This window comes from Kribbella sp. NPDC051586, from assembly GCF_044453965.1.
GTDB lineage: Bacteria > Actinomycetota > Actinomycetes > Propionibacteriales > Kribbellaceae > Kribbella.
This window is the reverse complement of sequence record NZ_JBITDF010000003.1, coordinates 625,498-683,168: the sequence shown is the minus strand read 5'-3', so window position 1 is coordinate 683,168 and position 57,671 is coordinate 625,498. Positions and strand designations below refer to the sequence as shown.

46 protein-coding genes (2 of these 46 only partly in view) are annotated in these 57,671 nt (G+C 69.0%); 20 read left to right on the top strand and 26 right to left on the bottom strand.

Annotated features, from left to right (window positions below; all coding sequences use genetic code 11):
- Both ACIA58_RS22045 and ACIA58_RS22040 read right to left on the bottom strand, forming a co-directional pair.
- On the bottom strand, window positions 1-916 hold the beginning of the coding sequence (locus ACIA58_RS22045; protein WP_396405609.1) for a BTAD domain-containing putative transcriptional regulator. Its footprint begins 1,748 nt before the window's first position; only the first 916 of its 2,664 coding nucleotides appear in the window; it begins with the start codon at window positions 914-916; the stop codon falls past the left edge of the window.
- Window positions 917-976: 60 nt separating this feature from the next.
- Complete coding sequence (locus tag ACIA58_RS22040; RefSeq protein WP_396405608.1) at window positions 977-1,249, bottom strand: hypothetical protein; 273 nt, start codon at window positions 1,247-1,249, stop codon at window positions 977-979.
- Between the two features lie 224 nt (window positions 1,250-1,473).
- Here ACIA58_RS22040 and ACIA58_RS22035 point away from each other — a divergent pair, with 224 nt between their 5' ends.
- Window positions 1,474-2,250 carry an NPP1 family protein gene (locus ACIA58_RS22035; RefSeq protein ID WP_396405607.1) on the top strand — a complete coding sequence of 259 codons (777 nt, stop codon included), beginning with the start codon at window positions 1,474-1,476 and terminating at the stop codon, window positions 2,248-2,250.
- An 18-nt stretch (window positions 2,251-2,268) separates the two neighbouring features.
- Here ACIA58_RS22035 and ACIA58_RS22030 read toward each other — a convergent pair whose 3' ends face one another.
- The 13 genes from ACIA58_RS22030 to ACIA58_RS21970 all read right to left on the bottom strand — a co-directional run bounded on the left by ACIA58_RS22030 (window position 2,269) and on the right by ACIA58_RS21970 (window position 21,345).
- The gene (locus tag ACIA58_RS22030) at window positions 2,269-2,862 is read right to left on the bottom strand and encodes a TetR/AcrR family transcriptional regulator (RefSeq protein WP_396405606.1); all 594 of its coding nucleotides are present in this window, start codon (window positions 2,860-2,862) and stop codon (window positions 2,269-2,271) included.
- Between the two features lie 10 nt (window positions 2,863-2,872).
- Window positions 2,873-3,808 (bottom strand): GTP-binding protein LepA, encoded by a 936-nt coding sequence (locus tag ACIA58_RS22025; RefSeq protein WP_396405605.1) that lies wholly within the window; start codon window positions 3,806-3,808, stop codon window positions 2,873-2,875.
- 196 nt (window positions 3,809-4,004) lie between these two features.
- On the bottom strand, window positions 4,005-6,488 hold the full coding sequence (locus ACIA58_RS22020) for a X2-like carbohydrate binding domain-containing protein (RefSeq protein ID WP_396405604.1): 2,484 nt from the start codon (window positions 6,486-6,488) through the stop codon (window positions 4,005-4,007).
- A 117-nt stretch (window positions 6,489-6,605) separates the two neighbouring features.
- A complete protein-coding gene (locus ACIA58_RS22015; protein WP_396405603.1) occupies window positions 6,606-8,039 on the bottom strand; it encodes a glucose-6-phosphate dehydrogenase in 1,434 nt (477 codons plus the stop codon).
- A gap of 66 nt (window positions 8,040-8,105) precedes the next feature.
- Complete coding sequence (locus ACIA58_RS22010; RefSeq protein ID WP_396405602.1) at window positions 8,106-9,368, bottom strand: hypothetical protein; 1,263 nt, start codon at window positions 9,366-9,368, stop codon at window positions 8,106-8,108.
- 27 nt (window positions 9,369-9,395) lie between these two features.
- The gene (locus ACIA58_RS22005) at window positions 9,396-11,417 is read right to left on the bottom strand and encodes a HelD family protein (protein ID WP_396405601.1); all 2,022 of its coding nucleotides are present in this window, start codon (window positions 11,415-11,417) and stop codon (window positions 9,396-9,398) included.
- A gap of 119 nt (window positions 11,418-11,536) precedes the next feature.
- Window positions 11,537-11,914 carry a hypothetical protein gene (locus ACIA58_RS22000; RefSeq protein ID WP_396405600.1) on the bottom strand — a complete coding sequence of 126 codons (378 nt, stop codon included), beginning with the start codon at window positions 11,912-11,914 and terminating at the stop codon, window positions 11,537-11,539.
- Complete coding sequence (locus ACIA58_RS21995; protein ID WP_396405599.1) at window positions 11,911-12,564, bottom strand: DNA/RNA non-specific endonuclease; 654 nt, start codon at window positions 12,562-12,564, stop codon at window positions 11,911-11,913. The genes ACIA58_RS22000 and ACIA58_RS21995 overlap by 4 nt, the downstream gene beginning before the upstream one ends.
- A 27-nt stretch (window positions 12,565-12,591) precedes the next feature.
- Window positions 12,592-15,264, bottom strand: coding sequence for a bifunctional YncE family protein/alkaline phosphatase family protein (locus tag ACIA58_RS21990; protein WP_396405598.1), 2,673 nt, complete (start codon window positions 15,262-15,264; stop codon window positions 12,592-12,594).
- A 67-nt stretch (window positions 15,265-15,331) separates the two neighbouring features.
- On the bottom strand, window positions 15,332-16,696 hold the full coding sequence (locus ACIA58_RS21985; protein WP_396405597.1) for an ABC transporter permease: 1,365 nt from the start codon (window positions 16,694-16,696) through the stop codon (window positions 15,332-15,334).
- On the bottom strand, window positions 16,696-17,634 hold the full coding sequence (locus ACIA58_RS21980; RefSeq protein WP_396405596.1) for an ABC transporter ATP-binding protein: 939 nt from the start codon (window positions 17,632-17,634) through the stop codon (window positions 16,696-16,698). The genes ACIA58_RS21985 and ACIA58_RS21980 overlap by 1 nt, the downstream gene beginning before the upstream one ends.
- A gap of 182 nt (window positions 17,635-17,816) precedes the next feature.
- Entirely contained in the window at window positions 17,817-19,601 is a 1,785-nt protein-coding gene (locus tag ACIA58_RS21975; RefSeq protein WP_396405595.1) for an ABC transporter ATP-binding protein, read from the bottom strand.
- Entirely contained in the window at window positions 19,594-21,345 is a 1,752-nt protein-coding gene (locus ACIA58_RS21970; protein ID WP_396405594.1) for an ABC transporter ATP-binding protein, read from the bottom strand. The genes ACIA58_RS21975 and ACIA58_RS21970 overlap by 8 nt, the downstream gene beginning before the upstream one ends.
- Window positions 21,346-21,507: 162 nt before the next feature.
- Between ACIA58_RS21970 and ACIA58_RS21965 the strand changes: the two genes are divergently transcribed.
- From ACIA58_RS21965 to ACIA58_RS21955, 3 genes are read left to right on the top strand one after another with little or no spacing between them, the layout of a single operon-like run.
- Complete coding sequence (locus ACIA58_RS21965; protein WP_396405593.1) at window positions 21,508-24,084, top strand: LuxR C-terminal-related transcriptional regulator; 2,577 nt, start codon at window positions 21,508-21,510, stop codon at window positions 24,082-24,084.
- Between the two features lie 54 nt (window positions 24,085-24,138).
- A complete protein-coding gene (locus tag ACIA58_RS21960) occupies window positions 24,139-24,378 on the top strand; it encodes a hypothetical protein (protein WP_396405592.1) in 240 nt (79 codons plus the stop codon).
- Window positions 24,375-25,097: a DUF4386 domain-containing protein gene (locus ACIA58_RS21955; protein WP_396405591.1), complete on the top strand. Its 723-nt coding sequence runs from the start codon at window positions 24,375-24,377 to the stop codon at window positions 25,095-25,097. Before ACIA58_RS21960 ends, ACIA58_RS21955 begins: the two co-directional genes overlap by 4 nt.
- Here the strand turns inward: ACIA58_RS21955 and ACIA58_RS21950 are convergent.
- Window positions 25,087-25,545, bottom strand: coding sequence for a nuclear transport factor 2 family protein (locus ACIA58_RS21950; protein WP_396405590.1), 459 nt, complete (start codon window positions 25,543-25,545; stop codon window positions 25,087-25,089). The genes ACIA58_RS21955 and ACIA58_RS21950 overlap by 11 nt on opposite strands.
- A gap of 54 nt (window positions 25,546-25,599) precedes the next feature.
- Here ACIA58_RS21950 and ACIA58_RS21945 point away from each other — a divergent pair, with 54 nt between their 5' ends.
- Entirely contained in the window at window positions 25,600-26,109 is a 510-nt protein-coding gene (locus tag ACIA58_RS21945) for a winged helix-turn-helix transcriptional regulator (RefSeq protein ID WP_396405589.1), read from the top strand.
- On the opposite strand, the gene ACIA58_RS21940 is transcribed toward ACIA58_RS21945, so the two are convergent.
- Window positions 26,086-26,490: a hypothetical protein gene (locus ACIA58_RS21940; RefSeq protein ID WP_396405588.1), complete on the bottom strand. Its 405-nt coding sequence runs from the start codon at window positions 26,488-26,490 to the stop codon at window positions 26,086-26,088. The two genes, ACIA58_RS21945 and ACIA58_RS21940, sit on opposite strands and share 24 nt — an antisense overlap.
- A 19-nt stretch (window positions 26,491-26,509) precedes the next feature.
- A complete protein-coding gene (locus ACIA58_RS21935; RefSeq protein ID WP_396405587.1) occupies window positions 26,510-26,866 on the bottom strand; it encodes a VOC family protein in 357 nt (118 codons plus the stop codon).
- 141 nt (window positions 26,867-27,007) lie between these two features.
- Here ACIA58_RS21935 and ACIA58_RS21930 point away from each other — a divergent pair, with 141 nt between their 5' ends.
- From ACIA58_RS21930 to ACIA58_RS21920, 3 genes are read left to right on the top strand one after another with little or no spacing between them, the layout of a single operon-like run.
- Window positions 27,008-27,178: a hypothetical protein gene (locus tag ACIA58_RS21930; RefSeq protein ID WP_396405586.1), complete on the top strand. Its 171-nt coding sequence runs from the start codon at window positions 27,008-27,010 to the stop codon at window positions 27,176-27,178.
- Window positions 27,175-28,071 (top strand): ABC transporter ATP-binding protein, encoded by an 897-nt coding sequence (locus ACIA58_RS21925; protein WP_396405585.1) that lies wholly within the window; start codon window positions 27,175-27,177, stop codon window positions 28,069-28,071. The genes ACIA58_RS21930 and ACIA58_RS21925 overlap by 4 nt, the downstream gene beginning before the upstream one ends.
- The gene (locus ACIA58_RS21920) at window positions 28,064-30,346 is read left to right on the top strand and encodes a tannase/feruloyl esterase family alpha/beta hydrolase (protein ID WP_396405584.1); all 2,283 of its coding nucleotides are present in this window, start codon (window positions 28,064-28,066) and stop codon (window positions 30,344-30,346) included. The genes ACIA58_RS21925 and ACIA58_RS21920 overlap by 8 nt, the downstream gene beginning before the upstream one ends.
- Here ACIA58_RS21920 and ACIA58_RS21915 read toward each other — a convergent pair.
- The 3 genes from ACIA58_RS21915 to ACIA58_RS21905 all read right to left on the bottom strand — a co-directional run bounded on the left by ACIA58_RS21915 (window position 30,325) and on the right by ACIA58_RS21905 (window position 33,407).
- A complete protein-coding gene (locus ACIA58_RS21915; RefSeq protein ID WP_396405583.1) occupies window positions 30,325-30,975 on the bottom strand; it encodes a response regulator in 651 nt (216 codons plus the stop codon). The two genes, ACIA58_RS21920 and ACIA58_RS21915, sit on opposite strands and share 22 nt — an antisense overlap.
- Window positions 30,972-32,126, bottom strand: coding sequence for a histidine kinase (locus ACIA58_RS21910; protein ID WP_396405582.1), 1,155 nt, complete (start codon window positions 32,124-32,126; stop codon window positions 30,972-30,974). Before ACIA58_RS21910 ends, ACIA58_RS21915 begins: the two co-directional genes overlap by 4 nt.
- An 84-nt stretch (window positions 32,127-32,210) precedes the next feature.
- On the bottom strand, window positions 32,211-33,407 hold the full coding sequence (locus ACIA58_RS21905; RefSeq protein WP_396405581.1) for an ROK family protein: 1,197 nt from the start codon (window positions 33,405-33,407) through the stop codon (window positions 32,211-32,213).
- Window positions 33,408-33,526: 119 nt separating this feature from the next.
- On the opposite strand from ACIA58_RS21905, the gene ACIA58_RS21900 reads away from it, so the two are divergent.
- From ACIA58_RS21900 to ACIA58_RS21875, 6 genes are read left to right on the top strand one after another with little or no spacing between them, the layout of a single operon-like run.
- Window positions 33,527-34,462, top strand: a complete 936-nt coding sequence (locus tag ACIA58_RS21900) for an ROK family protein (protein ID WP_396405580.1) — start codon at window positions 33,527-33,529, stop codon at window positions 34,460-34,462.
- A gap of 31 nt (window positions 34,463-34,493) precedes the next feature.
- Window positions 34,494-36,209: an ABC transporter substrate-binding protein gene (locus ACIA58_RS21895; protein ID WP_396405579.1), complete on the top strand. Its 1,716-nt coding sequence runs from the start codon at window positions 34,494-34,496 to the stop codon at window positions 36,207-36,209.
- Between the two features lie 42 nt (window positions 36,210-36,251).
- Complete coding sequence (locus ACIA58_RS21890; RefSeq protein ID WP_396405578.1) at window positions 36,252-37,250, top strand: ABC transporter permease; 999 nt, start codon at window positions 36,252-36,254, stop codon at window positions 37,248-37,250.
- Window positions 37,251-37,255: 5 nt separating this feature from the next.
- Window positions 37,256-38,188, top strand: coding sequence for an ABC transporter permease (locus ACIA58_RS21885; RefSeq protein WP_396405577.1), 933 nt, complete (start codon window positions 37,256-37,258; stop codon window positions 38,186-38,188).
- Entirely contained in the window at window positions 38,169-39,146 is a 978-nt protein-coding gene (locus ACIA58_RS21880) for an ABC transporter ATP-binding protein (RefSeq protein WP_396405576.1), read from the top strand. The genes ACIA58_RS21885 and ACIA58_RS21880 overlap by 20 nt, the downstream gene beginning before the upstream one ends.
- Window positions 39,143-40,207, top strand: a complete 1,065-nt coding sequence (locus ACIA58_RS21875) for an ABC transporter ATP-binding protein (RefSeq protein WP_396405575.1) — start codon at window positions 39,143-39,145, stop codon at window positions 40,205-40,207. The genes ACIA58_RS21880 and ACIA58_RS21875 overlap by 4 nt, the downstream gene beginning before the upstream one ends.
- On the opposite strand, the gene ACIA58_RS21870 is transcribed toward ACIA58_RS21875, so the two are convergent.
- Window positions 40,167-43,781 carry a GH116 family glycosyl hydrolase gene (locus ACIA58_RS21870; RefSeq protein ID WP_396405574.1) on the bottom strand — a complete coding sequence of 1,205 codons (3,615 nt, stop codon included), beginning with the start codon at window positions 43,779-43,781 and terminating at the stop codon, window positions 40,167-40,169. The genes ACIA58_RS21875 and ACIA58_RS21870 overlap by 41 nt on opposite strands.
- Before the next feature lie 132 nt (window positions 43,782-43,913).
- Here ACIA58_RS21870 and ACIA58_RS21865 point away from each other — a divergent pair, with 132 nt between their 5' ends.
- The 3 genes from ACIA58_RS21865 to ACIA58_RS21855 all read left to right on the top strand — a co-directional run bounded on the left by ACIA58_RS21865 (window position 43,914) and on the right by ACIA58_RS21855 (window position 48,870).
- Window positions 43,914-45,293 (top strand): MFS transporter, encoded by a 1,380-nt coding sequence (locus ACIA58_RS21865; RefSeq protein ID WP_396405573.1) that lies wholly within the window; start codon window positions 43,914-43,916, stop codon window positions 45,291-45,293.
- 175 nt (window positions 45,294-45,468) lie between these two features.
- A complete protein-coding gene (locus ACIA58_RS21860) occupies window positions 45,469-47,460 on the top strand; it encodes a heparinase II/III family protein (RefSeq protein ID WP_396405571.1) in 1,992 nt (663 codons plus the stop codon).
- A 69-nt stretch (window positions 47,461-47,529) separates the two neighbouring features.
- Window positions 47,530-48,870, top strand: a complete 1,341-nt coding sequence (locus tag ACIA58_RS21855; protein WP_396405570.1) for a peroxidase family protein — start codon at window positions 47,530-47,532, stop codon at window positions 48,868-48,870.
- Here the strand turns inward: ACIA58_RS21855 and ACIA58_RS21850 are convergent.
- The 4 genes from ACIA58_RS21850 to ACIA58_RS21835 form a co-directional block, all read right to left on the bottom strand.
- A complete protein-coding gene (locus ACIA58_RS21850; protein WP_396405569.1) occupies window positions 48,848-50,188 on the bottom strand; it encodes an NAD(P)/FAD-dependent oxidoreductase in 1,341 nt (446 codons plus the stop codon). The two genes, ACIA58_RS21855 and ACIA58_RS21850, sit on opposite strands and share 23 nt — an antisense overlap.
- Before the next feature lie 60 nt (window positions 50,189-50,248).
- Complete coding sequence (locus ACIA58_RS21845) at window positions 50,249-53,023, bottom strand: AAA family ATPase (protein WP_396405568.1); 2,775 nt, start codon at window positions 53,021-53,023, stop codon at window positions 50,249-50,251.
- A 74-nt stretch (window positions 53,024-53,097) separates the two neighbouring features.
- Entirely contained in the window at window positions 53,098-53,607 is a 510-nt protein-coding gene (locus ACIA58_RS21840; RefSeq protein WP_396405567.1) for a sigma-70 family RNA polymerase sigma factor, read from the bottom strand.
- A 107-nt stretch (window positions 53,608-53,714) separates the two neighbouring features.
- On the bottom strand, window positions 53,715-54,425 hold the full coding sequence (locus ACIA58_RS21835) for an alpha/beta fold hydrolase (RefSeq protein ID WP_396405566.1): 711 nt from the start codon (window positions 54,423-54,425) through the stop codon (window positions 53,715-53,717).
- 129 nt (window positions 54,426-54,554) lie between these two features.
- On the opposite strand from ACIA58_RS21835, the gene ACIA58_RS21830 reads away from it, so the two are divergent.
- The 3 genes from ACIA58_RS21830 to ACIA58_RS21820 all read left to right on the top strand — a co-directional run.
- The gene (locus ACIA58_RS21830) at window positions 54,555-56,285 is read left to right on the top strand and encodes an L-aspartate oxidase (RefSeq protein ID WP_396405565.1); all 1,731 of its coding nucleotides are present in this window, start codon (window positions 54,555-54,557) and stop codon (window positions 56,283-56,285) included.
- A gap of 63 nt (window positions 56,286-56,348) precedes the next feature.
- On the top strand, window positions 56,349-57,098 hold the full coding sequence (locus ACIA58_RS21825) for a class I SAM-dependent methyltransferase (RefSeq protein ID WP_396405564.1): 750 nt from the start codon (window positions 56,349-56,351) through the stop codon (window positions 57,096-57,098).
- 169 nt (window positions 57,099-57,267) lie between these two features.
- Window positions 57,268-57,671, top strand: the 5' end (the start) of a protein-coding gene (locus ACIA58_RS21820) for a hypothetical protein (protein WP_396405563.1). 895 nt of this gene lie beyond the right edge of the window; the window shows 404 of its 1,299 coding nt (coding positions 1-404); its start codon is at window positions 57,268-57,270; its stop codon lies beyond the right edge, outside the window.

Here is a 57,671-nt window from a genome sequence, read left to right as displayed (position 1 = left end):
CCGGGAACAGGTGCTTTGCGGCGTGGCCGATCCGGACCGCCAGGGCTGACTTGCCGACGCCCGCGAGGCCGGAGAGGACCAGAACCGGGAGGCCGCTTTCGTTCGCGAGGAGGTCGAGGGCCTTGGTCAGCTCGTCATCGCGGCCGATGAAGCCGGTCACCGGCAACGGCAGTCGAGTGCGCGCCGTCCACGTCCGCGGCTGATCGCCCGTGAGGAGGACCTGATACTGCTCGCGCAGCTCCGGCGACGGGTCCGTGCCCAGCTCCTCCGCGAGCACCCGACGCACCCGGTCGTACGTCGCCAACGCTTCCGCCGTCCGGCCGGCCTGATGCAGTCCCTTCAGCAGGAGCAACCACGCCTGCTCGCGGAGCGGGCTGTCCGCGGTCACCTCGGCCAGCTCTGCGAGCGCCTCGTCAACCTGCCCGGTCAGCAACCGCGCTTCGGCACGCTGCTCTCGCGCGTCCAGCCACTCGTCACGCAGTCCGCGCCCGAACCGCTCCGCCAGCGTCCCGGTCGAAGCGCCGCGCAGTACGTCGCCGTCGTGCCAGTGCAACGCCTCCGTCAACGACTCCACCCGACGCTCCGGCTCAGCAGCCGCGGCCTCGGCCACGCCATCGCGGAACCGGACCAGATCCAGGTCGTGACCGGTCAGGTCCAGGCGATACCCGCCGAGCTCGTTGCGCAGCTCCACCTCGGTCAACGAGCGTCGCAGCCGGGAGATCGCTGCCTGCATCGCGGCTCGAGGGTTCGACGGGAGCTCCTCGCCCCACACGTCGTACAGCAGTTGCTCGTCCGCGACGACCTGGTCCGGTCTCAGCAACAATGCGGCCAGCAGAGTCCGGACCCGCTCCCCCGGGATCGCCACTCCGGCGTCGCCGTCCGACGCCTGAACAGCACCCAGCACTCGAAACCACACGCTGCCATTGTCCGCCGTCACCGGCTCATGCGCGCGCCGGAGGTCACCGTCCGGCGGTGACTAGACCCGGACAGCGATGACTGCGAGCAGAGCCGAGACGAGCCCGCCGTACAGGACGACGAAGGCAGCGAAAACGAGGGCGCGGCCGGCCGGTGCCGGCGTACGCAGTCTGTCCTCGTTCAAGCGATCGAGATCAGTACCCCAGCCGAACGGCGACCACGGTGGCTGACCGTTGGCGGCATTGGGCGGTGCGTGACCGGTGTACAGCGGCATCGATCCGTCGGGCTGTGCGGGCGGCGGACGATGTAGCTCCGCCTTCTCCTCAAAAGGCACGGCGTTCCTCCCCAGGAACCTTCCCGCCGTCGCTCCTCAGCATCCCCAGCCGGCAGGTGTCATGACCCACTCTGCACCACCATTACGAGACTTCGCAGCCATCAATTCCCGGTGTTCACAGGCCGTCAACCTGTAGCCACGTGACGTATATGCGGCGGTGCTCCGGGGCTGGCATTGTCGTGTCGTTCCTTTCCGCCCTGAATTAAGTACTGAAGGAGCACTGCATGAAGGATTCCGCCCGCCGCACGCTCGGCGTCGCGCTCGGAACCGCCGCGCTGCTGGTCACCTCGGCCGCGCTCGCGTTCGCCGCACCGCCGCCCCAGCTCCCGCAGAACGCCGACGGGTACGAGCAGTCGTTCTCGCCGGCGTACGACTACGACACCGACGGCTGCTACGCCACGCCCGCCATCGGAGCCGACGGCACGCTCAACCCCGGCCTCAACCCGACCGGCGCCCTCAACGGCAACTGCCGCGACCAGTCCGACCTCGACAACTCACAGACGTACTCGCGCGAGAAGTGCAACAACGGCTGGTGCGCGATCGTGTACGCCAGCTACTTCGAGAAGGACCAGGCACTGCCCGGCAGCAGCCTCGGCGGCCACCGGCACGACTGGGAGCACGTCATCTCCTGGGTGAACCAGGCGTCGAACGAGGTCGACTACGTGACCACCACGCAGCACTCGAGCCAGGTCACCTACACCCGCTCGCAGGTACGGTTCGACGGATCGCACCCGAAGGTCGTGTACCACAAGGACGGCGCGAGCACGCACTTCTTCCGGCTCGCCAACAGCAACGACGAGCCGCCGGAGAACCACTACCACGACTGGCGGTACCCGCCGCTGGTCGGCTGGAACGGCTACCCCAGCACGTCGCTGCGCGACATCCTGATGAACGCCGACTTCGGCTCGGCCACCATCAAGATCACCGACAAGGACGACCGGTTCCGCAACCTGCTGAACGCGTCCAAGCCGTCCGGGATCCCGTTCGACCCCTGGGCCTGACGACCGGAAAGGGCGCGCTCAGTCCCGCTGGGCGCGCCCGTCAGGTGCGGTCAACGAAGCGGCGACGAAGTCGATCATCGCCTGGTGCCGCTCGGCCGCGGTGTCCGCCTGACCGAGCGCGACGGTGTCGAGGAAGACCCGGCTGACCACGAGCTCAGCGGCCGTCTGGACCCGGTCGGGCTCGGCAACCACGTCGTCGGCCCCGCCCAGTACGTCGGCCACCGTCTCGGTCGCCTCGGCGAACAACTCTGCCGCCCGCTCCGCGATCTCCGGCCGGGCCTGCGCCTCCCGGAACACGATGATCCGGGCGGCGCGGTCGTGCTCCAGCTCCTCGGCCATCGTCGCCACGATCGCCCGCAACCGCCGTCGTACCGTGGGGCCCTGCGCGGCCGACCGCAGTACTTCGCTCGGCGTCGGCCGCTCCTGCACGATCGCGAGCAACAGGTCGAGTTTGGTCGCGAAGTGGTAGAACACCAGGCCTGACGGCACCCCGGCCTCGTGCGCGATCCGCGCCGTCGACGTCGCGTCGTACCCGTGCTCGGCGAACAGCCGCTCGGCGGTCTCGATGATCACCTGCCGCTTGGTGTGACGCGCGTGCGCGTGAGCAGTCATGCCGTGGCCCTCATGATGACGCTGGTTCAACGGCTGGCCAGGCCTCACCCTTCCGCTCGGCGGCCAGCTCGGCCGATCGCCGCAGGGCCTTGAAGACGTAGTCCGGCACGCGCAGCCCGCGCCGGTGCGCGAACATCAGCTCGTACTCGGCGCGCCCGACCTTCTGTGCGTACTCCCGCAGGTCGCCCTCGCCGCCCCGGCTGATGTCCAGTGCGTGCATCACGTCGCCGAACTGGGTCCGCTGGAGCTTGTTGTAGGCACCCACAACATCGAACGTACGCTTCCGCAGCCCGCGGGTCAGCCATCGCTGCCAGCCGGAGAGTTGTCCCCAGAGCTCCTGCGCGGCCATCTGGTAGTAGGCGAAGTGGCCTGGCTCCTGCCGCTTGATCGGCGCGATCACGGTCGCGGCGATCGCGCGCTCACCGACCTCGATCAGCCCGGCATGAAGCTTGTTGTAGGCAAGGACCGCGGACCGCTCGGTCGCCAGCCCGGTCAGGTAGTAGAGCATCCGGCTGATGTCCTGCACACCCGGCATCTTGCCGAGAGCGCCGAGCAGCTTGAGCTTGAAGTCGACGTCGGTCAGGTTCGGCTCGTGCGGCTCGATGCCGGCCAGTTCCTGCATCTGGTCCAGGATCAGCCCGTGCCGCGTCTCCTGCGGCATCCACACGTCGGCGTAGAACCGCCGGTCGACCTCGGGCGGATCCGGCAGCAGGATGTTCAGCTCCAGCACGTTCCGCTCGACCTCGAGCTCGACCCGGGTCATGTACGCGAGCACCGACCCGAAGCGCTCGGCCAGCAGCCGCGGGCGCTTCATCGTGTAGTCGACGCTCTCCAGCGGGATCGGCGGATGTTCCTCCCCCAGCCGCTCCACGTGGTCGGCCAGCTTGGAGTCCTCCCGCCGCCGGCGGCTTCGCCGGCGCGGGACGGTGATATCGCTCAACGACATAAGTCGGCACCTCGCTCGATCGACAGGGATGCCAGATCGATCCCCCGGCTCGATGGTAACAAGTACCTGACTGATCAGTCAGTCAGATTTCCTGTGAGGGCTGGCACAAAGAGTTCGGAGCCCATTCAACGGCAGATGGGTGGTGACCGCAGGAGCGCGGCCACCACCCAGTGCAGGGGGTCAGGAATATTGGCTTCTACTTGCCGGTGGTGTACTGGATCGTGTCGTTGCGCAGTACGTCGCCGTCGACCTTCACGATGCGCAGCGTGTGCGGCCCGTTCTTCAGGCCGGTCGCGCTGAACACCTGTTGGTTGGTCACGCGGGCGTCGCCGTGCAGGTTCACCCGGCGGACGAGCTTGCCGTCGATGAAGACGTCAGCGTTTCCCTGGTCCGGAGCAAGTTCCGTGCTCCACGCGACGCCGGTGCCGGTGAAGGCGAAGTTGACCGCGGCGCCGTTCGCCGTGGCGGCATGGATGTCGTCGCGGTAGTCACCCCGGAACCGGAAGTCGAGCGGTACGGCGCCCGCCGCCAGGGTCGACAGGTACGCAGCCTTGATCGTCACGACCTTGCCGGCCACGGTGTAGTCGGTGCCCTTGACCAGGTCCTGGCCTGCCTTGGAGATGCCGGCCAGCTCGCCCGGGTCGCGGCCGAGCTCGACGCTGACGTCGGCCGGAGCGCTCTTGTCGAAGGTCGCCGAGTCGGGGTTCAGCAGGCTCTCCTGCCGGATGTTCAGCTTGTCGAGCAGCATGAACTGGCCGGACTTCTTCACCGCGCGGATCGTGTGCGAGCCGTTCGGCAGGTCCGAGATGCTGTAGACGACCTGCTGCGGTTTGTTGTGTCCCTGCGACGGATCCAGGTACGTGCTGACCGTCTGCTTGAACTGCCCGTCGACGTAGATGTCGACGTCACCCTGCCCGGGATCGGTCTCGGTCACGTAGTCGACGCCGGTGCCGACGAAGCTGTACGAGAACGAGTCACCGTCGGTCTCGGACCACGCCACGTCATCCTTGTAGTCACCGAGCCCTCGTCCCGTGCTCTGGTGCCAGTTGCCCGTGTAGGTGAGCTGCGAGTCGTCGTTGTTGACCTCGAGTGTCCGCGAACCCGCATCCGCGGTCTTCGCCTGCGACGAGTCGGTGACCGTCACGGCCAGCGGCTCGGACACAGCCGGTACCTCGTAGTTGTTGTTGCGCTGCCACGCGCCGTCGTACGCGACCCGCAGGTCGTCGTCGTTGACGCGGATCGAGGACGCCTTCTGCGGCGTGACCTTCAGCAGCTGGACGCCGTGGATCGGGATGTCCTTGCCCGTGAAGCCGGTCGCGAACTGACCGAGATCCTTGTGCGCCCACAGGTCGCGGACCTTCGCGGGGCCGGTCAGGCCGAGGTCGGACCAGTTGACCGTCAAGTCGGAGTCGGTCTGCCCGAGGTTGAACAGGGCAACGGTGTAGCTGTTGTCAGGGTTGAGCGAGTACCAGACCTGCTTGTTGGTCTTCATCGACACCGGTTGCGCCGGACGGCCGGCCTGGTTGACCGCGATCACCTCGGGGTTGGTCAGCAGACTCAGGCCGTAGTCGTCCAGCCGGGTCATGTCGTTGCCGACGTACATCGGCGCCGCCGAGACTGCCCACAGGGTGGCAGCCGTACGGCGTTCGTCCTTCGTGAGACCGTCCATCTGGCCGTTGCCGACGTCGAGCGAGTCGAGGTCGTTCCAGCCGCCCGGCCCTGCGTAGCGCCACCAGTCCGCCAGCTTCGGGAACAGCCGATTGATGTTCTGCCACTGTGTCAGCGCGACGCCGGGGCAGTAGCACTCCACGTCCCACTCGATGCGCCAGCCGTTCGCGTACTGCTTCCAGGTGTCGGCGTAGTTGATGTCGACCGCCCAGGACAGCTCGAGCCAGATCTTGTGCCGGGCCAGCGCCGCGGACCAAGCCTTCACGTCACCACGGGCGTCGAGCGACAGGTCGCTCACCCCTGAGCCGGGCGTGACGCTGTCGAACTTCAGGAAATCCAGACCCCACGAGCCGAACAGGTCCGCGATCGAGTCGATGTACTTCTGCGCACAGGGCTTGGAGAAGTCGATCTTGTAGCCGATGCCCCAGTAGTCCGCCTTCTGCAGCGGCTGCACCGGCAGGTCACCGGTCGTGCACTCGGGAGCGCCGTAGACCGGGAGGTTCGCGTCGATGACCTCCTTGCCGATGCCGGGGATCGCGTACAGGCCGACCTTCTGGCCGTTGGCGTGGATGTGGTCGATCACCGCCTGCAGCCCGTTCGGGTAGAGCTTCTTGCTCGGCACCGGCCGGCCGTACGCGTCGATGCCGTCGTTCCAGCCGGCGTCGATGTTGATGTTCTTGTACCCGTACGGCTGGAGCTTCTTGTGCATCGCGTCGGACTGCTTGATCAACTGGTCCGCGGAGATCCAGTTCCCGGCGCCGTCGTACACCTGCATGCTGTAGCTGCTCCACCCCATGTACGGGTGCAGCGCGATATCACCGGCTGGGCCGCCGGACTGGACATTCGACTGGATGCTGCTGGTCGCAACCGCCGGAGCCTGGGCGGCCTGCTGCGGGGCGGCCGTCTTGGGCGCGATCGGAGGCGTGGTCTCGGGTGCTGCTGCGGACGTTGTAGCCGTCAAACCTGCCGGCAGCAGTACGGCGGCGACGAGACCGGTAAGCACGGTCCGCACCCTCCTGCTCCGAACGGATCTGGTCATGGCGGTGACCTCTCTGAGAGAACCGAATCGGATAGGATATTGGTTCTATTTACTTAACCGTGTCAAGATTCTGTGCGATATCGGCTCGGATTACTTCCAGGTCGCCGGTCCGTTCGAGCCCGCGTCGTACTCGTCGAGCGGGACCTCACCGGCGCGCCACGCGGCGAGGACAGGCTCGACGATCTCCCAGCACCGTTCGGCCACGTCGCCGCGCACCGACAGGAGTGGGTCGGCCCGAAGGATGCCGCTCAGCACCTCGCCGTACGGGAGGACCGAGGACGACGGCAGCGTCGCGTCCAGGAAGACCTGGCCCATCGTGTACGGACCGTCGACGCCGAGCGCCGGGACGGACAGGGACAGCTCCCCCGGGTTCAGGCCGATACGGAGGGTCTCGCCGTCGTGCCCGCCGTTCAGGCCGGACGGCAGGTGCCGCAGCGGCTTGAACTTGACCACGATCTCCTTGCGCGCGACCCCGAGCGCCTTGCCCGACCGCAGCGTGAACGGGACACCCGCCCACCGGTTCGTGCCGACCTCGACGGTCACCTCGGCCAGCGTCTCGGTCTCCCGCTCCGCGTCCACACCCGCTTCGTCGGCGTACGCCGGGACGACGCGATCCTCCGCGATGCCGGCGGTGTACCGCGCCCGGCGGCCCGCCTCGATCGCGGAGCCACGGTAGAGATGCGTACTGCGGAGCGCGCGGGCCATCTCGCTGCGCACCTCGACGGCGTCCATCGTGGCCGGGGCGTCCATCGCGAGCAGTGCGAGGACGAGGAGCAGGTGGCTCTGGATCATGTCGACGAGCGCGCCCGCGTTGTCGTAGTACTGGGCGCGTCCCTCGAGGCCGAGCGTCTCGTCGTACACGATCTCGACGCTCTCGATGTGCTCGGCGTTCCAGACCGGCTCGAACAGCCGGTTCGCGAACCGCAGGCCGATCAGGTTCAGGACGGCGGTCCGGCCGAGGAAGTGGTCGACGCGGTGCACGTTCTCCTCGGGAACGAGCGAGCCGACGAGCTGGTTCAGCGCGGCCGCCGACTCCGAGTCGGTGCCGAACGGCTTCTCGAAGGCCAGCTCGGTCCCGGCCGGCAGCTCGACCTCGCGGAGCTTCTCGACGATCGCGGTCGTCACGGCCGGCGGCAGGGAGAAGTACAGGACCGGCGCCGGGCCGGCGAGCTCCAGGAGCGCGCGCAGATGGCCGGTATCGGTCGGGTCGCCGGCGACGTACTCCGTCGTTGCCAGGGTCTCAGCGGCGACCGCGCCGATCTCGCCGCGGGACTCGAACGCGGACCGGACCCGATCCGTCCACTCGTCCGGCGCGAGCACCGACCGGCCGGTCCCGATGATGCGCACACTGGTCGCGCGCGGTCCGGCGAGCAGACTGCCCAGGCCGGGCAGCAGCAGCCGCGAGCTGAGGTCGCCGCTGGCGCCGAAGATGACCAGGGTTCGTTGGTCCGTGCCCGCCGGCTGTTCGCCCGAATGGTGCGCTGCCGGCAGCAGGGCCGCATGCGTTGTGATGATGCCTCCCAAGACTGGTGGCTCATCCGTGGAGCCACACCCACAGAAGCAACCGCGGCGAGGGTAACCGCATTCCCCCTACCGGACGGGTGATATCTCGACTGCTGGGTAGGGAGCATCGGGGAGGCCGAGGTTCCGCCAGACGAAGCGCGGTACCCGGGCCAGGAACCCGTACAGGAACTCCGAGCTGTGCGCGATCGCGGGCTGGCTGTGCTCCCCCGGCGAGAACCAGGCCCAGTCGTCCTCGATCCAGAACGACGCCGGCGGGTTGGCCATCAGGTATTCCATCTGGCGCGGATGGATCACGTCGTACGCGAACTTGGTGTCCTGCGCGTGGACGGCGAACTGCTTGTTGAACGCCTCGCTCTCGAAGCTGATCCCACCGCCGAACCCCTTGCGCCCGACCTGCAGCCGCGGCATCCGGATCGGCAGCTGGAACCCGAGGATCGGCTCGCTGTGGTTCTCTGTCACCGTCCGCGTCTGCGTCCGGCCCTCGCTGTCGGTGTACGACTCGGTGCGCGTCGTCTTCCAGTGGTGTGTGAACGCCACGAACGGCGGCCCGTCGCCGTCCCGGCCACGGATCACCTCGCTGGTGCTGTGGGCGTGGCCGCCGCGGTTCACCGGCGTGAACTCCAGCAGGCTGTCGTCGACGCCGATCCAGTACCAGTCCGGGTGGTGATAGAACGTCAGCCGCGGCTGCGGCTCCGGCTGGATCCAGCGGTCGAGCGGCGTCGCGTCGATCGCGGCCGCGACGGCGCCGAGCTGCTCCAGCCAGGCGGCGAGCAGGTCGGGCTTCTCCCGCGGCGGATTCAGCACCACGAGCTGATCGCTGTCGATCCCCACGTTCAGGCCCGGCAGACCGGCAGCCATCGCAGTGAGCTGTGAACACAGCTGTGGGGTCATCACCTCGTTCGCGAATGCCGGATCGAGCGCACCGACCTGCCATCCAGCACCGAGCTGCGCCGGAGCAGGTACGGCGTGCGCGAGGACGCCGTACCGCGGCCGGGTGTCGCCGCCGGTGATCCACAGCTCAGGGAGCCGGCGGGACAGCGTCACCATGCCGACCCAGCCCGACCAGTGCGAAGTGCTGTACTCGATCACCTGGAACGGGCGGCCGAGCGCGGTCAGCCCGGTGATCTGGTCGTCGGGCTTGCGGGCGAAGCCGAGCCCGAACGGCGGATTGCCCAGCCGGGCCACGGCGTCGAACGTCGGGCTGTTGACGAAGTTCCACCCGCGCTGCCGGAGCGAGTCGATGTAGCGCTGACGGCGTACGAGCGCGACGATGCCCCAGGTGAGTCCGGCCGCGAACAGCACGATCACGACCACCACGAAGAGCTTCATCGCGCCCACGATAGCGGCGGGAGGGGATCAGCCCAGGGCGGTCGGCAGCGGCTCCGCGTGGATGATCTGGAGGCGGCTGACGGCGCGGGTCAGGACGACGTACAGCCGGTGCAGGCCGCGCGGCTCGGCCGCGACGATGTGCGCGGGCTCGGCGACGATGACCGCGTCGAACTCCAGGCCCTTCGCCAGCGTGGCCGGCACGCAGACGAGCCGGACCGTGTCGATCTCGTCCTCGGTCTCGCCGATCAGCGCGACCTCGAGACCCGCGGCGGCGATCGCGTCGCGCAGTCGCGCCACCTGGTCGTCTGCCGCGATCAGCGCGACCGATCCTTCGCCGGCCAGCGCGGCCTTGCACCCGGCGATCACCTCGTCCGCGAGCGTCGACCCGTCGGCCGGCACGATGCTGAGCGCGTCGGCGACCGTCCGGACGCCGCTCGGCGTGCTCAGCGTCGGGGCGATCTCGGGCAGGAGCTTCGCCGCGAAGCTGATGATCTGCTCGGGCACCCGGAACCCGCGGTCGAGCTCCTCCACCACGCCGTCGCTCTTGCCGAGATGACCGAGGACCTGGTCCCACGGTCCGGCGGCCCACGGCGTCGTCGCCTGCGCCAGATCGCCCAGCACGGTGGCCGAACCGGTCCGGCAACGCCGACCGAGCGCCCGCAGCTGCATCGCGGACAGGTCCTGCGCCTCGTCCAGGACGAGATGCCCGAGCGATCCGGTCCGCCGCTCGATCAGGTCCTCGAGTTCGTCGAGCAGGACGGTGTCGGCGAACGACCACTTCGCCGACTTCCACGACCGCACCGACTTGCTCCACAACAACGCCGTACGCTCCTCGTCGGTCAGTGCCGGAGCGGCCTTGGCCAGGAAGTCCGCGTTCGAGAAGAGGCGGTGCAGGACCTGCTCGGGTGTGACTCGGGGCCAGACCGAATCGAGCACGTCCTTGACCGGCTTCGAGCGTGCGACCGCGTTCTGCACACGGTCGTCCGGTGACTCGGCGCGCTCCTCCATCCGGACCAGTACGACGTGCGCGATCCGCTGCGCGAGAGCGTTCCGGCCCGGGGCGTAGCGGGTCGACTCCCGCAGGTCCGAGACGATGTCGACCACCTCGTAGTCGTGCACCCGGTAGCGCCGGGATCCCTTGCTGAAAAGGACTCCCTCGGTCGGCGTGCCGACGTACGACCACAACGCGCGCCGCAGCACCTCGGCCATCCGGGCATCGCCCTTCAGCCGCTCGGCCTCGGTGTCGTCGATCGCCGCGGTCGGCCGGGTGAGCAACTCGTCGATGGTGATCTGCCGTACGTCGACCTCGCCGAGCGCGGGCAGGACCTTGCGGATGTAGGACAGGAACGAGCGGTTCGGTCCGACGATCACGACACCGCCCCGGCCGAGCCGCTCGCGTTCGGTGTAGAGCAGGTACGCCACCCGGTGCAGGCCGACGGCGGTCTTGCCGGTGCCGGGCGCGCCCTGCACGCAGACGCTCGGATGCAGCGGCGCGCGGACCAGGTCGTCCTGCTCCGGCTGGATCGTGGCCACGATGTCGCGCATCGGACCGGTGCGCGGCCGCTCGATCTCGGCCCGCAGGAAGGCATCGGCCTGGTCGGTCTCCACCACTCCGGTCAGCGGCTCGTCCTCGAAGCCGGTCAGCTCGGCGTGGTCGGAGAACCCGTAGCGGCGGCGCATCAGCACCCGCTGCCGGTCGCTCTGGGTCGCCCGGTAGAAGGGCACCGACACCGGTGCACGCCAGTCGATCACCAGCGGTACGCCGCTGCCGTCGTGCACGTGCCGGCGGCCGATGTAGATCTGGTCGAGGTCCGGGATCGTGCCGTGCTCGTAGTCGAGCCGGCCGAAGAACAGCGGTACGTCGGGCAGGTCGATGAGCGCGTGGGTGCGCATCTGTTTGGCCCGCTGGTTGGCCTCGTTGGTGAAGCGTTCGTCGTTGTCCTCGCCGCCGATGACCTGGACCTCGCGGTCCGCGACTTCGGCGTACATCCGGCGGAGGGCATGCTGGGCAGTGGTCAGGAAGGCGCGTTCGGCCTCGAGTTCGGCCATCGGAGAGAGCCTCGAATCGTAAGCTGGGTCCCGCCCCGGAGCAGATCCATCCGGTTCGATTCGATCCCGAAAAGACAGGCGAGCGACGCTACCAGCGCCCGCCGGGACGCGCCACCGAATTAACGGCGCATCCAGTCCGGCACGTCGTCCCGCGGGAACTCGGCGAGGTCAGCCGCGTAGATACCTTCGTCGACAGGGATCGACCAGGCCGGCTCGGTGTCGTAGTCGAAGTCGGTCGCGAAGTGCCCGTCCGACGTCACGCTGATCGACGCCGTCAGCCAGGTGCCCTTGCCCGGGTGGTACATCTCCCGCCGCAGCGCCTCGAAGTGGTCCTCGAGCCCGTCCGGCAGCGGATCCAGCTGCGCACCGTCGACGGTCGCGTCGAGCTCGGAGTACGACGTCGTCGACCGGTAGACGCCGTTCACCTCCCGCCACCCCGCGGGCAGGTCCGCGGTCAACGCTCGGGCGATCGTGTCGATGGTGCCGATCTCGCTCATTCATATCCCCGGGACGGCTGCGGTTTGGTCTCCCTGAAGATACGCCGGGGCGATCGCCTGCCGTCGTGCCGGTCCTGCACGGTCCGGCTGGACGGGCGGCGCGACCTGCCGTCCGGGTGTTTCACGTCGATGGTCGCGTGCACCTGGACCCCGGCCGCGCGGAGCGCCTGCCAGCTCTCCTCCATCCGCCGCCAGTTCTCACTGCCCTTGACCGCCCGGTTCTGCACGCGCGACTGAGCGGTCAGATTGATCGACTCCCCCGGACCGTCGAACTTGGTCGCGAACAGGTGGCCGCCGTCATCGGTCCGCTGCCGGTCCGGCTCGCCCGCCTCCAGCTGGGCGTCGAGGTTGCGGCGCTCGTCGTTCCGCTCCGACGGCAGCCAGCCGAGCCAGCCCTCGGCGTGCACGACGCGGCCGGCCTTGTCGGTCGCGTACAGGAACCGGTCGTCGACCAGGTAGACCGACGACGGCTCCGGGTCCATCAGGTCGAGGTTCCAGAGATCCCCGTGTCCCGATTTCTCGTGGTGGACCGGCAGGCCGGCGTACTTCGCCGGGATCTCCGGCACGTGGTCCGGCCCGTAACCGACGGCGCGGACGTCGGCCGGATCGGCAGGTTGCTCGATCCGGGCCGGCGCCCGCTCCGTGGACATGGGGAGTTTCTACCCCATCAAGGTGTCTCAGCCGTCACTGTCGTTGCCCGGGATGACCGCGCCCGGCACGTCGTTCGGCGCGACGATCTTCGACTCGCCGGGGTACGGCATGGACCAGTTGTGTGCCTCGTACCAGTCGAAGTGGTTCATCAGCGCCGGGGCCGCCGTGTCGGGCTTGGCGGTGGGAGCGTTGAAGAGCTGCTGCGACTTCCACGTGTTCCACTGGGCCGCGACCGCCTGCTGGTCGGCCGGCACTGTCGCCGACGGCGCCGGAGCGGCGAGCGGGTTCTGCGCCGCCGGGACGTCGGGACCACAGGGCGGCGGATCCTTCAGACCCTCGGTCAGCGGGGTGCGGTTCGGCACCGCGGTGAACGGGGTGAAGTTCGGCTTCTGCGTGAACGCTCCGAACATCGGGGTGGCCGCGGTGTCCTTCTGGTTCATCGGCTTCATCCCGAGGATCTGCTCGATCGTCCGGATCAGCGTGATCTGCGTGTAGTAGTGGCTGTCCACCGCAGCGTGCTGCGCGTACGGGCTGATGATCTGGATCGGCGCCCGGTGACCGTCGATGTGGTCGAGGCCGGCCTGGGAGTCGTCCTCGGCGATGAAGATCGCCGAGTCCTTCCAGTACTTGCTGTGGGTGATCTCGTCCACGATCCGGCCGACGGCCAGGTCGTTGTCGGCCACGCCGGCGGGTCCGCTGTTCGGGCCGCCGGTGTGGTCGTTGGACAGCCAGAACATGTTCAGGTTCGCCGGGCCGTTCTTCTCGAAGTCCTTCTTCCAGATCTCGGCCTTGTAGATGTCCGGGACGTTCAGGTCGAAGAGCGGGAAGCCCGGCACCGAGATGTCGTTCAGCGACGGGATCGCGGACCCGACCTGGATCGGGTACTGCGTCGCGGCACCGGTGGACCGCATCGTCAAGGTGTCGCAGTACAGGTTCTGCCAGGTCGCCCCGGCCGGCTTCTGCTCGATCGACTGGAACTCGCCGTAGTCCTTGACGGTCTTGCCGGCTGCTTGGACACCGGTCCAGATGAAGCCGCTCTTCTGGTGGCCGAGGGCATCGTTCTCGGTGTCGTAGGTGCGCTTGTACTCGCCGGCCTGGGACTCGGAGTACTCCGGGTTGTCGGCCTGCATCATCCAGTTGTGCCCCTCGGCCGAGTTCGTGCCGATGTCGTAGGTGTTGTCGTACAGCCCGAACTGCTTGGCCAGCGCGTGCTGGTTCGGCGTCACGTTCTCGCCGTACTGGGTGAGCGCGGGATCGCCGTTGCCCTCCGGGATATCGCCGTACACCTGGTCGAAGGTCCGGTTCTCCTTGACGATCAGGAAGACGTGCTTGATCGTCGACGGGTCACCGAGCTTGGCCGGAACCGGCACCGGGTTGCGATGCCCCTTGTCCGTGGCGAGCTGCGCCGAGCCCTTCGTCCAGCCGTTCTGGTCGAAGACGGTCTTGGTGTACTTCATGGTGGCGTGGTCGTCCGGCAGCGTGAACCGGGTCAGGCTCGACGTGGTGTCGTGCGTGCTGTGTCCGGCGGCCGTCGTGTCCCGGCGGGCGTCGACGCCTCGGGTGTTGGACACCACGATCTGCTTGCCGACCTGGGCGAGCTCGGCCGGGAAGTAGTCGGTCGGCAGCAGTCCGACGTAGCTGACCGGCTCGAGTGCGTTCTTGTACTTGTAGACCGCGACCGCGTTCGCGCGACCGAGCGACACCAGCAGATGGCCGTCGTCGGTGAGCGTGACGCCGTCCGGCTCGTACCCGACCGAGGCCTCCGGCCACGGCTGGGTGGCGATGGTCTGGACGACCCTGCCCCGCTTGGTGTCGATGACGGACACGCTGTTCGTCGCCGTGTTGGTCACGAACACGGCCCCGTTCTTGGCGTACAACGCGGTCGGGTGCAGACCGACGTCGATGCTGGCCACTGCGGCCGCCGGGTTCTTCAGGTCGATCACGCTGACCGTGCCGGTCGTGGTGATCGCGTTCTGGTTCGCCACGACGTTGGTGCCGTACGAGTTGATCGTCGAGTCACCGGGCTTCGCGACCCGGCCGCCCTCGTTGCTCACGTACAGCTTGTCTCCGGACATGACCAGGTCGCGCGGCGCGTTGCCGGTCGCCCAGCTCTGCGTGATCGCACCAGTGGCGGCGTCGATCGCGACGACCCGGTTCTGGCCGTTCACCGCCGAGTACACGGTCGAGCCGTCCGCCGAGAACACCGCCTCGGCGGCCAGCGAGTGTTTGGCGCCGTCGGCCGGGATCGCCACGAACGTCGGGTTCGCCAGCGAGCCGTCCGGATTCACGGTGAACTTGCGGTAGCCGTCGATCTGTCCCAGCCAGACCTGCGACCCGTCGGGCGAGTACGTCGGGCCTTCCTGGCCGACGTCGTTGCCGGGGATCTTCAGGTCGGCGGCTGCGTTGTTGCCGATGTACTGCTGGACCTTCCAGTTCTTCAGGTCCACGATGGCCATCGCCATCCCACCGTCGGTCACCGAGGCGGCCAGATGGCTGCCGTCCGGACTGACGGTGGACGACATGATCTTGCCCTTCTGGAGGACGAGACGGTCGCCGATCGGCTTGATGTACTGGTCGGAGGAGATGACCTGGCCCTTGTCGGTGACCTGGCCGACCTGGTCACGGCCGAACCCGGTCGTCGAGGCGACCGCGGTGCCGGCGAGCGCTACGGCGAGCGCTGTAGTCCCCGCGGTGACCATAGGTACCCGTCGGCGGAGGAGACTTGGGCGCTCCTCCTGCCGTCTGCGGCGTACAACCTGCATAGGGTTATCCCTTCGCGTTGGGCGGAAGCAGCTCGATGTTGCCGTCGAACTGCCACAGCGGGTTCGGTTCGTCCCCGGACGGGGTGCGGACCAGGAAGAAGCCGTTCACTTCTTTCGGTCCGTCCCCGTCGGACACGTACCGACCGAGTGGGTTGATGTCGAGTTGGTAGATCGCCGAGCCGGCCGCCTCCACCCCTGGGATGTGCCAGGTGATCACGCACCGCCAGTCGTTGCCGGGCCCCTTCGCGGCGACCTGGTCACCGCCCTTGGTGCATTCGGCCGCGCTCTGCAGTTGCTCCTCGGTGACATCGGCCCGATTGAGCTCTTTGGTCTGCAGGCGGTACAGGTGTGCGAACTCGACCGCTACCGCCCGCTGCACCTTGTCCTGGTCGATCCCCGAGCCGAAACCGCTGAACGGGGCGATGACCGCGGTGGACACGGCAAGCAGTACGACGAGGGGCAGCAGCCCGGCCGTCAACGCGAGGCGGCCGGGGCCGTCGTGCGTCGGGTTGGTGAAGTCGCGGCGCACGAACAGGAAGTAGGCGAGGCCGGTCGCGACGAGCGCCCAGACCAGGCTGACCGCGACCCCGATCAGCAGCGGTCCCCGCTGCGCCGGGGAAGTGAACAGGCCGTTCCAGCTGATGAAGGCGTAACCGGGAAGCGCCAGCCGGAAGGCGACCGGGACCGGGAGCTGCTGGATGATCTGCATCGCCAGGGCGACCACGGCCGGTAGCAGCAGGCCCATCGGCGACCGGCCGAGTGCGACCGAGCCGAGTAGACCGATCGCCGCCAGGGCCAGGGTCGGAGCGAGCGCACACAGCCAGGCGAGTAGGACCGCTCCGGCCGCACTGCCCGGCGTGAGCATGTGCCCGTCGAGTCCGATCAGCTCGCGGTTTCCGACCACCAGCAGGCCGCTGACCGTGCTGGAGACGACCAGTCCGATCACCAGCACGAGGATCACGGTCAGACTGGCCAGTGCCTTCGAGACGAAGATCCGGCGTGGCGAGCGCACCGCCACCAGCAGGTGCCGCCAGGTGCCGAGGCGGTCCTCGGACGCGAAGACGTCACCGGCGATCAGCGAGGTCAGCAGCGGCAGCGCCCACGATCCCGAGAAGCCGAGCAGGACCAGTGGACCGGCCCAGCCGGTCGCATGCATCATCCGTCCGAACAGAGTGTCGACCGGGAGCGAGGCCTGCTGGCTGATGATCGCGACGAAGGCCGCGGGGGCGAGCCAGCACGCGATGATCAGGACCCGGACGCGCCACTGCGAGAGCAGTTTGACGAGTTCGAAGCGGTACCCGCGGGCGACCGAGACCTTGCGGACCACAGGTGTCCCGGCAGTGACGGCAGTGGCGGCGGTAGCCGTCATCAGTTGTTCTCCTGCTGCTCGGTGAGGGCGAGGAAGGCTGCTTCGAGAGGCGATACGACCGGCGCGAGTTCACGGACGGCGATGTCTTCCTGGACGAGCCGCTTCACGAATTCGTCCAGTGCCGGGATCGGCGCCGAGATGACCAGCAGCTCGACGCCGTCCTTGACGGTGGCGTCGTCGCGCAGCCGGATCCCGTCCGCCTGGCGGGCGATCCGGCGGGCGGCGGCCGGGTTCGACGTGAGCACGCGGTACTCGAGTTCGCTGGTCTCCGAGGCCAGCTTGCTGATCGGCCCGGAGAACGCGACCCGTCCGGCCGACAGGATCGTCACCTCGGAGCAGAGCGACTCGACGTCGTCCATCCGATGGCTGGAGAGCATGACCGCCGTACCGTCCGCGGCCAGCCGGGTGAGTACGCCGTACACGTGCTTCTTGCCGGCCGGGTCGAGGCCGTTGGACGGCTCGTCGAGGACCAGCAGCCGGGGCTTGGTGAGCAGTGCGGCCGCGAGACCGAGGCGCTGGCGCATGCCGAGGGAGAATCCGCGGACCTTGTCGTCGGCGACATCGGTCAGGCCGACCTGGTCGATCGCGTCGTCGATCCTCATCGTGTGCGCCTCGTCGCCACGCAGGGCGGCGAGGGCGGCGAGGTTCTGCTTGGCGGTCATCGAGGGGTAGAGGCCGGGGCCGTCGACGAAGCCGGCGACGCCTTCGGGGACGGCGAGGGCGCGGCCGACGGAGGCGCCGAGGATGTGGAGGGTGCCGCGGTCGGCGACGGCGAGGCCGAGCAGCAGACCCAGGAGCGTGGTCTTGCCGGCTCCGTTCGGTCCGACCAGGCCGTGGATCTGACCTGATGCGACGTCGAGGTCGACTCCGTCGAGTGCGACGACCTCACCGAAGTACTTGGTGATTCCGCGGGCACGGACAGCGGGCGGTGTGTCCATGGTGAATACATTAGTAACCGATGTACGGCGAGGTGAAGACCAAACGTAAACAAATGGCGAACTGAAAGCGGATCCTGTTGCCGAACCTCTCAGCGGTCTCTCAGCGACGGTTGTCCGGATCGACGGAGGACAGACGTCGGTGAGGACGAACTGGCCGAGCGTGCGGACCGGGCGGGGGCGGGCTAGCGGTAGGCGCGGGCCTGGAGTTCGAAGAGCTCGGCGTAGCGGCCGCCGGCAGCGAGCAGGTCGGTGTGGGTGCCGAATTCCTCGACCCTGCCGTTGTGCATGACAACGATCAGGTCGGCCATCCGGACCGTCGAGAACCGGTGCGACACCAGGACGGTGATCCCGCCGGTCTCGGCCGCGGCGATCTTCGCGGCGTCGGCGTACTGCTCGTACAGCCGGTGCTCGGCCTCCGGGTCGAGCGCCGCCGTCGGCTCGTCGAGCAGCAGGAGCAGCGGCCGCTCGCGCATGAACGCCCGCGCCAGCGCGAGCCGCTGCCACTGCCCGCCGGACAGCTCGACGCCGTCGGTGAACTTCTTGCCCAGCTGGGTGTCCAGCCCTCGTGGCAGTCCCGCGACCACCGACTCGGCATCACCACGCGCGACGGCCGTGCGTACGGCGTCCTCGTCGTCGGCCCGCGCCACGTCACCGATCCCGACGACCTCCCGCACCGCGAGCTCGAACTTCACGAAGTCCTGGAATCCCGCCGACAACTGCGACCGCCACTCGTCCGGCTGGATCGTGGCCAGGTCCACTCCGTCGATGAGGATGCGGCCGGTCGTCGGGTCGTACATCCGCGCGAGCAGCTTCACCAGCGTCGTCTTGCCGGCGCCGTTCTCCCCCACCAGCGCCACCGCCGCGCCGGCCGGCACCGTGAGGCTGATGTCGCTCAGAACCGCGGATTCCGAACCGGGGTAGGAGAATCCGACGTTCCGCAGCTCGATCCCCGACGTCAGCCGTTTCGGGGCCGGGGTCGCGCTGGAGCGCCACGAGTTCTGCTTGGCGTACTCGCGCAGCCAGTCGTAGCGGCTGAAGCTGCGCACGACCTCACCGACCCAGTACACGTTCTGCGCGATACCGCCGGTCATCTGATCCACCTGCGGCGCAAGCAGCAACACCAGCACGACGTCGCCCGCGGTGGACTGACCGCTGCGCGCGCGTAAGATCACCCAGACGATCGCCGCGGCGTACGCCAGACCGAACACGAGCCGCACCGACCCATCGACCTTGCCGCCCCATCGCGCCGCCGCGACCCGGCGCTCGAACCGCTCGGTCTGCAACGCGAAGATCCTGTCCAGCAAGACCTTCCCGAGCCCGAACACCCGCAGCTCGAGACCTGTGCGCGGATCCTTCGCGACCTCGATCAGCCGATCGACCAGACGCTCCTGCGGCAGCGAGTCCTCCCATGCCTTCTGCTGCCGCGTGCTGCTCAGGTACGCCGACCAGATGCGCGCGCCGCCGAGCAACGGCAGGATGAGCAGCAGCGGATGCACCGACCCGAGCAGCGTGAGCACCGTCGCGGTGTTGGTCACCGTGGCGAACGCCCACAGCAGCACCTCCGCGCCGACGCCCATCCGCCACGCACGCTCGCGCACCAACTCCAACCGGTCCGCGACATCGGGCCGCTCGTGATGTGACAGCCCGGGGATCCCCGTCGTCACGTCCAGCAGGTCCGCGTGCACCCGCCCGGCCATCCGCTCCTGCGCGGTGTCCTGCAGCGGCCAGCCCAGTCCGTCCGCGATGAACGAGACCGCCAGGCCGCCGATGATGATCGCGACGCCGACGGCGATGGTGCTCGACTGGTCCGACGCGATCCCGTCGACCAGCCGGCTCACGCCGTATGTCTGGGCCGGCGCGGTGATCGCGCGGGCCGCGACGAGCACGGCCGAGATCGTCATCAGCCACGGCGCGGCCCGGAACGACGTGCTCAGCCACAGCCAGAGAATGCGGATCGTCTTAGGCATCGACCGCCTCCGGACCGGTCACGTACCGCTCGGCCTGCAGCCGGAACATCCCGGCGTACGCACCGTCCCGGGCGAGCAACTCCTCGTGCGTGCCGTCCTCGACGATGCGACCGTCGGACAGCACGCAGATCCGGTTGGCGTTGCGCACCACCGAGAACCGGTGCGAGATGATCAGCGACGCGACGCCCGACGTCAGCTCGAGATACCGCTCGACCAGCTCGGACTCGGCCCGCACGTCGAGGGCCGCCGCCGGCTCGTCCAGCACCAGCACCCCCGCGCCGGCGTGGACGGCGAACAGCGCCCGCGCCAAGGCGACCCGCTGCCACTCGCCACCGGACAGGTCGACGCCGCCGTCGAACGACTTGTCCAGCACGGTGTCCCAGCCCTTCGGCAGACCGCGGACGACGTTGTCGATACCGGACTCGCGGGCGACCTTCGCCAGCGTCGGCTCGTCAGCCGCACGCTCGACCGCGCCGAACACGACGTTGTCCGTGACGGACAGCGGGAACCGCAGGAAGTCCTGGACGATGGCGGCCACCCGCCGCTGCCAGGCGGCCAGGTCGAGCTCGGCGAGATCGACTCCGTCGACCAGGATCCGCCCGCTCGTCGGCCGGTACGCGCCGCCGAGCAGCTTGACCAGGGTGGACTTGCCGGCGCCGTTCACACCGACGAGCGCGAGCGCCTCGTGCGCATGCAGCGTGAGGTCGAGGCCACGCAGTACGTCGACCTCCGAACCGGGATAGCGAAAGCTGACATTCTCGAAGCGGATCTCGCGCGCCGGCATCGTCTCGACCCGGTGCTTGGTGTCCACGACCGGCTCCGGGTGCCGCGTCGCGATCGTCTCCGGCAGGTCCCGCATCGCGCGGTACGCCGAGAGTCCGCGCCGGACCTGGACCACGCCGTAGCCGTTGTTGGCCTGGCCGATCGCGAGGATCGCGGGCAGTGTGGTGGCCACCTGCGTCAGGGGAAGCGAGCCGTCCAGCGCGGCGCGGCCGACGGCGAGGATCGCGATCCCGTTGGCGATCAGATGCACGCCACCGATCAGGATGGTGAACTTCACGTTCTTGCGCCGACGGGCCCACACCGGGCGGTAGCCGGCCGTCCAGTCGCGGACGTAGCGGTCCACCAGCCAGTTGTGCAGGCCGAAGACCCGCAGTTCCTTCGGCGCATCGCGCATGCCGAGGTTGAACAGGTAGCTCGCCCGGCGCTGCTCCTCGGTGTTGCCCCACCAGGTGTCGATCTCACGCTCGACCAGGCGACCGCCGTACCACTCCAGGAGCAGCGACATCGCCACGAGCATGATCGCGACCCACCAGGCGAACATCGCGCCGACGATCACCGCCGAGCCGATCAGCGTGATCCGGCTGGCGAGCAGCCAGGGCAGCTGGCTCATGCCCTGCGCGAGGTGGAACCCGCCCTTGCCCTTCGCCCGCTCCTGCACGTCCAGGACCTCGGCGTCCTCGAGGTGCTGGACGCGGCGAGGGCGGAGCAGCGGCTCGGTGATGCCGGTGCCGATCGCACGGACGAGGCCGGCGTCCATCATCAACGAGGCGACCTGCTGCAGCGCCGGCGACAGACTGTCGATGACGAAGACGGTCAGCAGTCCGGCGAGCAACCAGCTGAACTCCTGCAGCGACATCGCGTCGGGACGTCCGTCGATCACACCCGGAACAGCCCCGACGACCCGGCCGGTCAGCAACGTGACCGCCATCCCCAGCAGCGAACCGAGGACGGCCAGACCCATCGTCAGAAGGGTGCTTCCAGGTGCAACACGCACGCCGTAGCGAAACAGAGTCAGCACCCGACCGACCGTAACCGGCCCCACCGACAAAAGCATCCAGGTTTCGGTCCGCTCCGCAATCGCGGGCTTACCCTCGTCCCAGGACGTCGTACCGGAGGGGGTGTGATGGCCGGGCAACTTGTCGAGACCAAGCTTTATCGCCCACGGAGCCGGCCCGGTCTGGTGGGCCGGCCGCGGCTCGACGAGCGGCTGGTGCGCAAGGACGGCACCGGGCTGACCCTGGTGTCCGCTCCGGCCGGTTTCGGCAAGACGACGCTGGTTTCGGCGTGGGCCTCCGACGGCGTGGCGTGGGTATCGCTGGAGGAGAGCGACCAGGACCCGATCACCTTCTGGACGTACGTTCTGACCGCGCTCGACCGCGCAGCACCGGGGGTCGCCGACGACGCCCTGACGGTGTTGCAGTCCGGTTCCGCGCCGATCGAGACCTTCCTCGCGAGCGTTCTCAACGAGCTCAGTGTGCTGCCTGGCGAGATCGATCTGGTCCTCGACGACTACCACCTCGCCGACAGCCTCGAGATCAGCCGGGGCATGACCTATCTGCTCGACCATCTCCCGCCCCAGCTGCACCTGCTGATCAGCACCCGCGCCGACCCCGCCCTCCCGTTGGCGCGCCTGCGTGCGCGCGGCGAGCTCGTCGAAGTACGCGCCGCCGATCTGCGCTTCACCCTCGAAGAGGTGAGCAGCTACTTCACCGGCACGGGGCTCGACGCCGACGCGATCGCGACGCTCGAGGAACGCACCGAAGGCTGGATCGCCGCGCTCGGGCTGGCGGCGCTGTCGTTGCGCGGCCGTAGCGACGCCACCGGGTTCATCAACGACTTCGCGGGCGACGACCGGTACGTCGTGGACTACCTCGTCGACGAGGTGCTCGATCGTGAACCGGAGCGGGTACGCAGGTTCCTCCTCGAGACCAGCGTCGTCGATCGATTGACCGGCCCGTTGTGCGACGCGGTGACCGGGCAGCCGGGTGGTCCGGCGATGCTCGAGGCGCTCGAGCGGCAGAACCTGTTCGTCGTACCGCTGGACGATCGTCGGCAGTGGTACCGCTACCACCACCTCTTCGCCGACGTACTGCGGGCGCGTCTGCTCGCCGAGCGCGGCGACATCGCGGACCTCCACCGACGCGCCGCCCAGTGGTACGACGATGCCGGCGACACCGTGGCAGCCGTTCACCACGCGGTCGCCGCCGGAGACACCGACCATGCCGCCGACCTGGTCGAGTTGGCGGTGCCTGCCCTGCGCCGGGACCGGCAGGAGGCGACGATCCGGCGCTGGCTCGACGACATCCCCGGCGAGGTCCTGCGGCGCCGGCCCGTCCTCGGGATCGGATTCGTCGGGGCGTTGATGGCGAGCAACGAGTTCCCGGGAGTCGAGCAACGGCTGCAGGACATCGAGCGGCAGCTGGCCGGGCCGGTCGACGAGCTCGTCGTCGTGGATCGCGCGGAGCTCGAGCGGCTGCCGAGCGCCATCGAGACGTACCGGGCCGCACTCGACCTCATCGCCGGCAACCCGGCCGGCACGATCGAGCACGCCGCGGTCGCGCTCCAGCTCGTCATCCCCGGCGACGACCTCACCATCTCCGCCGCCTCGGCGCTGTCGGCTCTGGCCTCCTGGGCGGGTGGGGATCTCGAGTCCGCGCATCGCGGGTACGCCGCGGCCGCCGCCGGACTGGAACGCGCCGGCCACATCTCCGACGTCCTCGGTTGCTCGGTCACATTGGCCGACCTCGAGATCACCCGGGGCCGGCTCCGGCAGGCGCAGGCGACGCTGGAACGAGCTCTTGACCTCGCCGGCGACGGCATACGCGGCGCATCCGACATGTACGTCGGGCTGAGCCGGATCGCCTGGGAGCGGAACGACCTCGACGCGGCCACCGACTATTTGCGCCGCGCCGAGGAGCTGGGCACGGCGTCCGACCTCCCGCAGAACCCCTACCGCTGGCGGCTCGCGATGGCCCGCATCCGCGAAGCGCAAGGCGACCTCGACGGCGCACTCGACCTGCTGGACGCGGCGATCAAGGTGTACGTCGGCGACTTCTCCCCCGATGTCCGCCCACTGACCGCCGTCCGAGCACGACTGCTGATCAGGCAAGGCGATCTCTCCGCGGCGCAGGAGTGGGCCGACAACGTTCCTGACGAGTTGTCCTATCTGCACGAGTACGAGCACGTCACCGTGGCCCGGCTCATGATGGCTCAGCGCAAGGACGCCGTACCGCTGCTCGAAAGGCTGCGAGCGGCTGCGGAGAACCGGACCGGCAGCCTGATCGAGATCCTCGTCCTGCAAGCCCTCGCCGGCCGCGATCAGGCCGCCCTCGAACGGGCGCTGACGCTGGCCGAACCGGAAGGGTACGCGCGGGTATTCATCGCCGAAGGCGAGCCCATGCTGACGATGCTGCAGCGGCATCGACCCGCATCGGCGTACCTGCGAAGGCTACTCGACGCGGCACGGCAGCCCGCACGCGTGAGCGCTCCGCAGCCGCTGCTCGACCCGCTCAGCGATCGCGAACTCGACGTATTACGGTTGCTCACGAGCGAGCTCGACGGTCCCTCGATCGCACGCGAGCTCGTGGTGTCGCTCAACACCGTGCGCACGCACACCAAGCACATCTACACCAAGCTCGGCGTCAACAGCCGGCGCGCGGCGATCCGGCGGGCCCACCAGCTCGGTCTCCTGACTCGCTGAAGATCACCACATGATGTGATGCGCCCTCACCAGGCCCGCTCCTAATTTGCAGGCATGAACCACGAATCAGCCTGGTACGAAATCCGCCTCCAGGGGCGACTCGATCCCCGGTGGGCCGCGTGGTTCGACGGAATGACGCTCAGCACCCACGCCGACGGCACGACCGTCATCCACGGCCACGTGGCCGACCAGGCAGCCCTGCACGGACTGCTGCAACGACTCCGCGACCTCGGTCTGCCCTTGCTGTCGGTCGACCGGGTCGACATCGATCAAGCGCAAAGGAAACAGTCATGACCATCACCGCACCTGCTCCGACCGCCACCGTCACCACCGATCCGGACCGCGGCCACGTCCGCGCCGCCGGGATCTTCTACCTGGTGACCTTCGCCGCCTCGTTCCCCGCGCTGTTCCTCATCGGGCCGGTACTGAACGACCACAACTACATCCTCGGCGCGGGGCAGGACACCCGCGTGCTGTGGGGATGTCTGCTCGACTTCGTCAACGCTCTGGCGGGTATCGGCAGCGCCGTCGCGCTGTTTCCCGTGATGAAGCGGTACAAGGAATCCCTCGCCCTCGGCTTCGTCACCTCGCGGACCGTCGAGGCCGCGGTGATCATGATCGGTGTCGTCAGCCTCGTCGCCGTCGTCACCCTGCGACAGGACCTCGCCGGCGCTCAGGGCACCGACTCCGCCGCCCTCGCCACCGTCGGCCGCGCGCTCGTCGAGGTCCGCAACTGGACCTTCCTCTTCGGCCCCGGCACCATGCCCGCGATCAGCGCGATCCTGCTCGGCACCCTGATGTACCGGTCCCGCCGGGTACCGCGCTTCATCCCGGCCATGGGCCTCGTCGGCGCCCCGCTGCTGCTCACCGCCAACATCCTGACCGTGCTCGGCCACAACACCCAGCTGTCCACGTGGTCCGCCGCCGCCACCGCCCCGGTCGCCCTCTGGGAGCTGTCCATCGGCATCTACATGACCTTCAAGGGCCTCAAGCCGGCCAGTCTCAACCAGTGATCGGCGCCGCGTGGGCCTCCGCATACCCCGCGGCGGCCAGCCGGTCGAGAGTCTTCTCCAGTACGGCGGTGTCCTCCAGCGTCCGTACCTCGGTGATCTTGCCCCACCGGATCCGCAGGAACTGATGAACGACATTCTCGTACGTCGAACCGTCCACGACGCCCACGTGGACGGTGACTGCTGTCGCGACCCGGGTGTTCCACGGCCAGCCGTCGACGAGCACGTCCCGCACCTCGAACCGGGTGTTCGGCAGCAGCCGGAAGCACCGCTTCCACCAACTGCGGAGCGCCTCGTGGGTCCGCCGCTCGCCGCCGAGCGCGTGATCCCCGTAGAACCGGTACGTGAACGACGGCGCCATCCCGGCCACCATCGCCTCCCAGTTGCCCGCGCTGATCTGCGCGAACGCGGTCCGCACCTGCCGCGCCACGATCCGGTGGTAAATGCCCATGACGCCCACCCTAGGGCGAGTGAGTTCAATGCCGCAACTGACTACACTCGGGGCATGCGGAACACCAGCTTCGCCTCGATGCACTGCTCGCTCGCCCAGTCGCTGGAGCTGATCGGCGACTGGTGGACCCCGCTCGTACTGCGCGATCTGTACCTGGGCCTGAGCCGCTTCGACCAGTTCGTCACCGACCTGGGGATCTCCCGCAACCTGCTGACCGACCGGCTCACCACCCTCGTCGACGGTGGTCTCGTCCGGCGTACGCCGTACCAGCAGAACCCGGTCCGGTACAGCTACGAGCTGACCGAGGCGGGGCAGGAGCTGGTGCCGATCCTGATCGCGCTGACCGCGTGGGGCGATCGCTGGGCAACTCCCCCGGCCGGCCAGCCGCTCCGGTTCACCCACACGACCTGCGGCAAGGTGACCACGGCGACGGTGTGCTGCTCGGAGTGCGGCGAGACGCTGGACATGGCCGACGTCAGGCCGTCGCCCGGCCCGGGCGGCCGGACCGCACCCGGTACGGCATTGATCGAGAGCGTCCTGTCAGGACTCGAGCCGAAGCCGTAGCAGCTCGGCGAGCGGCAGCGACTCGCCGTCGCGGGCGCCCTGACCGACAACGAGCGGCGGGTCGGACGCGATGACGTGCACGCCGGCGACCCGGGCCTTCAGGCTGGCCGGCACGCCGAGGATGTAGAAGTTGCCGTCGACATCCACGGCGAGCGAGCGGTTGCGACGCAGGTACCACCCGGTCAGGCCGGTCCGGTAACTGGTGTTCGATCCGACGACCTGGGCGCGCAACGGCTCGGGCTCGACGCCGCGGTCCTTCATCGTCGCGATGAAGTCGGTCAGCAGCTGACGAGCCTGCGCGGTCTCCGTGGCCTTGCGACGCTCCAACGCGGCCGCATGCTCGACCGCCGCCTGTCGCCGTTCATCCCGCCAACTCGTCACGCACCAACCCTAGGCGACCTCAGTCGACGCAGAGACAGAACGGGTGCCCCGCCGGGTCCAGGAACACGCGGAACGTCGTGCCGGGCTGATGCTCGGGCTTGGTCGCGCCGAGCTTCAGCACCTCGGGCTCCGCCTCGTCGAGGTCCCGGACCATCACGTCGAGGTGCATCTGCTGCGGCACGTCCTGAGTCGGCCAGGACGGCGCCTTGAAGTCCGCCACCTGCTGGAACGAGATGCAGTTGCTCCCGTCCTCCGGCTTGATGTCGGCCCAGCCGTCGCGGGCCTCGACCTTCCAGCCCAGGATCTCGGCGTAGAACCGCGCCAGGACCCCGGCGTCGGGGCAATCCATCACAAAGCTCGGGTACATAGCGATCATGGCTCGAACCCTACTGACGATTCCGGACGATCCACGCCCGGAACTCGAACCAGCGGTGGAGAAATCCATCGCTGGGTTCGATCGGCAGGATCAACAGCTGCGCCGATGAGAACAATCGCCCCGCGCGACCACGCTGGGCACATGCTTCGACTACTCGGACTCAACGCCTATGTGCGTGCACTCGTAGGGATAGGCCTCGGCGGCGTCGGGATCGGCACCCACCGCCCGCTTCTTATCGGCGTCGGCGCCGCGATCACGCTGTGGAGCGCCGCGAACATCGTGATGGACCTCAAGAACCGCGAGCGCCGATGACCGCGATCACCGTCGACGGCCTGACGAAGTACTACGGAGACTTCGCGGCCGTCGACGGGATCAGCTTCGAGGTCCCGGACGGCCAGGTGGTCGCCGTACTCGGGCCGAACGGCGCCGGCAAGACAACCACACTGGAGATCCTGGAGGGCTTCGCGGAGGCGACGTCCGGCCAGGTCCAGGTGCTCGGGGCGAACCCTCGCCGCGGCGGCCGCGCCTGGCGGAGCCGCATCGGACTAGTGCTGCAGTCGACGAGCCTCGAGACGGAGCCGACGATCGCCGAACTGCTGACCCTCTTCGCCCGGCTGTACCCGAACCCTCGCCCGATCGAAGAGGTCCTGGACCTGATCGACCTGACCGTCGAGGCCAAGGTGCGGGTGGGCACGCTGTCCGGCGGGCAGCAGCGTCGCGTCGATCTCGGGCTGGCGATGATCGGGAACCCGGATCTGCTGTTCCTCGACGAGCCGACCACGGGACTCGACCCGGAGGCCAGGCGCCGCTGCTGGGCAACCATCGAACGACTCAACGGCTCAGGTACGACGATCCTGCTCACCACGCACTACCTCGACGAGGCCGACAAGCTGGCCGATCGCGTCCTGGTCCTGTCCGCCGGCCGGCTCGTCGCCGACATGACTCCCGCGGCGATGCGAGCGAGCAGCGGCGTCAGCCTCGTGCGCTTGCCCGTCCCGCCCGGTATCGCACTGCCGCCGAGCCTGGCCTGTCACGTCATCGGACAGGAGCTCGCCTTCCAGACCGATCAGGTCGTCCCGGTGCTCACGGAGCTCATCTCCTGGGCCGATCGGTCGGGGGTCGGTCTGACCGGACTCGAGGTCGGACCGCCGAGCCTCGAAGACGTCTATCTGTCCATCACACGGAAGGACGCGGTCCATGTCTGACATACAACTGCTCTTCGCGCAGCTCAGCCACCAGATCCGGCTGCTCCTGCGCACTCCGCGAGCCATGAGCACCGGCCTGGTCCTTCCGGTACTGCTGCTGTTCCTGAACTCTTCCAACGGCCACGTACCGCCGGCCCGCCTGGCAGGATGCGCAGTACTAGGTACGACGATGATCGCCTGGACCACCCACGGCATCGGTCTGGTCGCGGCCCGCGAGTCCGGCGTGATGAAGCGCTACCGCGCGACGCCCCTGCCCGCTTGGTGCTACCTGACCGCGCAGATCGCCGCATCGGTCGTCATCGCGGTGCTGGCCGGCGCCCTCGCCGTACTCGCCGGTGTGTTGTTCTTCGGCGCCGGGCTGCAGTTCTGGCACGCGTTGATGATGCTTGGCGTCATGATCCTCGGCGCGTTGGCCTGCGCCTCCGCCTCGACCGCGGTGACCGGATTCATTCCCACCGTCACCAGCGCGTTCCCGATCCTGGGCCTCACTTATCTTCCCGTCCTGTTGCTGTCCGGCACAGTCGGCGATCCGCTCAAGACTCACTGGGTCAACGTGGTCTCGTCGTACCTGCCGGTCCGCCCGATCGTCGTAGCAGCGGGCCAAGCGCTCGCCGGTACGACGCCTGCGCCCCACGACATCCTCGTGCTCTGCAGCTGGACCGTTGCCGGGCTGCTCCTTTCGCTGGCGGTCTTCCGTTGGGAGCCCACCCGCACCCGCCAGCGTCGTCCCGCCCGGGCCCAGGTGGCGATCGCGGCGGCGATGGCCCTGGTCTGCGTTGTGCCGTTGACAACAACGACGCGCGCCGAGGCCGCAACGCCTGCCCAGCAATGCGAAAGCCTGCAAGGGCAACACGTTCTCGGCGCGACCGTCACCAGCGCCGCCGTCAACACCAGCGGCACCTTCAGGATTCCGCCGGGGCAAGGCGGTCCTGGTGAAGGCACGGTGGGAACCCCGATCGACGACCTGCCGTCGTACTGCGGCGTCGAAATGCTCAGCACAGATCCGGACTCGGACGGCGCGGACCATTTCACCGCCTGGCTCCCACTCGACTCCTGGACCGGCCGGTTCGAAGGAGTCGGGGGCGGCGGGTTCGTGGCCGGCTTCTCCTACCGCGAGCTCGGCAACGCGATCCGGACCGGCAACGCGGCCATCTCGACCGACACCGGCCACCCTGCCTCGCAGTTCTCCGGGGAGTTCGCGCTGGACGCGAAGGGGCACCTCGATCAGCGCGCCGTCGACGACTTCGCGTACCGCGCGATCCACGACATGACCGTCACAGGCAAGGACCTGATCGACCGGTACTACGGCCGCGGCGCGGACCACGCGTACTTCAACGGCTGCTCGATGGGCGGCCGCCAGGCGATCACCGAGGCGCAGCGGTACCCCACGGACTACAACGGCATCCTGGCCGGCTCGCCCGCGATCGACTTCAACAAGATGGCACCGGGGCAGTTGTGGCCCGTCTTCGTCCAGCAACGCGCCGGGCACTACCTGGAGCCCTGCAAGTTCGCAGCCTTCTACAACGCGACCGTGAAAGCATGTGATCGGCTGGACGGAGTCACCGACGGCGTGGTCGGGAACGTTGCCAAGTGCAACTTCAATCCGGCCAAGCTGCTCGGCACGTCGACGCCGTGCGGGGTGATCACCGCTGCCGACGTGAAGATCGTCCGCGAGATCCTCGCCGGACCGGGACTCTGGTACGGACTCGAGCCCGGCGCCGACCTCTCGTACCTCGCGAACCACCCGCTCTGGATCGCCGTCGGCTGGTACACGTACTGGCTCGCCCAGGACCCGGACTTCGACTGGAAGACGATGACCACCGACCAGTTCCTATCGCTTTACCGCAAGGGCGAACGCGAATTCACCGAGCTCCAGAACGACGATCCGGACCTCACCGCGTTCCGCGACGCCGGGGGCAAGCTGGTGCTCACGACCGGCCTCGCCGACCCGTTGATCCCGCCGCAGGGCACCATCCGCTTCTACGACAACGTCGTACGGCGGATGGGCGGGCAGGACCGCACCGACGCCTTCGCGAGGCTCTTCCTCGCTCCAGGAGTCGGCCACTGCGTCGGCGCCGGCACCATCGGTCCGATGCCGACCGACCCGCTCGGCGCGCTCAGCGGCTGGGTCGAGACCGGAGTCGCACCGGCAACCATCCAGGCAGCCAAGGACGCCGAGACGCGACCGCTGTGCGCCTATCCGAAGGTGGCTCGCTACCTCGGCCACGGCAGCACGGACTCCGCCGACAACTTCTACTGCAGCAACCCTCGCTGATAGGCGTAGCTGACCGCGCGGGCCCGATCGCGGGCGCCGATCTTGGCGAGGAGGTGGTTGACATGGCTCTTCACCGTTGCCTCGCTCACGACCAGTCGCTCGGCGATCTCGCCGTTCGACAGGCCGGCCGCGATCAAGGTCAGCACCTCGGTCTCGCGCCGGGTCAGCAGGTCGTCCACGGCGGTCGTCGGTTGCGCCGGACGGGGTGCGGCGGCAATGGCGTCGACGAGGTGGTGCTGGACGGCCGGGTCGATCGCGGCCCGGTCGTCCAGCACCCGCTGCAAGGCCTCATGAATCTCGGCCGACCGCGCGTCCTTGGTGAGGTAACCACGCGCTCCGGCCCGCAGCGCGGACAGCACCGACTCGTCATCGGCGTACGTCGTCAGCGCGATCACCTTGACCTCCGGGTACAGCTCCCGCAAGCGCCGGGTCGCCTCGACACCGTCACACCGCGGCATCCGCAGATCCATCAGTACGACGTCCGGCCGCAACTCGCCCGCGAGCCGCACCGCTTCTTCACCACCCGCGGCGGTCCCCACCACCTGCACACCGGGCAACAGCCCCAGCACCAAGGCAAGTCCCTCCCGAACCATCCGCTGGTCGTCCACACTCAACACCCGGATCGTCATGCCGGCACCTCCAGTTCAACGCGGAACCCAGTCGGCGTCGGACCGGCCTCCAGCCGGCCACCGACAAGCTCCGCCCGCTCTCGCATCCCGGTCAGGCCGTAGCCTCCCGAGTCCGCCGCCTGCCCCCGAACACCGTGGTCCTGCACGACCAACCGAGCCACTCCAGGCTCGTACGTCAGAAGCACGCAGACCCGGTCCTGCCCGGCCGCATGCTTGGCGATGTTCGTCAGCGACTCCTGCGCCACCCGGTAGACCGCCAACTGCGCGTCCGCATCAAGCGGATGGGCATCGCCACAGACGTCCAGCTCGCACCGAATGCCGGTGTCGTGTTCGAACCGCGCCGCCAACGCCGGCAACTCGCCCGGCCCGGGCAGCGTCCCGCCCTCGCGGAGCGTCGTGATCGCGTTCCGCGCCTCGTCGAGCCCCGACCCGGCCAACCGCCGCGCCCGCTCGATCACAGGTCCGAGCCGCTCGTCGCTCGCAGCGAGCACGCTCGCCCCTTCCAGCTGGAGCAGCAACGCCGACAGCGAATGCGCCAGTACGTCGTGCATCTCCCGCGCCAGCCGTTGCCGCTCGGCGAGAGCAGCCGCCCGGGCATGTGCGTCGCGCGTGCGCTCGAGCTCGATCAGCAACTCCTCGGCCTGCTCGTTGGTCCTGCTCAGCCGCTCCGCCAGCCTCATCACCGCGTAGAAGCTCGCCATCGCGATGCCGGTCAGCAACGCGGAGACCGGCGAACCGTCACGGCGGGCGACGATCAGCGTCACCAGTCCCCCGCCGACCAGCAGACTCCCCGGCAGCGGTGGGAGGCGGCGGCCGATCACCGCCACCGCGACGAACACGCCGAGCACCCCTGGTCCGGACGGCTGCAGCCGCAGCAGCACGACGCTCGCACCGAACAGGACCGCGATCGACAACCACCGAAGCCGGCTGGACCGGTTCCTGACCAGGAACGCTCCGGAGGCACCGATGACGAAGGCAACGATCGCCAGCAGGACGGCGAGCCCCACGCCGTGCAGGTCTGGACCCGGCGCGGTTCGGCACACCATGATCACCTGAAGCACGACGATGACCGGCCCGACCAGGCGCAGCCACAGCCACGTCCTGGCGTGGTGCGTCCGTGCATGACGAAGCGCAGTCAGCGTTGTGGTCACCGATCGACCATAGGCAGCGCGACCATGCGTGGTCAGCGATCCGGGCGAGATCTCAACCCGGAGATCAACCCAGAGTTGGAGATGTCAGCCCTGGGCGCCGACCCGGCCGACGAGGGTCTGCCAGGAGCGGTCCAGACCCGCTGCCAGGCAACCGGCCACCACGGACTCGCGACCGAGCACGCTCGCCTTCACGTCCGGCATCACCGGGGCGAGCCGGTGAAGTTGCTGCGACACCGCTTCGAGGAAGCCGGGGGCTTGTCCGATACCGCCGCCCAGAACGACCAGGTCGGGATCCACGACGGTGATCACCGTGCACACCGCCTTGGCCACGAGCAGTGCCTCCTCGGCGACGACCGCGACCGCGACCGCGTCACCGCGGGCGGCGGCCGCGAACACCTTCTCCGCGGTCGACGCCCCGCGTACGCCGGCCCGCCGCGCCGCACGAACCACCGCGGCCGCCGACGCCGACGCGTCGAAACCGCCACGTTTACGGGCATCCCGCGGATCGCTGCCGCTTCCCTCGGTGAACGGCAGGTACCCGATCTCGCCCGCCACGCCGTGCGATCCGTGCCGGAGCTTCCCGTCCAGGACCAGCCCCATACCGATACCCGTGCCGACCGACACGAAAGCGAAGCTGGCGACGTTCCGGCCGTGTCCGTGCACCCGCTCGGCGATCGCAGCCGCATCGACGTCGTTCTCGATCATCAACGTCGATCCGAACCGGTCTCGTAATGCCGCCAGCGTGGCGGGCGAATCCCACCCGGACAGGCGCCCGGTCAGGGTCAGCGCATCGAGTCGCGGATCGTAGACGCCGGGACTCCCGAGGACGGTCTGGGTCAGCTGCGTGACGTCGATACCCGTCTCCGTGGCGAGGGTCGCGGTCAGGTCCGCCAGCTCCTGGATCCGGGCCATCGCGTCACCCGCCTTGGTCCGCACACTCAACCGGGCCCGGACGTTGCCCGCGAGATCCGCGATCGCACCACGCAGGTACTCCCGCCCGACATCGAGCCCGAGCACGTACCCCGCCTCGGGGCGCACCTCGTACAGCCTGGCCGCCGGTCCAGGTACGCCTGTGCGCTGACCCGTCACATGCACCAGACCGGTCCGCTCCAGTGAGCTCAGCGCCGCCGACACGGTCGGCTTCGACAGTCCGGTCAGGCCGGCGAGCTCGGTCCGCGAGATCGGTCCGGATCGCCGGATGTGATCGAGCAGCACCTTTTCGTTGATCTCACGGATCAACTGCGGGCGTGCCGCGGACGCGCCTGGCGCAACAACCGTCACGTCGACCCCCTCGCTGCTAACAACTCGGCCACCAACTCGTAGTTAAGCCTTGTGGTCCGTTGGTTGTTAAGTTAGTTTCCTATCGATTCTATTGGTTGGACCGAGGAGGTGCCACCCCCGTGGTTCCAACGCCGGTCGTCCTCGGACTCGACTTCGGCGGGACGAAGATCGCCCTGGCGGTCAGCGACCTGTCCGGCCGTCGCCTGGGTGCGCGGACCATCGACAGCCGGCCCGAGTCGGGCGGCGCCGCCGAGGCCATGGCGCGCGGCCTGACCGCCGCCCACGCGCTGCTCGCCGAGGTCGCCCCCGGCCAGGAGCTGGCCGGCGTCGGCGCGGCCACCCTCGGCATCCCGTACGACGACCGCGTCGAGCTGGCTCCCACCTTCCCGGGCTGGGACGACCTCCCGTTCGGGCGCCTGGTGCGCGACGGCTTCCCCGGCGTACCCGTGCGGCTGGCCACCGATGTGAAGGCGGCCGCGGCGGCCGAGCTGCGCTGGGGCGCGCTCGCCGGCTGCGACCCCGGGCTGTACGTCAATCTCGGCACCGGTCTCGCGATCGCGATCGTTGCCGGCGGCACCGTGATCACCGGCGCGCACGGCGCGTCCGGCGAGATCGGCTACAACCTGCGCTCGGCCGGCGACGTGTACGTCGGCGCGGACGAGCGCACGATCCTGGAACACGTCGTCAGCGGTCAGGCGCTCGAGACCACCGGGTCCGCCCGGCTCGGGCGCCGGGTCACGGCCGCCGACGTCTTCACGATGGCGCGGACCCAGCCGGATGCCGCCGTCCTCACCGACGGGTTCGTCCGGGAGCTGGCGATGCACCTCGCCAACCTGGCCATCGCCGTCGATCCGGTCCGGATCGTCGTCGGCGGTGGGCTGGTTCGTTCCTGGGACCAGATCGAAGCCGGCCTGCGTCGCGCCCTCGACGCAGCCGTCCCGTTCCCGCCGGAGTTGTCGGTGGCCCGGTTTCCTTCGGACGCACCGCTGATCGGGGCGCTCGCCCTTGGCGTCGAGGCAGCGGGAGTTGTCCTCGGTGCAGAAGCATTCGCATGAGCAGGATTTCCAGTAGCGAAAGGCAGAGACGATGAGGGGCATCACACGCATCGCGGTCGCCGCGGTAGCGGTCGGCGCACTGACCGCCGGATGCGGCGGCGGCGACAAGCCGATCGGGAGCGGGGCGTCGTCGTCCAACCCGTCGTCCTCGACGAGTAGCGGCGGCAGCACCGGCCAGTACAAGAAGGGCGGCACGGTCACCATCGCCAACGTCGGCGGACAGACCTGGCCGTGTCAGTTCAACCCGTTCAACCCGTCGGTCAACGGAGTCGCGGGCGGCTTCGTCTACGAGCCGCTGACGTTCGTCAACGTGCTGAAGGCCGGCGCCACCACGCCGATGCTGGCCACCGACTTCGCCTGGTCGCCGAAGAAGGACTCGATCGTCTTCACCATCCGCGACGGCGTGAAGTGGAGCGACGGGCAGGCGTTCAGCGCCGACGACGTGGTCTACACGTTCAACCTGATGAAGCAGCAGCCGGCCCTGGACATCTACGCGCTGTGGACCGGCGCCGGGCTGACCAGTGTCACCGCGGCGGGCAACAAGGTCACGCTGAAGTTCAAGGGTGCGGCCGAGCCGTACTTCTTCAACTTCGCCAATCAGGTCAACATCGTGCCGAAGCACATCTGGTCGACCGGTGAGGCGGCCTCCAAGCCGGCCACCTGGGCGGACCCGAAGCCGGTCGGCACCGGGCCGTACACGGTCGAGTCGTGCAGCCCGAACAACATCTCCTACACCGCCAACCAGTCGTACTGGCAGCCGGGCAAGCCGTACATCCAGAAGGTGCAGTACCCGGCCTACCTGGACAACAACCCGGCCAACCTCGACCTCGCCAGCGGCAAGGCGCAGTGGGGCGGTCAGTACATCCCGAACATCGACAACTTCTACAAGTCGAAGTCGCCGGAGAACAACTACTGGTTCCCGCCGACCGCGAACGTCGCCCTCGTGCCGAACAACGACCCGTCCCGTCCGGCGACCAGCAAGCTGGCGGTCCGGCAGGCGCTCGCGTACGCGCTCGACCGGGAGCAGATCTCCAAGATCGGTGAGAGCGGCTACCAGCCGGCCGCGAACCAGACCGGCGTCGTCACACCGACCTTCGACAAGTACTTCGACAAGGACGCCCTGGCCGCGGGCGGGTACGACAAGCCGAACACCGACAAGGCGAAGCAGCTCCTGCAGAGCGCCGGGTACTCCGAGTCGAACCCGCTCAAGCTCAGCGTCATCACCGTCACCGGCTACACCGACTGGGACGCCTCGCTCGCGGTCGTCAAGCAGCAACTGGCCAAGGTCGGCGTCGAGCTGAGCATCCAGGACCTGCAGCAGCAGTCGTACAACCAGAAGCTCTACACCGGTGACTACGATCTGGCCTATTCCAGCCAGACCGGCGGACCCACGCCGTACTACGAGCTGCGGCAGCTGCTGTACTCGAAGAACACGGCGCCGATCGGCAAGCAGGCGAACAGCAACTACTCGCGGTACAGCAACCCCGAGGTGGACAAGCTGCTCGACCAGTACGCGAGCGCCGACCCGGACACCCAGGTCAAGCTGGTCAAGCAGATTTCCGGGTACATGATCAAGGACGTGCCGGTCATCCCGACCACCGAGTCGGTCGACTGGTACCAGTACAACACCAAGGACATCGAGGGCTGGCCGACGCAGGACAACCCGTACGCCCAGCCGGCGCCGTACAACATCCCGGACGCCGGGCAGGTGCTCGCGAACCTGTACTCGAAGTCGGCCCAGAAGTAGTCCGGAAGTACCGTCCAGAGTGAGCACGAGGAGCTATTTGCGGTGAGATACCTGCTACGACGTCTCGGGTTCTTCGTGCTCACGCTCTGGGCCGCGATGACGCTGAACTTCTTCATCCCGCGGATGATGCCCGGCAGTCCCGAGGAGGCGCTGCGGGAGCGGCTCAGCAAGGGTGGCGCGGTGGTCACGGCGGACCAGTTGCGGACCGTCCTGGCCGAGTTCGGCTTCGAGCCGGACAAGAACATCGCGCTGCAGTACGTGGAATATCTGAAGGCGATGGTCACCGGGCACTGGGGCGTGTCGATCGGCAGCAGCCTCGGCGTCCCGGTGACCACACTGATCAGCAGCGCGCTGCCGTGGACGCTCGGGCTGGTCGGCATCACGACCGTCCTCGCGTTCGCCCTCGGCACGCTGATCGGCACACTGTCCGGCTGGCGGCGCGGCGGGCTGATCGACGGGATCGTGCCGCCGGTCTTCATCGTCACGTCGGCACTGCCGTACTTCTGGGTGGCGCTGCTGTTCATCTCGCTGTTCGCGATCGGCGACCACGCGATCCTGCCCAACGACTTCAACTACGACCAAGGACTGACGCCGGGATTCAACGGCGAGTTCATCTTCAGCGTCCTCAAGCACGGCATCCTCCCGGCCGCGACGATCCTGATCACCGCGGTCGGCGGGTGGATCCTGACCATGCGCAACAACATGATCACCACGCTGGCCGAGGACTACGTCCGGATGGCGCGGGCCAAGGGCATCCCGAGCCGCCGGATCATGTTCGGGTACGCCGGCCGGAACGCGTTCCTGCCGAACCTGTCCGGCTTCGCGATGTCGCTCGGCTTCGTCATCTCCGGCACGATCCTGGTGGAGTACGTGTTCAACTACCCCGGCCTGGGCTACATGTTCTACAACGCGACCGTGAGCACCGACTACCCGTTGCTGCAGGCACTCTTCCTGCTGGTCACGCTGGCAGTGCTGATCTGCGTGCTGCTCTGCGACTTCGCGGTTTTCCTGCTCGACCCACGAGCCCGGACGAAGGGGTAACGTCGATGAGTGCGATCGTCACCGGCGCCGCTGCGCCCACCACGACTGCCACCCGCCGCCCGCGAGGCGGCCTGTTGCGCGCGATCATGCGCAACCGCAAGGCCATGCTCGGCGCGGGCCTGCTGGTGCTGTTCATCCTGCTGGCCGCGTTCCCGCAACTGTTCGTCCCGAGTGCGCACCACGATCCGCAGGCGATCGGCGACCTGCCGCTGCAGCACCCGTCCGCCCAGCACTGGCTCGGTACGACGGGTCTCGGCCAGGACGTGTACGCACAGCTGATCTACAGCACCCGGGAATCGCTGGTGATCGCGGTCGTCGCCGGCGCCGGCGCGACGATCCTGTCCGTACTGATCGGGGTCTCGGCCGCGTACCTCGGCGGGTTCGCCGACGACGGCCTGTCGATGCTCACCGACATCTTCCTGGTGCTGCCGACGTTCCCGCTGATCATCGTGCTGGCGACGTACGCCGGTAAGGGCAACCTGACGGTGATCATCATCGTGCTGATCCTGACCGGGTGGTCGTACGGCGCGAGACAGATGCGGGTGCAGGCGTTGTCGCTGCGCAACCGGGACTTCCTCGAGTCGGCGCGGGTCCGGGGCGAGCGGTCGTCGTACATCATCGTGGTCGAGGTGCTGCCGACGATGATCTCGCTCATCGTCGCGAACTTCCTCGGCGCCGCGCTGTACTCCGTGCTCACCGCCGCCGGCCTGCAGTTCCTCGGCCTCGGCGATCCCAACTCGCTGAGCTGGGGCACGATGCTCTACTGGGCCCAGAACCAGGGCGCCCTGGTGAACGGGCTGCCGGCGTGGGCGCTGTCCCCGGGTCTGGCGGTGGCGCTGCTCGGTGTTTCCTTTGCCCTGCTCAACTATGCGTTCGACGAGATCAGCAACCCCGCGCTGCGGCCGGTTCGGAGGCGACGTGCCCGATCAGCTTCTTGAGGTCCGTGATCTCACCGTCGAGTACGACACCGGTGCACATCCGGTCGTCGCGGTCGACCACGTGGATCTGGACGTACAGGCCGGTGAGTTCGTCGGTGTCGTCGGCGAGTCGGGGTGCGGGAAGTCGACGCTGCTGTTCGCGATCGCGCACCTGCTGAGCTCGCCGGCCGCGATCACCGGCGGCAGTGTGAAGTTCTTCGGGCAGAATCTGGTCACGATGAGCGAGAAGAAGCTGGCGTCGCTGCGCTGGCGCGACTTCTCCGTGGTGATGCAGAGCGCGATGAACGCGCTGAACCCGGTGAAGAGCATCGGCGCCCAGTTCCACGACACGATCATGGCCCACGACGAGGTGGTCGACGACAACCGTCCGGCCGAGGTACTGCGGCTCGTCGGCATCGACCCGATCCACCTGAAGAGCTACCCGCACCAGCTGAGCGGCGGGATGCGGCAGCGGGCGATGATCGCGATGGCGCTGCTGTTCACGCCGGACCTGATCATCATGGACGAGCCGACGTCCGCGCTCGACGTGGTCGCGCAGCGGTCGCTGATGGTGCAGATCAAGGAGCTGCAGCGCAAGCTCGGGTTCGCGGTCATCTTCGTCACCCACGACATGTCGCTGGTCAGCCACTTCTCCGACAAGCTCGTGGTGATGTACGCCGGGCAGGTGGTCGAGTTCGGCGCGACGCGGGCGGTGTTCGACCACCCCGAGCACCCGTACAGCGAGGGTCTGCTCGACGCGTTCCCGTCGATCCGCGGGCCGAAGGTGCCGCTGACCGGCATCCCCGGCAGCCCGCCCAACCTCGCCGACCCGCCGCCCGGCTGCCGGTTCCAGCCGCGCTGCCCGAAGGCGTTCGAGGACTGCCCGAAGATCGAGCCTGATCTCTACCAGGTCGGCGCCGTCCAATCGCGTTGCCTACTGCACGCACCGTCGATCGAGTCCGCCCGGGAGGTCTCATGACGAGCCTGGATGTCGAGCCCGGCGTGACCGACTCGGCCGCGGCGCCGGTGATCGAGGCGCGCGGGCTGACCCGGCACTTCAAGGTCGGGCGGGGGTTCTCGCGGCAGATGCTGCACGCCGTCGACGACGTGAACTTCTCGATCGGGCACCAGGAGATCGTCGCGCTCGCCGGTGAGAGCGGCAGCGGGAAGAGCACGATCGCGCGGTTGCTCGCGGGCGTGTACAAGCCGACCGCCGGCGAGATCTTCTACCAGGGCCGGGCGATGTCGACGTTCAGGTCCCGCAAGGACCAGTTGTCCTACCGGGGCGACGTGCCGATGGTGTTCCAGGACCCGTTCAGCTCGCTGAATCCGGCGTTCCGGGTGTCACACGGCATTCTTCGCAGCCTGAAGCTGCACCGGCCCGAGTTCAGCCGGTCGCAACGCGAGGACGAGGCCGCCCGGGTGATCGAGGCGGTCGGGCTGACGCCGGCCGGCGACATCATGCACCGGTACCCGTACGAGCTGAGTGGTGGCCAGCGGCAACGAATCGGGTTCGCGCAGGCGCTCGCGCACAAGCCGAAGCTGATCCTGGCCGACGAGCCGGTGTCGATGCTGGACGTGTCGATCCGGATCGGCCTGCTGAACCTGATGGCCGAGCTCCGCAGGACCGAAGGCGTCTCGTTCCTCTACATCACCCACGACATCGCCAGCGCGCGGTACGTCGCCGACCGGTTGATGATCATGTACGCCGGGCACATCGTGGAGTCGGGTCCGGCCGAATCGGTGCTGGCGAACCCGAAGCACCCGTACACGGACCTGCTGCTGGGGGCCGTGCCGGATCCGCGTGCGCCACTGAGCGAAGGCATCGAAGGTGACACCGGCGAGCCGCCGAAGGTCATCGACCCCACACCGGGCTGCCGCTTCCGGTGGCGCTGTCCGCTGGCGATCGACAGGTGCCACGTCGAGACCCCTGTTCTTCGGCGTCTCGGTGAGAACCACGAAGCAGCCTGCCACGTGGCCGAGCCCGACGCGGGTTTCGTCAGCACCGCAGCTGGATCTCCAGGGGATGATCTGGGCTGACGGTCGTCGAGCGGGTCAGGGTGACCACCGCCCGGTTGCCGGTGGCAACTACTCGGGCCGGTACGTCGGTGTGGCCGAGGCGGGCTTCGACGTGGCGGGCCGGCTTGGTGGTTTCGAAGGAGAGTGTGGTCAGGTCGAGGTGGCCGTAGCGGAGCTCGACCGCTGCGGTCAGGGAGTTCGGGGTACGGCGTTGGCGGTAGAGGCCCCAGCCCTCGGCTGAGGTGAACGCGCTGCGGAAGTCGTCGGGGTTGATGCGTGGCGCGAAGCCGAGGTGCTGCTTCGGGCCGTGGTACTCGTAGCCGCAGGCGGCCAGGTAGACGCCGAAGCCCATCATGGCGCGGGCGTAGTGGTCGCTGGCCTCGATCTCGTTGTAGGGGTTGCGTTTCTCGGCCGAGTAGCGGTCGTACATCGCCCGCGTGACCGTCAGCGCTTCCTCGGTGAGGCCTTCGGCGAAGAGGTGTGCTGCGAACTGGTACTCCTGGCCGGTCCACACCTCGTTGAAGTACATCAGCCCGCGGGTCTCGTCCGAGCCGCCGTGCGGCCAGGTCGCCATGATCACGCCGCTCTCACCGTCGGTCGTGTACACGCGGCCTCCGCCGATGCCCGGCGGGCGGTACGTGCCGGGGTCCTTGCGGAAGTTGGATTCGTACAGCTTGGTCAGCGCAGTCCGCGCCTGCTCCTTCGGGAACACCCGAGGCAGTCCGAGCTGGGCGGCGTACGTCTGCCCGTACATCTGGTCGATGAACAGCCCGCGGTTGCTGTTCTCCGCGGCCGGATGCGCCGGGTCGACCTTCTGCACGTAGTACCCGTAGTCGTCGTTCCACAGCTGCGACGACAGGTACGCCGCTCCGCGGTCCGCGATCGTCGTGTACCTGGAGGCGGCGGACGTGTCACCGACATCACCGGCCATCGCGGCGGCTGCCCGCAGCGACGCGACGTACAGGCCACTGATCCACGGCACCTCGCCGAACCATTCGGTGTCGAGCGTGTTCCACTGACTGCCGCGGAAGATCCCGTCCTCGTCAGCTCCGTCCCGGTGGGTGATCAGGAACTCGACCGCGGTCCGCACCCGCGGCCAGACGCGGCGGAGGAACGACGTGTCCTTGGTCATCTGGTGCTCGCGGTAGATCCGCAGGATCGTCCCGGTCTGGCCGTCCGCGAACGAGGTCGACGCATCGCCGGCCTCACCGCGGTTGCCGATCTCGCCGGTCGGCCGGAACGCGATCCCGAGATCCACGCGCTCGCGGGTGTCCCGCTCCAGCTCGGGGAAGAGCCGGCCGATCGCCTGCGCGTAGTTCCAGACGTGCTCGCAGGTGCCGGCGCAACAGTATGTCCCCTCCCAGGCGTAGAAGCGGCCGTCGTCCCAGCGGTAGCACGTGCTCGTCGCGATCGTCGAGGCCGTGGCGAGGGTGCGCTCGAGGAACCAGTGCGGGAGCGACGAGTCGTCGTACCACGTCTTCACCCAGGTCTTGGTGTCGCGCTCCAGCCGGTCGACGTTCTTGGCGAGGTACCCGACGACGTCGCGGGCCGAGCTGAAGCGGGTCGCGTAGTGGCGGCGGAACGTCGAGGCGCCGACGAGCTCGGCGAACAGCTCGCGCTCCGGGTTCGGGAAGAACCAGCCGTAGGCGAAGCAGACCGTCCGCGACTCCCCCGGCGCCAAGGTGACGTCGACCGCTACCGTCCCCGCCTGCGGACCATCGGTGTCGACCGGCCCGTCCGTCGCGTCGAAGAGCTTGTCGATTGTCGACCATTCTGCGATCGACGGCCGGGTGACCGCACCGGGAGTCAGCGCTGCCAGCGCGAACGTGCCGCCGTCCGGGCGTTCCGCGACGGGCTGCCGGCGGATCGGGCGGTCGCTGAAGATGATTCGGTCCACGTTCACGTGGCCCCAGCCACCCTGGTTGTTGTCAACAATCTGAATGTGCGCGCTCCGGCCGGCGTACTTCCCGACGTCCATCGACACCGCGGTCAGCGGCTCGATGTCGGTCCCGGCCGTACTGGCCACCACCTCGCCGCCGACCACGACGTTCAGGCAGGTCTCGCCCTTGTGGTGCCCGCCGCCGACCCACGCGGTGACGAACCGGCGCTCGATGACGAAGTCGCGACTGGTCAGCGATCCGGTGTACGCGTCGGGATCGCCGGACGCACGGAAGTTGTACGACGTGACGAAGCGCCCGCTCACGTTCAGCTCGGTCCGCAACCCGAACGGCCGCCGGAACCCGTCCGGCGTCTCGGCCGCCGTCACCGGCCCGGCGCCGAACGCGTCGCCGGTCACTGTCCAGCCCTCGTACGTCGTCCTGTCCCAGTTCTCGAACAGGATGTCCGGCCGGTCCGTGAAGACGATCGCGTCGCAACTGATGTGCCCCCACGCGCCGCTCTGCGCGTCGACGATCTCGATCTGCGCGGTCCGGCCCTGGTGCGCGCCCACGTCCAGCATCTGCCCGACCAGCGGCTCGCTCTCGTCACCGGTCGCCGACGCCACAACGTTGCCGTCGACAACGACATTGACGCAGGTCTGCCCCGGGTGCCGACCGCCGCTGACGCCGACGGCGACGTACCGGCGCTCGATGGTGAACTCCCGGCTGGTCAGCTTCCCGACGGCCGCGTCGCCACCCGCGGTGTACGACGTCACGAAGCGCGTCCCGGAGACGTTGAGATCCCCGAACCGCTTCATCAGGTTCGGTACGTCGAGTTGCCGGACCGGACCAGCGCCGAACGCATCGCCCTCGACCGTCCACCCGTCGTAGGTGTCCTTCTCCCAGTCCTCGAACAGGATGTCGCCCTGCTCGGCGTCCAGATCGTCGATCGCCCCGAACTGGACGCCGCCCTTGAAGCCGCGCGCCTGCAGCGTGGTGGGCTGGCGGTAGCGGCTGTCGATGCAGACCGGGTTCTCGGCGTACCCGAGCAGGGTTGCGCGGACGGTGGACCTCGAGGTGTTGCGCAGCTTGAAGGACATGATCGTCGCCGGCAGCGTCGAGTCCAGCGTGGCCAGCGGGACGAACGGCGAGAACGCCTCCAGTTCGACGTCGAGCGGGCTGCCGGCGTCGTCGTACGAGACTCGGCCGATCGGGTACGAGCCGGTGAACCGGACGTCCTTGAAGCCGGCCGCGTCGACCGATCGGGTCGTGGTCCGGCCGCGGGTGGTCGTGCGGAGCGCGAAGCCCTGCCCGAACTGCGATGCGCCGGGCTGGTCGGCCGAGAGCGGGTCCGCGTAGTTGTGCCCGGAGAAGTCCGCGCCTCCGAGCGGGAACGAGGACGGGTTGAAGATGTCCCAGGCCCACAGTCGCCCGTCGCCGGCGAGGTAGACCTGACCCGTCGTACCGCCGCCGACCGGCATCCCGATCCTCGGCAGTGCGGCGCCGGTGTACGAGGTGGGCGCGCCGCGATCGAACAGCACATCGGTGGCGACCCGTGGCGGCACCGCCAGCTCGTGCGGAGCTGCGAGAGCCTGGCCGGGAACGGCGAGTGCGCCGACCGTTCCGGCTCCGAGAGCGATGAAGGTACGGCGACTCAACTGCGCTCGGGGGCAGTCGCCGGCGCAGGAACGGCTCGCACAACCGGGGGGCACGTTCATTCGGTTCTCCTTGGCGGGCGGTGGGAGAAATCGATTTCCGACACCGTAGTCAGCGCCCGGCCGCAGGTCAACGGGTCCCGGCCGATGGAATGTTGTTCGACGCATATCAAACAACGGCGTAGGGTGTGTTCCATGCCAGTCGAACACCGTCGAGCCATCGTCGCGCTTGCCCTCGTCGCCTCGTTCATGGTCGCGGTCGACAGCACGATCGTGAACGTGACCCTCGCCCAGCTCGCGACCCACCTGCACGCGTCCCGGTCCGAGCTGGAGTGGTCGCTCAATGCCTACACGCTCTCGTTCGCCGCGTTGATGCTGGGCGCCGGGGCGATCGCGGACACGCTCGGCGCGAAGCGGGCGTTCATGACCGGACTGGTGGTCTTCACCGCGTCGTCGGCGGTCTGCGCCGCGGCCGGCTCCATGCTGATGCTCAACCTGGCGCGGCTCGTCCAGGGCGCGGGCGCGGCACTTCTGTTGCCCAGCGCACTCGTCCTCGCCACCGCGTCCGCGACCGACGAACACACGCGGCACCGCCTGGTCAGCTGGTGGGCCGCGGCCGGCGGCTCGGGTATGGCGGCCGGGCCGCTCCTCGGCGGCGGCCTGGTCGCCCTCGCGAACTGGCGAGCCGTCTTCGCCGTCAACGTGGTCATCGGTATCCCCGCCGCGATCTGGGCACTGCGCTCGATGCCGGCGGTGGTGCGGCGAACCCGACGCCTGGATCTGGCCGGGATGGGCACCGCGACGGCGTTCATCGGCGGGTTGGTGTTCGCGTTGATCGAGGGCCCGACGCGCGGCCGGCTCGATCCCGCGGTGCTCAGTGCGGCCGCGCTGACGGTCGCCGGGCTGGTCGCGTTCATCTGGGTCGAGCGCTCGGTCCGGGCGCCGCTGCTGCCGCCGAGGTTGTACGCCGATCGCGGGTTCGCGGCGGCCGCGGCGCAGGGCACACTGCTCAACTTCGCCTTCTACGGCGTGCTGTTCACGATCAGCTTGCTGCTGCAGCAAGGTCGCGGCCTCAGCCCTCTGGTCACCGGGCTCCTGTTCCTGCCCCTCACCGGTCTGATCGCCGTCGCGAACCTCTGCTCCGCCCCACTCACCCGTCGCCTCGGCCGCCCCGCAGTGCTGGCCGGCGGCCAAGCGGTGCTCACAGTGGCCCTTCTCGGCCTCGCCTGGGCCAGCACGTCGTCCGCCATCTGGCCGATGGTGATCGCGCTGATCCCGGTCGGCTTCAGCGCCGGTCTTCTCGTCCCGACCATGACCGCCCAGTCGATCGCGGCCGTGGAGCCCGGCCTCCACGGCGCCGCCTCGGCCGCCTTCAACACCTCCCGCCAGATCGGCGGAGCCATCGGCGTCGCCACCTTCGGCCCCCTGCTCGGCACAGCCCACAACCTGACCACCGGCTTCATCACGTGCACCCTCGTGGCCGCGTCCGCCAGCATCGCCGGCCTGTGCGTGACCGCGCTCGGCGCCGTCGGCCGGCGTAGCCCGGTCCCCGTAGCCTCGGGTGCCTGTGACTGATCCGGGACGGCTACGTGTGCCCGACCCCCTGGCGGTAGCCTTCCTCACGATGCGGTGACGGAGCTTGAAGAAATCGCACGTCCGGGCTGCAATCGATGGAACCGGGGCCGGATGCAACGAATCGGGCGGGTCGGAGCGTCTAGCCAGGTGAGGGCCGGGCGAGGAGGGGGCGCGAGTGGCTTCGCAGCGCGAGAGGCGGTTGGGTACGACCGTCGCGCTGACGCTTGCCTGCGTGCTGGTGTGCAGCGTCGCCTTCGCCGGAGCCGTCTTCGTGCTGATGCCGGGCGCCCGCGACCGCAGTACGCCGGTTGCCGCGAGCGGCTCGCCGACGCCGAGCAAGCCGAAGCCGACCACGCCCGGCCCGAGGCCCAGCCTGCCGGATTCGACCGACGAGCCGCTGCCCGGCGTCGACACCCCGGCCACTCCCCCGCCGGCCACGCCGGTCGCCAACACCGGGACGTACGAGTGCTCCGGGTACAGCGGGATCGACTCGGCGGTCCCGGTGTCGATGCTCATGAACGACACGTTCTCCTGGGGCGACGATCCGCCGTACAAGGTCGGCAACGGGAGCGGGGACATCAACTGGCGCTCCGACCCGTACAAGAAGCCGAGCTGGTACATGTGGCTGCATTCGCTGCGCTGGCTGGGACAGGGCATCGAGGCCGGGCGACGCGGCGACCGCAAAGTGCTGGCCCACACGATGGCGATCATCCACGACTGGGTGCAGGACAACCCGTACTCGTGGAAGGGCGACGTCGGCGCGTGGGAGGCGACGATGCACCGCACGAACGTGCTGCTGTGCGCGCGCCAGGCAGTCCTCACCGGGATGCACGTCCACACGCTGCCCGCGCAGTACGCCTGGCTCGACAAGGCGCTGATCGACCATGCGCAGTTCATGATCGTGAACTTCAGCGGCATGTCGAACCACGGGACCGACGAGAGCATCGCGCTGTTCGGGGTCGGGTGCACGCTGAAGCGGCCGGAGTTGAAGACGCTCGCGGTCAACCGGCTGACCGAGGCCATCACCACCGCGATCGACACGCAAGGCTCGACGAACGAGCAGTCGGTCGGGTACGCGATGTTCAACTACCTGTTGTGGGGCCGGGCGACCACGGCCTTGCAGCGGTGCGGTTCGAATCCCGGACCCGTGATCGCGCAGCGGCGGGCCGCTTTGTCGGAGTGGCTGGCGCTCGCGACCAAGTCGACCGGCGAGCTGCAGCAGGTCGGTGACGCCGTCCGGCAGAAGCCGACCGGTGCGGCCGGGACAGCGCTCGACTACGTCGCCTCGCTGGGCAAGCGCGGGACGAAACCGTCCAAGCGCGTCGCGGTGTACGACGCGGGGTACATCTTCGGCCGCACCGGGTGGGGCGAGACGCGACCGTTCGCGCAGGAGTCGACGTACAGCATCCGGTACGGCGTCGGGCGCCGGCTGCACGGTCATGACGACCACATGTCGATCACGTACTCGTCGCACGGCCGGGACGTCCTGATCGACCCGGGGCACTCGGGTTACCAGCTCGACAAGTGGCAGGCCTGGTCCAAGAGCGCCGCCGCGCACAACGTGATGACGATCCCCTCGGCCGACATGGCCTCGGTGGAGACGAACCTGATCCAGGCGTCGATCACGCCGACGTCGGAGTCGTACTCGCTGGCCGACTCGCCGGCGCCGGGAGTGACCCGCAAGCGCGACGTACTGGTGCTGAAAGATCCCGACCTGATCATCACGCTCGACCGCGGGCAGTCGGTCAGCACCGAGCGGTACGAAACGCTCTGGCACCTCGCACCGGACCAGAAGGTCACGGTCCAGTCCCCCACGACCGCCGTCGCCGCCAAGCCCGGCGACAAGTCCAAGACGTACCTGCTGCAGATCCCCTACCAGCAACAGCCGCCCAAGGACGGCATCACGGTCGTCGAGGGTCAGCAGGACCCGGTACAGGGCTGGTACTACCCCGACATCTTCCACCGCGAGGCGGCCCCGGTCGTCAAGTTCAACCGCAACGGGACGTCCGCCACCATCCTGTCCGCGATCGTCCCCGTCAACTCCACCGAAACCGTCAACTACAAGACCCGCACCGTCGGCACCATGTTCTTCGTCGACCTGACCGTCGGCGCCCGCAGAACCACCATCCGAATCCTCCCCGACGGCCGCCTCACCCGCATCAACTGAGATTCCCGGTCACATCCGGCCTGCTTGGGCTGTCTTCCTCTGTGGATTCGAATCTTCGGGAGGTTGGGAATGAGTAGGCATCCGGCGGCGCGGGACCACTGTCTGAGTTTGGTGCGCAGTGTGGATCGGCCCACTGGTGGAGCGCAGTACGGGCGGATGTTTCCGATGCTCGTGCCGCTCGGCACCGATCCGCACGTTCTGATGCGGGCCGGCGGCGACGGCGGGGTCTGTGATGCCGCGGCCGCGCTGGACCTCGGCTCCGGCGGGGACGACGCGGTGCAGGCGGCCGGCTGGCCGTTCTTCGCGCAGTTGCTCGCGCACGACACGACTGCGGACCGCTCGCCGCTCATGGGCGGAGTCGAGACCGGCGCCTTGCGGAATGCGCGATCCCCGCGGCTCAACCTCGAGATGCTGTACGCCGACGGCCCGATCGGCTCGCCGTACCTGTTCAACCTCGACGACGCGGCCAAGTTCCTGCTCAGCCCCGACGGGTATGACGTACCGCGGAACCCGCAAGGCATCGCGCTGATAGGTGACCCGCGCAACGACGTCCACATCTTCACGCTGAGCCTGCACGTGGCCTTGCTGCACGCCCACAACCGGATCGTGGACCACCTGCGGGCGCGCGGCGTCCCCGAGGAGGACGTCTTCGAGAAGGCGCGCATCACGCTGACCTGGCACTACCAGTGGATCATCGTCCACGACTTCCTGCCGCGGCTGGTCAGTCAGCCGCTCGTCGACGAAGTGCTGGCGGACGGCGGGAAGTGGTTCAACCCGGAGCCGATGCAGGCGTTCATACCGCTGGAGTACGCCGACGCGGCGTACCGCTACGGGCATGGCCAGATCCGGCACGCCTACCACCTGGTCGAGGGCGGCCCGGAGCTGCCGCTCTTCCCCGATCTGGTCGGCTTCGGTCCACTGCCCGCGGACCATCGGCTCGAGCTGGCGCAGATCTTCGACGTACCGGGCCGTCCGCCGGCGCAACGCGCGAAGCGGCTCGACGGTCGGCTGGCCGCGAGTCTGATCGGATTGCCGGAGCGGATCACCGGCTCGGTCGACGAGAGGGCGTACCGGTCGTTGGCCGTTCGCGATCTGTTGCGCGGCGACACGACTGGTCTGCCGAGTGGCGAGGAGGTCGCCAAGCTGCTCGATGTACCGCCGCTCACCGAGGGGACCTGGCCCGGCGGCACGCCGCTGTGGTTCTACATCCTCAAGGAGTCCGAGTACCTCGGCGACGGCGACCGGCTCGGTCCGGTCGGCGGGCGGATCGTGGCCGAGGTACTGATCGGGCTGCTGCGGGCCGACCCGGCCGGCTACCTCAGTCTCGAACCGGACTGGCAGCCGAACCTGCCTGCGGCCGGTGACACCTTCGGGCTGACCGACCTGCTCATCCCGGGCGGCTCGCACTGAGTGTCGGCGACTTGGCCTCGGTCTCGAACGCCTCGCGCGGACTCTGGACCGAGGCCAGCGACACGATGTCGCGGCCGTAGAAGAACGCCACCAGCCAGATCGACAGCACCCGCATCTTGCGGTCCCACGTCGGGACCGCAAGGACGTGGTACCCGCGGTGCATCAGCCAGGCGAGCACGCCCTTGATGACGAGCCGCTTGTACTGGAAGATGCCCGACCCGAGACCGAGCGTCGCGATCACGCCGAGGCTGTGGTGCTCGTACTTCTTCGGCTCGCGCCCGCGCAGCGACCGCAGGAGGTTCTTCGCGAGCAGCTTCCCCTGCCGTACGGCGTTCTGCGCGTTCGGCACCGTGTAGGCGCCGGGAGTCGAGGACGTCAGGTCGGGAACCGCCGCGTCGTCCCCGGCCGCCCACGCGTCGTCGACCACCTCGTCGTCGGTCCCGATCCGCAGGTCCGCCCGGACCTGGACCATCCCGCGCTGGTTGTGCGGGAGGTCGGTGTGGTTGCGCAGCAGGCGGGTCGCGGCGTTGCCGGCCGTCCAGACGATCAGCTCAGAGTCGAACTCCGAGCCGTCCGACAGCACCACATGCCCGTCCTCGGCCGCCTTCATCGTCGTGTTGAGATGCACCACCGCGCCACGCTTCTCGAGCATGTGCACGACCCACTCACCCGGCTTGTCACTCACCTCGGGCAGGATCCGCCCACTCGCCTCGACCAGGTGGAACGCGAGGTCGCTCTCGGACAGCTCGGGGTACTTCTTCAGCAACGCCCGCGCCAGCGACAGCAGCTCCGCGAACCCTTCGACCCCGGAGAACCCACCGCCGACGAAGGTGACCGTCAGCAGCTTCCGCCGCAGCCGCCCCGGCTCCAGCCCGGCCGCCTCGTCGAACGCGGTGAACAGCCGGTCCCGGATCGCCACCGCCTCTTCGACGTGCTTCATCCCGATGGCCCGATCGGCAACCCCCGGCACGTCGAAGGTCCGCGTCACCGCGCCGGCAGTCACCGCGATCACGTCGTACGACAGCTGGTAGTCGGGCCCGTCCGCGGGCCGGATCGTCACCGTCCGGTCGGCATGCGCGATGTTGACGACCATGCCGGACACGATCTTCGTCCGCCGCAGGTTGCGCCGCAGCGACACCGCCGCATGCCGGGCCTCGACCGACCCGGCCACCACCTCGGGCAGGAACGGTTGGTACGTCATGTACGGCCGCGGGTCGACCAGGATCACCTCGGCCTCGCCCCGCCGCAGCTTCTTCTCCAGCCTCCACGCCGTGTAGAACCCGGCGTACCCGCCGCCCACCACCAGGATCGTGCGCACTGTCTCTCCGTCCGTCGCTTCTGCCAGTAAGACAACCCGTACGCCTCGGATGTGACGTCGTCAGGGGCGGAGTTGCTTGCGTGAGGTGATCCCCAGCTTGGCGAAGACCTTGCGCAGATGCCACTCCACGGTGTGCTGACTGAGGAACATCTGCGCGCCGATCTCCGCATTGGTCAGCCCGGCCCCCGCCAGGTCCGCGATATGCGTCTCCTGCGCGGTCAGCGACTCCCGGCCCGCGCCGCGATCCGTCCGGCGTTCGTCCAGCACTTCCCCGGCCGCGGCCAGCTCGCGCGCGGCCCGCTCGGCGAACGCGCCCGCGCCGGCCGCCGAGAACAGCTTGTACGCCGCCCGCAGGTGCCCGCGGGCATCCTGCCGGCGGCCTTCCCTCCGCAGCCATTCGCCGTACAGCAGCTGTGCCCGCGAAAGGTACATCCGCATCCGGGTCCGGCTGAGGCGCTCGACAGCCTCGCCGTACGCCCGCTCCACCGCGTCCCCGTCGGCCAGCAGTGCCCGCGCCGTGGCCAGCAGACCGAGCCCCCACTCGGTGCCGGACGACAATGCGATCCGCTCCAGCAGCTCGAACCGCTCGGCTGCCAGCTCGGGGTGACCACTGCGCACGGCCGCCTCGACCAGCTCGGGGAGCGCCCAGTTCGCCACGCCGTACTCGGCGGGGTAGGCAGTCGCCTGCAGCGCTGCCGCCAGCGCGTCGTCGTACCGCGCCAAGCCGTTGTAGAGAACGGCATTCGCGACATAGCAGGTGGTCAGCCCGCCGCCTTCGCCGCGGTTGGTCGCGTCCTCGATGCCCGCCGCGATCAGCGGCCTGGCCGCCGCCTCTCGCCCACGCCAGGCCGCCAGGCTCATCTCCCCGTACGGGGCCAGGTCGGTGCCCGTCGCGTCCTTGATGTTCTTGGCCTCCGCGAGCAGGCTCTCGGCCGCGGAGAGCTCGCCGGAGAACAGGTTCAGGTGCACCCGGTGGTGCAGCGCGAGCAGAAGTTCATTCAGGTCACCGAGCTCCCGGGCGATCCCCAGGTGGCGGATGGCCAGCGCGTCCCAGCCCTCGTCGTCCCAGAGGTCGACCGCCATCAGCTCCGCATGGAAGAGCCACGGCAGGTCGTCCCGGTCGCTCGTCCCGTCCGGCGAGGAGTACAACCGGACCGCCTCCCGGGCGAGCGGCACCATCGCGGGATACCCGTCCCCGAACATCACCGCGACGCCGTCCAGCAGCACGTCGTGCTTGCGGCGCCGGTCCGAGGTCGGGGCTGCCCGGGCCGCCTGTGAAGCGGCGGTCAGCGCGCTGATCCCGCCCGGTCCCGAGCTCGCTCCGAACCGCCCGGCGTACTGCGCCGCCACCAGCGCCTGGATGTGGGTGTCGCGGGCGAGCTCGAGGTCGAGCGGTTCGAGGCGGCGGGCCGCGGCGAGCAGCAGCGGGCCGGACTCCAGCCCGTGGCCGGACGCGAACGTGATCTGTGCCCGCAGCAGCTCCACCCGGGCATGGTGCAGGTCGTCGGCCTCGCCGTCACCGGCGATGACGAGCAGCCGCAGCGCGGTCTCGAAGGCACCCGCTGCCAGAGTGACCTGGGCTGCCGCCAGGGCGCGGATCGCGCGGGTGGCCGGGTCCGGGGTCAGCTCGGTCGCGCGCTGGAGGAATGCCGCCGCCGCGGCCATCCCACCGCGGTACTGCGCTCGGTCGGCGGAGCTCACCAGGTCGGTCGCGACCCCTTCGTCCGGGCCGTCCGCACCCTGGGCCCGGTGCCACGCCCGGCGGTCGGGATCGACATCGGGATCGATCGCCTCGGCCAGCGCCTGATGAACCGCCCGCCGATCGGCCGGATCGGCGGCCCGGTACGTCGCCGAACGGACCAGCGGATGCCGGAAGCGGACCCGGGCCGCGATATCGATCAACCCAGCTGCTTCCGCCGGCGCCGCCGTACTCGTCGGAACGTCGAGGACCGTGAGCGCGCGGACCAGCAGCGGTACGTCGCCGACCGGTTCGGCCGCGGCGGTCAGCAGCAACCGCTGTGTGTCCGCCGGGAGGGCCTGCACCCGGCGGGCGAAGTTCTGCTCGATCTGACTCGCGAGCGGACGCGCATCGGGTCGCTCGAAGCCCCCGGCCAACTGCGCGGCGGTCAGTCCGCGGGGTAACTCCATCAACGCCAGCGGGTTGCCGCGCGTCTCGGCCACGATCCGGTCGCGCACATGCTCGTCCAGCCGTCCGGGTACGACGGAGTCCAGCAGCGCCCCGGCGTACTCATCGGCCAGACCACGGATCGGCAGCTCGGGGAAGCCGCGCCACTCCGGCCCGATCACCGGCTCGCGCAGCGAGAACACCAGGCCGATGCGGTCCGCGAACAACCGCCGCCCGACGAACGTCAGCGTCTGGACCGATGCCTGATCCAGCCACTGCGCGTCGTCGATGACGCACAGCAGCGGCTCCCGATCGGATGCCGCCGACAACAGACTCAACGTGGCCGCGCCGATCAGGAACCGGTCCGGCGGACCGCCGGCGCTCAGTCCGAACGCGACCTCCAGCGCCTCGCGCTGCGGACCCGGCAGCCGGTCGCTGCGGTCGAGCAACGGGAGGCAGAGCTGGTGCAGACCGGCGAACGGCAGTTCCATCTCGGACTCGACCCCGGAGGCGCGGGCGACCCGGCAACCCTCGGCCCGGCCGACCAGGTACTCGAGCAGGGCGGACTTCCCGATCCCGGCCTCGCCGCGGACGATCCGCACCTGCCCCGTACCGGAGCGAACGCCGGCCACGACCTGGTTCAGGCGCGCGCACTCCGCCCGCCGCCCACGCAGGTCCGGCGCCAGGTTGTCGACCGCCTCGTTCGCCATTGCTCACCCCCTCAGCAGAGGCTACGGGCGAACAGCGGTACGGGTATAGGACCCTGGGGTATCGGAACTGCGGATCAGCCCGCTTCGCGGGCCGGCTCCGCGAGCCGGTCACGGGCGCGCTTGACGAGCTGCCGGGCGTTCGGCGCCCCGATCCGCAGCGTCTCGGCGATCTGCCGGTACGGATAGTCGAAGCCTTCCCGCAGTACGTACGTCGCTCGCTCGGCCGGTGACAACCGCTCCTTCATCAGCTGTACGGCGATGGCGTACGCCTCCTGCGTCTCGGCGTACAGCTGCGGATCCACGTCACTCGCGACCCGCTCGTCCGGGAACCACGAGCCGACGGAGGTCTCGTGCCGGCGGCGCGCGGACTGCACCACGTTGAGCGCGAGCCGGGACACCGTGGTCGCCAGGAACGCCCGCGGGTCCGTAACGACCGTCCGGTCGGTCCGTTGCCAGCGCACCCAGACGTCCTGGACGAGCTCCTCCGCTTCGTGCGGATTGCCCACGATCCGGAAGGCGATCCGGAACAGCCGTGGTCGTGCCTGGAGGAACTCGTCCAATCCCGGTGATGACGCCGTACTCATGATCCGGACTCCTTGCGCTGGGGGCTGTCCCAGCGTCTCCGCCGGCACACCCCCACCGCGCCCTGGAACCTCGTAGTCGAGTCCGTGGTCCAGGGGTCCTACGCGCCCTACGCGCCCAGGGCGGCCAGGATCGAGGCCGTCACCGCCTCGGGCTGGGACACGCCCAGCGCGTGCGAACCGCCGGCGATCTCCCGGGTGTCCTTCGCGCCGGCCCGCTCGGCCATGAACCGGTGCAGGGCCACCGGGATGTTCAGGTCGAGGTCGCTGAACACGAACCAGGACGGGACCGACTGCCAGGCCGGCGTCGCGGTGGACAGATTCCCGGTCAGGGCGGCCTCGGTGGCCGGGCGCTGCGTCGCGGCCATCAGCGCGGCCTGGTCCGCCGGTACGTCGGCGCAGAACTGCTGACGGAACACGTCCTGCCGGATCGCCAGGTCGTTACCGCCGGTGCTGACCGGGTAGGCGTTGAGCGCGTCGCCGAGCGTGCTGCCCGGGAACTTGGCGGACAACGCGAACGCACTCTCACCCTGGTCGGGAGCGAACGCGCACACGTAGACCAGCGCCTTCACCGCGTCGTTGTCCGCCGCGGCCTCGGTGATCACCATGCCGCCGTACGAATGACAGACGAGCACCACCGGTTTGCCGACGCCGGCGATGACGTCGCGGACGTACTGTGCGTCACCGTCCAGGCTGCGCAGCGGGTTCGGCGCCGCGACGACGTCGATCGACCGCGCCCGCAGCCGCTCGACGACGCCGTTCCAGCTGGCCGACTCGGCGAACGCGCCGTGCACCAGGACGACGACCGGATTCTCACTCATGGGGCTTCCCTTCTCTCGGACTACCTGGAGAGACCGAGCAGACAGTGCATCTGTGACCGGCGAGACAGTCACAGATGGGCACCCTGCGTTGTCCTGGTTAGTGAGAACAACGAATGCGAGGGAGAACCGATGAGCATCACCGAACAGCAGATCGCCACCTCGGTCCTGGTGATCGGAACCGGTGGTGCCGGTCTGCGCGCCGCGATCGAACTGGCCGAGCAGGGCGTCGAGGTGCTCGCCCTCGGCAAACGGCCGCGATCGGACGCGCACACGTCACTGGCCGCCGGCGGCATCAACGCGGCACTGGCCACGATGGACCCCGAGGACACCTGGCAGCAGCACGCCGCCGACACGCTGCAGGAGAGCTACCTGCTCGCGAACCCGGTCACGGTCCGGATCGTCGCCGAGGGCGCGGCCCGTGGGATCGAGGACCTGGAGCGCTGGGGTATGCCGTTCGCCCGCGAGGCCGACGGCCGGATCTCGCAGCGGTTCTTCGGCGCGCACACCTACCGCCGGACCGCGTTCGCCGGCGACTACACGGGGCTGGAGATCCAGCGCACATTGATCAACCGTGCGGTCCAGCTCGGCGTGCCGATCCTCGACACGGTCTACGTGACGCGAATCCTGGTCAAGGACAACACCGTCTTCGGGGCGTACGGGTTCGACCTGACCACCGGGCGGCGGTATGTCATCCACGCCGACGCGGTCATCCTGGCCGCGGGCGGTCACACCCGGATCTGGCGCCGCACGTCGTCACGCCGCGACGAGAACACCGGCGACGCGTTCCGGCTGGCGGTGCTGGCGGGCGGGAAGCTCCGCGATCCCGAGCTCGTCCAGTTCCATCCCTCCGGGCTGATCGAGCCGGAGAACGCGGCCGGCACGCTTGTCTCCGAAGCGGCCCGCGGCGAGGGCGGGCAGTTGCGCAACGCGCTCGGTGAGCGGTTCATGGCCAGGTACGACGGCGAGCGGATGGAGCTGTCCACACGGGACCGGGTCGCGCTGGCGGAGTACACCGAGATCAAGGAAGGCCGCGGCACCCCGAACGGCGGCGTCTGGCTGGACGTGTCCCACCTCCCCCGGGAGACGATCATGCGCCGGCTCCCGCGCGTCTACCAGACGCTGCTCGAGCTGCAGATGCTCGACATCACCAAGCAGCCGATCGAGATCGCGCCGACCGCGCACTACTCGATGGGCGGGGTCTGGGTCCGGGCCGAGGATCACGGCACCGGCGTCGACGGGCTGTGGGCGATCGGCGAGGCCGCGAGCGGACTGCACGGCGCGAACCGGCTCGGCGGCAACTCGCTCATCGAGCTGCTGGTGTTCGGGCGGATCGTGGCCGAGGAAGCCGCGAAGTACTCGATCGGCCGGCAGGCGCAGCTGCGGTCGGCCGGCGCCGTCACCGAGGCCCGGGCCGAGGTCGACGACCTCCTGACGAACGACGGCCCGGAGAACGTCCGCGCCCTGCAACGCGCGCTGCGGGACACGATGACCGCCCGGGCCGGCGTCGTACGCGACGAGCAAGGCCTGACGGCCGGGGTGGCGGAGCTGACCGAGCTCGAGCAGCGGATGACGCAGGTGGGTGTCCATCCGGACATCGCCGGCTTCCAGGACCTGGCGCACGCGTTCGATCTGAAGGCGTCGGCGATGGCCGCGCGCGCGACGCTCGACGCGGCCCTGGTACGACGGGAGACGCGCGGCTGTCACAACCGGTCGGACTACCCCGACCTCGACGAGTCCTTGCGGGTGAACTTCGTCTGGTCCGGTCCGGGGGACGTCGAGCCGGAGCAGATCCCGCCGATCCCGGACGAGTTCCGGAGCCTGATGCGCCACGTGTCCAGCGACGGCAAGCTGGTCGAGTGACGTGGCGTGCTTGCCGGATGGGTACCGGCCTGGTCGAGGGGGTGACAGGACGGTGAGAGGACATTGACGGCGCAGGCAATGGTCGCCGAGTTCGACGACATCGCCGCGTGGACAGCGGAAGCCGTGGAACATCTGGGCGACCAGCACGCGATCCCGGCCGCCTGCCGCGGCAGCGCCAGCCCGACCGCCCTCGCGTGGCTGGCCGAGGCCTGTGAGCTGTCCGCGGGCACTCGGCTCCTGGACGTCGGCGCGGGCACCGGCGGTCCCGCGGCCTGGGCAGCCAAGCGCTTCGGCGTACGGCCGATCCTGCTCGACCCGATGCCCGCAGCGGGTCGCGCCGCGTCGAGACTGTTCGGCCTCCCCGTCCTCACGGCCGACGGTCAACGCATCCCCCTGCGTGCCGACGCGGTCGATGTCGCGTGGTGCCTCGGTGTCCTGTGCACCGTCGAGGACAAGGCCGCGGTACTGCGGGAGATCCACCGCGTCCTCGTGCCGCACGCATCCCTCGGACTCCTCGTGGTGATCGCCGCCCGGCCAATCACCGATCCTCCGGACGGCAACTATTTCCCGATGCAATCCGAGCTCGTCGACCTGCTCGACGCGTGCGGCTTCGACCTGGTCGAGCAGACCGAGCGCCCGGCCGCCGTACCGCTGTCGTGGACCCGTCGCGCGCAGGAGGTGACCGCACTCATCTCGGCTCGTTATCGCACGCATCCCGCGTACACGCTGGCGAGTCAGCAGGACACCCGCCTCACCGATCTCTTCGACCACGGCCATCTCTCGCTCCAGCTCCTGCACGCCGTGAAGCGCTGAGCCTCGCCCTGGACGTCGCCCTGGATGTCGCTCTGATGAGGTACTTCGGTTCGGGTCGCACGGGTGGCGGACCGTGGATGTGCGTCACCCCGAGAGGTGACTGACCCGCCGGCCGGATCCGGGCTGCCATGGAAGCGCAAGCTGTCCCGGCCGAGCGAGGAGGGCCACCATGGCGCGTCAGACCACGGACCTCGAGGACGAGTACGAGTACGAAGCCGAGTGGGAGGCGGAGTACGAGTCCGAGGACGAAGCCGAGTGGGAGGACGAGCTCGAAGGCGAGTCCGAGCTCGAGGACGAATACGAGGACGAGGACGAGGACTTCTTCCCCGGCCTCGGCGGAGTGGTGAACGCCATCGGCGGACTGCTCGGCGAGGAGGAGTACGAGTGGGAGGACGAAGGCGAGGAAGAGTACGAGGACGAGGCCTTCCTCGGCCTGCTCGGACCGATCGCCAAGATCGCCGGCGGACTGCTCGGCGGCGGTGGCGGCGGAGGTGATGGTGAGTACGAGGACGAAGCCGAGGACGAGTACGAGTTCGAGTCCGAGGAAGAGGCCGAGGAGTTCTTCAAGCGGCT

What these genes read in the sequence shown, in the direction of transcription:
- ACIA58_RS22035 (WP_396405607.1), top strand. Translation starts at nt 1,474, where the DNA reads ATGAAGGATTCCGCCCGCCGCACGCTCGGCGTCGCGCTCGGAACCGCC.
- ACIA58_RS22030 (WP_396405606.1), bottom strand. Translation starts at nt 2,862, where the DNA reads ATGACTGCTCACGCGCACGCGCGTCACACCAAGCGGCAGGTGATCATC.
- ACIA58_RS22025 (WP_396405605.1), bottom strand. Translation starts at nt 3,808, where the DNA reads ATGTCGTTGAGCGATATCACCGTCCCGCGCCGGCGAAGCCGCCGGCGG.
- ACIA58_RS22010 (WP_396405602.1), bottom strand. Translation starts at nt 9,368, where the DNA reads ATGAAGCTCTTCGTGGTGGTCGTGATCGTGCTGTTCGCGGCCGGACTC.
- ACIA58_RS22005 (WP_396405601.1), bottom strand. Translation starts at nt 11,417, where the DNA reads ATGGCCGAACTCGAGGCCGAACGCGCCTTCCTGACCACTGCCCAGCAT.
- ACIA58_RS22000 (WP_396405600.1), bottom strand. Translation starts at nt 11,914, where the DNA reads ATGAGCGAGATCGGCACCATCGACACGATCGCCCGAGCGTTGACCGCG.
- ACIA58_RS21995 (WP_396405599.1), bottom strand. Translation starts at nt 12,564, where the DNA reads ATGTCCACGGAGCGGGCGCCGGCCCGGATCGAGCAACCTGCCGATCCG.
- ACIA58_RS21990 (WP_396405598.1), bottom strand. Translation starts at nt 15,264, where the DNA reads ATGGTCACCGCGGGGACTACAGCGCTCGCCGTAGCGCTCGCCGGCACC.
- ACIA58_RS21985 (WP_396405597.1), bottom strand. Translation starts at nt 16,696, where the DNA reads ATGACGGCTACCGCCGCCACTGCCGTCACTGCCGGGACACCTGTGGTC.
- ACIA58_RS21980 (WP_396405596.1), bottom strand. Translation starts at nt 17,634, where the DNA reads ATGGACACACCGCCCGCTGTCCGTGCCCGCGGAATCACCAAGTACTTC.
- ACIA58_RS21975 (WP_396405595.1), bottom strand. Translation starts at nt 19,601, where the DNA reads ATGCCTAAGACGATCCGCATTCTCTGGCTGTGGCTGAGCACGTCGTTC.
- ACIA58_RS21970 (WP_396405594.1), bottom strand. Translation starts at nt 21,345, where the DNA reads ATGGGTCTGGCCGTCCTCGGTTCGCTGCTGGGGATGGCGGTCACGTTG.
- ACIA58_RS21965 (WP_396405593.1), top strand. Translation starts at nt 21,508, where the DNA reads ATGGCCGGGCAACTTGTCGAGACCAAGCTTTATCGCCCACGGAGCCGG.
- ACIA58_RS21960 (WP_396405592.1), top strand. Translation starts at nt 24,139, where the DNA reads ATGAACCACGAATCAGCCTGGTACGAAATCCGCCTCCAGGGGCGACTC.
- ACIA58_RS21955 (WP_396405591.1), top strand. Translation starts at nt 24,375, where the DNA reads ATGACCATCACCGCACCTGCTCCGACCGCCACCGTCACCACCGATCCG.
- ACIA58_RS21950 (WP_396405590.1), bottom strand. Translation starts at nt 25,545, where the DNA reads ATGGGCATTTACCACCGGATCGTGGCGCGGCAGGTGCGGACCGCGTTC.
- ACIA58_RS21945 (WP_396405589.1), top strand. Translation starts at nt 25,600, where the DNA reads ATGCGGAACACCAGCTTCGCCTCGATGCACTGCTCGCTCGCCCAGTCG.
- ACIA58_RS21935 (WP_396405587.1), bottom strand. Translation starts at nt 26,866, where the DNA reads ATGATCGCTATGTACCCGAGCTTTGTGATGGATTGCCCCGACGCCGGG.
- ACIA58_RS21930 (WP_396405586.1), top strand. Translation starts at nt 27,008, where the DNA reads ATGCTTCGACTACTCGGACTCAACGCCTATGTGCGTGCACTCGTAGGG.
- ACIA58_RS21925 (WP_396405585.1), top strand. Translation starts at nt 27,175, where the DNA reads ATGACCGCGATCACCGTCGACGGCCTGACGAAGTACTACGGAGACTTC.
- ACIA58_RS21920 (WP_396405584.1), top strand. Translation starts at nt 28,064, where the DNA reads ATGTCTGACATACAACTGCTCTTCGCGCAGCTCAGCCACCAGATCCGG.
- ACIA58_RS21915 (WP_396405583.1), bottom strand. Translation starts at nt 30,975, where the DNA reads ATGACGATCCGGGTGTTGAGTGTGGACGACCAGCGGATGGTTCGGGAG.
- ACIA58_RS21895 (WP_396405579.1), top strand. Translation starts at nt 34,494, where the DNA reads ATGAGGGGCATCACACGCATCGCGGTCGCCGCGGTAGCGGTCGGCGCA.
- ACIA58_RS21885 (WP_396405577.1), top strand. Translation starts at nt 37,256, where the DNA reads ATGAGTGCGATCGTCACCGGCGCCGCTGCGCCCACCACGACTGCCACC.
- ACIA58_RS21875 (WP_396405575.1), top strand. Translation starts at nt 39,143, where the DNA reads ATGACGAGCCTGGATGTCGAGCCCGGCGTGACCGACTCGGCCGCGGCG.
- ACIA58_RS21870 (WP_396405574.1), bottom strand. Translation starts at nt 43,781, where the DNA reads ATGAACGTGCCCCCCGGTTGTGCGAGCCGTTCCTGCGCCGGCGACTGC.
- ACIA58_RS21865 (WP_396405573.1), top strand. Translation starts at nt 43,914, where the DNA reads ATGCCAGTCGAACACCGTCGAGCCATCGTCGCGCTTGCCCTCGTCGCC.
- ACIA58_RS21855 (WP_396405570.1), top strand. Translation starts at nt 47,530, where the DNA reads ATGAGTAGGCATCCGGCGGCGCGGGACCACTGTCTGAGTTTGGTGCGC.
- ACIA58_RS21845 (WP_396405568.1), bottom strand. Translation starts at nt 53,023, where the DNA reads ATGGCGAACGAGGCGGTCGACAACCTGGCGCCGGACCTGCGTGGGCGG.
- ACIA58_RS21840 (WP_396405567.1), bottom strand. Translation starts at nt 53,607, where the DNA reads ATGAGTACGGCGTCATCACCGGGATTGGACGAGTTCCTCCAGGCACGA.
- ACIA58_RS21835 (WP_396405566.1), bottom strand. Translation starts at nt 54,425, where the DNA reads ATGAGTGAGAATCCGGTCGTCGTCCTGGTGCACGGCGCGTTCGCCGAG.
- ACIA58_RS21830 (WP_396405565.1), top strand. Translation starts at nt 54,555, where the DNA reads ATGAGCATCACCGAACAGCAGATCGCCACCTCGGTCCTGGTGATCGGA.